We start from the raw sequence: 43,499 nt of genomic DNA on the forward strand, positions 1-43,499 counted from the left end.
CAGCCCGACATCGCGCGCATCGCGCTGACCGCGGTTGCCGGGGGCGCGGCTCAGCCGGTGGCGCGGTGGATCGAGGGACGCCCTGATGCCCAGGCGGTCGGCGTTCGGTATCGCAGTACGCGGCAAGTGATCGGCGTCCTCGAAACGGCACCCAATCGCGCAGGGCGGGTGCTGCTCGACCTAATGAACGGTCGTCCGCTTTATCTGCGGGGGCAGGACGATCCGGTATACCTGCCGCTGCGCGTCGCTCCCATGCCACAGCTGCCGTCATCGTGGCGCAACAGCCTCAACCGCTTCAATACGCTAAGCGTGTTGTGGACAGCGCTGCACCTCGTCGAGGAAGATCAGCGGATCCTTATCTCGGTGGCGCAAGAGCCCGAGCAGACCATGCGCTGGTACAAGGAAGCGCTCGAGCTTGCCCCTTGGCGAGCGATCCTTCAATTCCAGCCACCAGAAGGCACGCAGCGTGTGCGGTTCGATGAGGCGCGCGCAGCCTGCCTCGATTATTGCGGCAACGACAGCTTCGAGCTGTTCCTGCTCGATCGGGGGATCGCCACCAGTCACGGACAGATGCCGCAGCGATTGCGTCGACTGATGGTCGAGATGATCGACCAGCGTATCTGTCCTATCACGGTTGCCACCGCGACGCTGACAGAAGGGGTCAACCTTCCGTTCGATCTGATCTTCCTGACTTCGCTGAAGCGGCGCTCGTGGGATCCCGTCGCCGAGCAGCCGATCATTGCCCCGCTTGCGACCGCGGAGTTTCGTAATCTTGCCGGGCGAGCGGGACGCCCAGGTGCCTCACGAGGGATCGAAGGCCTGACGCTCGTCGCACTTCCAAGCCAGATCTCCACCACTGCGGCGGGATCGCAGCGGACCCAGCGCCGGCAACTCGCCGACCTGAGCGCGGACTATGAGCGGCTGCGCGACGCGCTCGTGATCGAGGAGCGCGACGCCGATGCGGTGCCATCGCCGTTGGTTATGCTGCTGGAGCTGATCTGGGATCGCGCTTTCCGGTTGCTCGGAGTGTCGCCCGACGACTTCCTGAACTGGCTTGAGGTAACCGCTCCGGTCACTGTGAGCGGCGCCGCGGGTACCGGAGCGGTGGATCCGCTGGCACGCCTGGCTGACGCCATGGATGAGATCGACGGCCTAGCTCTCGCCATGATCGAGGAGTTCCAGCAATTCAGCGACGGCGATATGCCTCGTGCTTCCGTCGAAGCGCATCTTGTCAGCGTCTGGCAACGAACCTTCAGTGCTGCGGCAAGCGCGCAGGAAGCATGGCTCGAACAAGCATTCATTCGACGTGGTGTCGGGATCGTTACGCAGCTTTATCCTGATCGCGCAGAGCGCAGCCGCCTTTACCAGTTCGGCTTTACGCCCGTGATCGGGCGGCGGTTCGCCGCGATCGCACCTTCGATCCATGCTGAGATCGTAGCTGCGGTTGACTATGGCATCCTCAGCCCGGCGCAACGCATCGACGTCTTCGAGCGGATTGGCGGATTGATAGAACAGGACCGGGGATACGGTTTTCGCGTGCGGCGGACCGACACCGATGAAGGTCTGCTCGAACGATGGAACGACGTCCTCGGCTGGTGGCTGAACGAACCGGCCATTGCCCCGCCCCCAGCTGAGCAGCTGCGGGCCTGGCAACGCTTCGTAGCGGACAATATCGAATATCGTCTGGGCATGGCACTCGGCGCGGTCGTGGCGCAGGCCTGGTCGAGCGGAGCAGCGGACGTTTTGACGATCCCGACGCTGAGCGACTGGAAAGAAACGACCGGCCTTCCCTGGTTCGGCTTCTGGGCGCGTGAGCTGCTCCGGTGGGGCACCCATGATCCCCTTGTCGCCTTCTCGCTCTCACAAGGGCTTGCCAAGACGCGGGAGGAGGCGTCAGGCCGACGCCCTGCATTCGAGCAATGGCTGCGGTCGGTGAACCCCGCCCCCGCGCCTGACGACCACATCGATCCGCAGCGTTTTCTCGAGTGGCAGGAGACGCTGCCGCGCACTGCTACGGCGTCCACTGCCGTCACCCGATTTGCCGCGAACCTGACCGGTACCAACGGCCAGCGCGGGCGGTACGCCGTTATGCCTGTCCTCCGCGAGGGGGGTGTCGCGTGGATCGACGCTGCTGGTTTCGAGCTCGCGGTCACTCCTGCCAGTCCGGGAACGCTGAAGCTCAGCCGGCGCGCACGTGGCAGTGACTATGTGCTCGAAACTATTGGGCCATCTTCAAGCGTCGTGCGGTCGTTCCGACCCAGCTAGAGCGCTTTTCGATCAGTCTGCATCGTAGCCGCAGGCTGCGAAGTAGTTGGCGCACTCCTGGAGCGAGTAGAGGTCGAGGATGCGACCGATGGCGTTCCATCGGACGTCGTCGACACCGCTTGCTCGAGTTGCCCGGCCGTGGCTGTCCGGAGGCTCAATGCTCGCGTCCGATCCAGCGCAATAACCTCCGGCCATCGGCCGACAGCATGATCAGGTCCTCAAGCGCGAGGACACGCGGGTGCGAGGCGGCATGCCGGATCGGCTTGATACGCGCCATCGTCTCCTTGAGCGCGTCGAGCGAGCCGAACTTAGCGGCGAAGAGGCCCCAGTTCTCACCATGACCGATGATCGTCGCCCACCAATCGAAGTCGGCATAGGCGATAAGGTGCGAAGGCTGCCTCCCCTCTTCCTCATCCTTTCGGCGTCGACGGCGCATCTGGCCGCGGTAATCGCCCGGCACCTGCATGATCCACTCGTCACCATAAGCCGTCTCGAGCGTCCCCTGCACGAACGCCATCAGTCGTCGTTCGAGACGGCGCAGCATCCGGCCGACGAGGTCGTCGACCTCGAAACCGTCGTCGGACGCGCCGGGCTCAAACCGCAACCCGAATGGTTCGAGCATCGCCATCACAATCTGTGTCGGGAGGGATGATAGCGTGGGGTCGAAGCCGCGATCGTATTGATCAGCAACGCGTAGCAGCGGATCTTCGGACCCGATGTCGCCGGGCTCTTCACCGCGATAGTCACCGAACCGCGCGCGCAGCTCGGCCGTCACCGCCGCTTCGCGGGGATCGAGGTTTGCAACGACGCCGCCTAGGTGCGCGAAGCGCGTCATGGCGTCGAGCGACAAGTCCGGACGATCCTCACGCACCCAAGCCGAACCGAGATTGCCTACACCCCCTTGCACCCGGGTGAGCCAGTTGGGGTAGGGCGACAGCGCGGTCCAGCCACTCGTCCGCTCGATGACCATCTCAATCTCGCTGCGCGTCGCTGCCCGAACCGGTGGGAAAAGATCGGCATGCGCCGCGCGCAGCGCCGTTCCCGTTGCCTCGGCGAGGCCTCGTTCAATGCGTTCGGCGACGTCGCCGAACAGGCGAGACGCCGCTGCCGTAGTCTCGTCGTGCCGGGTGGTAAGCCCGGCAGCGATCGAGCCGAGCGAGCCAACTCCTGCGATGTCGCGCAGGATGCGATCGTAGCGTTCGTCATAGGTCGAGCGCAGCCCCATTACGGAAGAGGCCAACTCGGCGCCGGCGAAGCGGGTCCGCCCTAGCGCCAATGCTGTCTCCGCGGCGCTCAATCCAATCGACCGGCTAGCCAGCGCGGCGACTTTGTCGGTTTCGATGAAACCTTGGACTGACCCTGCTGCTGCTTTTCGCGCAGCAGCGAGCGCACCGCCCTGATCGAGGCCGCCCTGATTAATCAGCGAGCGCGTCGATCCACCGATCAGGCCAGTAGCCTCGGCGTACGCCTTGGTGATGGCAAGCTCGGTCGCGCTCGGCTTGAGATAGAGTTTCGCCATTTCACTAGCCAAGTTGCCGCTGATCGCGTCACGCATCGCCCGATCAACGATTGATCCGCCCGTCAGCTGGCGAAACATGCGGTCTGTGGCAGTCTCGTGCAGCCCAAATCCGCCGGTCGCTAGCCGCACCTGCTCTGCAATGTTCTTCTGCGCCGCGAAAGCGGCCGACGTCGTGCCGAGCGTATCGCCCGCCGCTGCCCGCCCGACCCCACCGATGTCGAATGGCGTGAGGCCGCGCGCGGCCTTGCCGAGAGGATCGTTGGCAAATGTCACAGGGCAGTCCTCTGATCCGGGTGACGTTGGCCCACGTTTACGGCAGGTTCGGCTCTTCCGTCGAGTGTTGATAACCGTGCATAATCGCCGCTGTTTAGCGCCTCACGGTAGACTGTTATTGCACCGTTAGGCTACAACTAAGCCGTGGCGAGCCCCCTCACCTAGCACGCGTTGGCGGGTCCGATCTGACTACACCTAACGGAAGGCATGCAGCGTTAGACGACCGGCAGTCGAGGAACCAACCCACCGCTCAGTCGTGGCGGAAGACAATTCAACGGCTTCCTGCTCGCTGTTGAGGCACACCAAGGTCTGGATGGGGGGCTCATCGAGCGCCTGGACACCGTCGAGCACACGTCGCTGATTGTCGGCGTCGAGGCGCAGGAACATGCTGGAATCGATGACAAGCATCCATGGCACCGGTCGTGGGTCGGAACGCATCACCCGCAACGCGATATCGAGAATCGTGAAGGTATATTCTGCTCCGCCCAGATTCTCGGTCGGCAGAAAATGGGAAGAGCCGGCCACCTGCACCTCGACGCTATAGGCGCCCGTCCGACGGACTCGCGATCCGAATGTAGTGCTGCAGAAAAGTGGTTCACGAAGCGCGTCCCACAGTTGTGCCTCGCTGAGGGCAAGCTGCGGCGCCAAGGCGCGCAGATCGCGGCGGAACGGATCTTTCAGGTCGCTCGGCCGATAGGCCTGATTGTCGACATAGACGACATTGAACAGTGTCTGCGGCCAACTCGCCGACACGTTGCCATCGACTTCGACCTGTAACCGTTGTGGGCGGCGCTGCGGCAAGCGCTTCAGCTCAACCAGTTCCTCGCTCAACCTCACCGAAGTGCGTGCCCCCTTAATCGACGCTGCAGCTTCGATGACGCCTGCTTGCGAAGCAGACTTAAAAAGCCCCCACCGCTTCTCGAGCGCGGCGAGGTTACGACCTCCCGACAAGGCCGCGAGACACTCGCAGAAGGTGGACTTGCCCGAGTTGTTGAGACCAAAGACGATGTTATGGCGTCCGAACTTGACGGCAGCCCGAGATCGAAAAGGGCCGATATTCTCGATCGCCAAGTCGGTGATGCCGTGTTGAACCAAGCTATCCGCAGCGGCGACGCGCCGATAGACCCAATCCTCGTGCGACACCTTCCACCGTCTTAGTTCATCGACCGTCTCTTTGCTGGCGTTATCGTCGACTTGCTTGGCGTGAACCCGGCACAACCAAATGCCGTTGGCCTCTGCCTGGCGCTCGGTCTTCGTCAGCTTGACGTCATACCGTGGACCTCCCGGCGATGCCGCGGTGATATGCGCGGCCTCGCCGACATTGGTCAGCTTCGTCCCGCGATCTTCTGAGGGCCCGATCGTCAACTGCTGGCAAAGCGGATGCGAGCAGATATAGCCGGCCCGCTGCGCCATCAGCAACTTGACCGCCGGTGTGAAATCGTCGCGGATGATTCCCTCCTTGATCGCTCGGTGGTGCCGCTGAGTGCAGTGGCCCGATGCCCCCCCTTTTGCGTAGATTGTACGATCGTGCAATCGAGGCGCAGTACCTGATACCGATAGGGTATACCTTGAGAGGACCAGCAAGCGGCTGGTGCTTTATACGCCATTCGACAACTTAAAAAGGACTGGATAAACAAGCATCATGTATCGAAGACCACAGCATGTTCATTCGAGCCTACCTCTGCGCCTCCACCTCCGAACAGGACGCGTCACGCGCACGTGGAGCTCTGGATGCCTTCGCTGTGGAGCGAGGCTTAGCAGGCCAGCTCAGCTGCAGCGGCCCCCGAGTTCTTATGATGTTTGTTATGACATTCTCGGTGGGCAGGCACACACTTTTTCAACTCCTGCTCGAGCTTCGTAGGGCTAGCTTTAGTGAACATTTTTCTAATCTCGCCCAGTTTCGGCCCCTCAATATGATGCCAATGCAATAACCCCACGACACTACGATCAATCTTATATTTACAAAAGTAGCAGTTCCCTTCGCTTTTTGCGAAAGCGTCATCGATCAGATCTCTATTGCGAACCTGCTGAGAAATGGAAAGTGTCATGGCTCTTTACCATTATGGCCGTTGGAGTTCAGCGATTGGGTATGCCCTTAGCTACCTGACCTAGCAACCGCGCATGGTTCGAAAGATCGTGTCCCACCGCGTGGTGTAGCTTCAGCGGCGTAGCCGCCTTGATCTCCGGGCATAGCCGGGTCGATCACGCCGCCATGGACGACAACGTGACCGTGGGATCATCGCTCAATTGCGTGACGCTTTCCAGTGTCATGTAGCGTCCCCGCTGAACCGCCCACTCATCGTTTTGCTCGAGCAGGATGGCACCGACGAGACGGGTAATGGCATCCTCGTTGGGGAAGATTCCGACGACATTGGTGCGCCGCTTGATCTCGCCGTTGAGGCGTTCGAGCGGATTGGTCGAATGTAGCTTGGTGCGATGCTGCGGCGGGAACGACATGTAGGCGAGCACGTCCTCCTCCGCCGTATCCATCAGCTTTGCGAGTTTAGGAACGCTGGGTCTGAGCTGGTCGGCGACCTTGCGCCATTGCCCCTTGGCGGCCTCCGGCGTCTCCTGTGCGTAAGCGGTGGCAATGAAGGCCGAGACGACGCGCCGCCCGCTCTTGCCGGCATGGGCCGTGGCGTTACGCGCGAAATGCACGCGGCACCGTTGCCACGTTGCGCTGAACACCCGCGATACGGCAGCTTTGATGCCCTCGTGGGCATCCGAGATGATGAGCTTCACGCCGCGTAGGCCCCGCCGTGCGAGGCCGCGGAGGAAGTCCGTCCAGAACGTCTCGGCCTCCGACGCACCGATCGCCATGCCGAGCACCTCGCGCCTGCCGTCACTGTTCACGCCGACCGCGATGGTGACCGCGACCGAGACGATCCGGCCAGCCTGACGCACTTTCAGGTACGTCGCGTCGATCCACACGTACGGCCAGTCGCCCTCGATAGGCCGGTCAAGAAACGCTTTCACGCGGACATCGATCTCCTCGCAAAGCCGGCTCACCTGGCTCTTTGAGATGCCGCTCATACCCATGGCCTTCACCAGGTCGTCGACCGAACGGGTCGAGATGCCTTGGATGTACGCCTCCTGGACGACCGCGGTCAGCGCTTTCTCGGAAAGGCGCCGGGGCTCCAGGAAGGCGAGAAAGTAGCTGCCCGTCCTCAGCTTGGGGATGCGCAATTCGACCGTGCCGGCCCGCGTCTCCCAGTCCCGCTCGCGGTAACCGTTACGTTGGGCAAGCCGGTCACTGCTCTTCTCGCCATATCCCGCGCCGGTCAGGTTGCCGACCTCCAGGTCCATCAGCCGCTGCGCGGCAAAGCCAATCATTTCGCGTAGGAAATCTGCATCCGCGCTCTTTCCCATCAGCGCCTGCAGGTTCATCGTATCGTCGGTCATCGAAGGTCTCCTTTGGTTGAGTCTTGCAACCCAAACCTATCCGAAGATCTTCGATGGCCACCCGTGAACCTGACCGGCCGCTACAGCGCTGGATGATAGCGCGCGGCCGGTCAGCTTCACTACCGCTGAGCTACACCACCACCCGGGACACGACCGTTCGAGACCGTTCGAACCGTTCGAAAGCCGCGACCGTCGCGCCTTTTCGCCGCTCTAGCACACTCCGACCAAATGGTTCATTTTCAGATATAGTTCGTCGATCTTATCGACGAGGACCAGGTCGCTAATATCTTGCAGCACTTTGACGCCAAGTCGCGCTTTGGCGCCTTTCGGCTCGGAAAAAGTGCGTTGACCGAAATGTCCGGACATTCTCACCTGCCCGCTGTTTGAGCGCACGGAACGCCTCCCATTGCATCAATACAAGGATCGGCTTTCCGCCCCGAGTTACGATGATCCGATCCATCCGACTCCTCTCGATCACAGCCGCCCCGTGCTGCCTTAAGTGAGAGATGTCCATCTTGACTTCACGACGTGGGTAGCGTCGCCTCGAACCAATTTGCAACATTTAGATCCCCGTTTGGCGCGGAACGATCGCGAGCACAATCTGACTACGGATTTATTCGGTTTAATCCAAGCTGGAGGCATAACTGGTGCTGCGCAGATCGGCTCTCAGCTTCTCCCATCTACGCTAAAAAACCAGACTATTATCGTTGAACGTCCTTCCACCGGCAATCCGACCCATCAGGTAATCTGCCAATATACGGACGATGAGGCTGAGACCGTCTGATTCCCTTCGTCAGAAGGTCATCCACGTTGTCGGTTGTCAGTTCTCCTGCCTCTTTCGGGACGAGGTCTTATTTTCCATTCTACTACATTGGCTTACACAATTTTCGCCAATCTACGAAATCCAACCAAGGTGAGACTGGTCTCAATTGGTTGCAAAGAGTCTCAATTGACATGAACAGTGACACCAGACGTAAGCTTTTTCGTGATCGCTGACCGGTTCGGCTTTTCCCCAGGCAACATCCTGAAACTGCCGCTGGGCAGCGCTTCTCGGTCGCCGTTCGCGCAGCCGTAGCGCCTCGTAGAAGCCGAGGTGCACCGCCAACAGCTCCTCGTATCGGGCGGCGATGCGAGGGTCCTTATCTGCCTCGTTCACCGTCATCGCGCTCCCTGTAGCGTCGAGAAGAACAAACGCGGGAAACTCCTCGCCTAGTTCAATCTGGTCTGCTACGCTTTGCAAGCGTAAATCGTGTCCGCATGGGCCGATTGGGTGCAGGAGGAGCGGCCATGTTGAACCATGATACTGGCCAGATGGACTGGCGAGATCCAAGCTCGGCTTCAACTAATAACGGCTACCTCAATCCGAACAACGTGTATGATCAAATGACACATGTGGGACGCGAGGCACTTTACGATGCACCTCGCCCCGTGACGGCCGAGCACGCCGAGGTCGAAGACAACAGGTACGCAAAAGCGTTCTTCGTGGCCATTCTAGTGTTCATGCTGGTCGCCTGTTTCATCATTCCCGGCCGTTCTTGAGCTGATATTTCTTAGGATCGACCGGGGCGCCATCCTTCCATAGCTCGTAATGGAGATGAGGACCGGTCGACCTACCTGTGGTCCCGACCCGACCTAGAACAGAGCCCGCTTCGATACTGCTTCCGACTGGAAAGGCCGAACGGTCCTGCATGTGGAAGTACTTGCTCTGCGATCCATCGCTGTGCTGTAGCACGAGGTAGTTTCCGGCCCCGCCTTCTTGAAACTCGTTCTTCATGACCCGGCCAGATGCGGGCGCTCGGATCTGGGTGCCAGCCGCAGCAGCGATATCCACCCCACGATGATGGTGACCCGGCTGCCCCGTCACCGGATCAATCCGTCCTCCCATGTTCGAGCTCAGCCGGCCCGAAATCGGTAGGATCGCGCGCTCACCCCGCGGTAGTTCATAAACGTGGCTCGTCCCCTGGCCCACGCCCAGCGTGTCGCGCGCCCAATCACGGGCGCCCTCGACGCCCGGCAGCGTCGTCGGGATCCACGCATCGTTCCGCTCACGAACATGATCGCCAAGTCGCCCAGCGGTCCCTCTGGCGTCATCGACCTGGTTCCCAACATCGAAGGCGCCGCGAGTGATCCGCGCGGACGCATTCGGTATTGCGTCAGACACCTCACCGGCGAGATCGTGGTCACGAGAGCTATCACGGACTGAGACCTCTGGTCCTTGCGCGGCAACGCCACCAGCTCGGCGTCCTCCCCACTGCTGAACACCCGCCGCGGTGGTCGACGCGGGTCCATGCAGGTTGTTGCTCAGTCGATCAGGGACGTTGACACCAAGCTCCTCACGCACTGCCGATACCCGCCGGTCCATGAAGTCGCTCAAGAGGATATCGCGAACCTGCTCCTGCTGTGGAGTGCGCGGCATGACCATGCCGGGCGTCCAGCCCGACTGTGATAGGTTGTCGTCCTGCAGAAGCCGCTCCTGCGCGTATGTGACGAACTCTTGCGTTTCGTTTCGGCTGAGCGACCAGCCTCTCGAGGACGCTTCGCGGACGTCGTTGCTGACGCGCTGAAAGGTCTCCTCGGCGCGAGTGGCTTCAAGAGAAGCGGACCGCGACTCGCCGACACTAACCCCCAGCTTTTGGGAAAGCGATCGCACTTCGCTGTCACCGCTAGTGCTAGTCTCTCGGAAGAAATCGTCACGGGCTGCTCGAGCCTGTATCGTGTTAGTTTCTCTATTTAGATACTCGTTTAGCTCGCCGTAGGCATTGTCTGCCGAGACATTGCGGTTAGTGTTCTCGATTGCTGTCGAAGCTAGTTTTCCGCTCAGGCCGGCTCTTCCGGTGACACCCCAAAGCTTCTTAAGAGCCTCAATACCAGCGCTGGCCTCCCCCGAGGTCTGTGAAGCACGAGCGACCTGTTGAGCATCAGCTTCGCTCAAGCCGAAGCGATGGCTAAGGCCAGTGGCAAGGCTGCGCGACGCATCCGTCATCTTTGCTACGCTGTTATTGAAGCCCGAGCCCGTTTCGGTCGAGCTGCCGCGGCGGTGCTCCGAGGCGGTAAGCAGATCGGTAGCTGTTGTCGCTGTCGCGTTCCACGATTGGGATGCCGAGTTACGCAACGATTCGGTGTGGGACTGCCCGTCCGAAAGAGCGCGGCTCATCTGACTGTCGAAACCGGCCGTTCGCGTGGGTTGGAAGCCGAGGCGAGATATACCCTGGGATGTGTCGAACGAGTTCGACCCGTCGGAGAAGCCATACGTCACGCCGCCATCGGCATTCGTGAAGGAGCTAGAGGCATAGCCGGAGTTGAACTTCGGCTGATCGTCAAACTTGTTGGCCTGAGTGTTTCCAGCCGTGAGGTTTTGAAACGAGGTGTTGCCGTACGAGTAATTGCCGGTCGTCCGCTCGGTCGCGGCCTGCTCGGCAGCGCTCTGTGCGGGCTGAAGCATCGACGTCGCGTGTCCCGCGATCGCCATGGCGCCGCGCGCCATGCCGCCGGCGATGAACGGCACGCTCATCATTAAAAAGCCGGCCAAAGTCGTGATGGACTCGTTCACGCTCGCCATGCCGTCGACCACAAGGAGGCTTGGCCCGTTAGGGGAGACAGCATGATACAGGCTCGCCGCCCTGCTCATGACGAACATGTGCAGGATGACGTAGAGCGGCCCCCACGAGGCGAGGTAGAAGAAGCCGGTCGCGTAGCCCTTTAGCGTCTGCACTCCGGTGCGCGGAAACAGAAAGAGCGGAAAGAGCACCGGGAACATGGCGTAGAAGACGACGGTGAGGACGATGCCGAGCAGCGGGACCCATGTCATCGCCTGCTGCGCGATCGAGGTATAGGTGTTCTTTGCCTGGGCGTCAGCGCGCTGCGCCGCATAGGCATCCCACCCGGCCTCGGAGAAGCTCTCCCGCGCCGCAAGGAAGGCGTCGATCATCGAAACCTGCCGCAAATAGCCATACGCGTCGCTGCTCGAGCCGTGCATCTGAGCCGCGACGATCGGCAGATCGTTCTTCAGGCGCTCCGCCGCGATGTCATCGGCCACGCCGGGGTAGGCGCTCTTGCTAAACCAGGGAATATCGTTGTCGTACTCGGCCTTCCACTGGTTGTTCATCCGCGAGTAGGCCTCGTTGCACGGGATAATCGAGTTCTCCGTCGTGTCGGGGCCAGTTGACGTAATCCAACGCTGGCTACGCGCCGGCGAACCAGGACCGATGTCTTCCCAGAGTTTATTGGACTTCGTAAGCTGGTTCATCGACTTGAAGCCGAGTAGTACGTCATAGAACGTGCATTGCTTCAGGTGCTCGTCGATGTTTGCGCGGAACACGCTGTTCGTCAGCTCGAAGGTGCGAGCCTTATCCATCAACCGCGCGCCGTAGATCATCCCGTTGGTCGAGAGCGCGAGCGCGTTCGGCATGACGAAAACTGTCTCGGCCGATCGAGTCAGCCAGTCGCCTGCCTGGCTGGTAAACGACGCCATGACACCGAGGCCCAGAGGCACGTTGTCGACCACGGCCGGCGCCAGCCCCGGATTGATCCGGTCCGTGACCTTGATCGTCACGGTCGGCACCATCAGCATCATGTAGATGAGGGTCGACTGGAGGAACCAGTTAAACCAAGCCCGCCAATCCAGCGAGAAGGCGACGACGAATAGCGAGTAGGTGAGCCCCATCACCATGACGACCTGCAGCATGGAGCGGTAGCCTCCGCCCCCGCACCATGCTGCGACCGCATTCAGGACGTTGACGATGTATTCGCCCCCGCCAATCGTGAAAACCTCGAGCGCGCCCATCGTCCTGGCTCCCTGCCCTGTCGCTTACCGAAGACCCTGCGAGCTTAACCCGCGTCCGAAACGGAGCGAGGCGGTCATCTGCGGGCTCATGGTGTTCTTGAGCGTGGACTCTAGGAACTGCGTTTGCTGGATCACGCGGTAGGTGTTCTGGACCTCGCCAGCCATCTTCGTGCTGCGCCGCGCAAGCTCGGTCTTCACGCTGTCGACCTGCTTGCGCCATGTCTCGAACTCGGTGGTCGAGACGTAGTTCGCGCCCTGCTGCGCCTGGGAGATCGTGTCGAGCATACGATCAAGCATCGAAATGAGGAGATCGATCGCGACCATCTCGGAGAGTGTGGCCTTGTCGCCGGAGCCGAGGCCCATGTGCGCTGCCTCGTTCACGACGAGGATCTTGTAGAGCGGGATGGAGGTCATGCCGAGCAGGTTGATCTCGTCGCCAGACAATGCCGCGTTCGAGCGAATTTTCGCGCTCATGCTATCCATCATCTTCAGGACGCGGGTACGCAGCGCCACTTCCGTTGGGATGCTGAGTTTTTCCGATCTCGGCGAAAGGCAGCCCTTGTCGTCCGTAGTGTCACACGACCAAACATCGGTCGGCGCCGATGCCGTGCCATCAAGAAGGGCTTGGTACGTGTCCCAGCTTGCAGGAGCGATGAATCGGAACCCGCCCATGCTGTCGGCCTTCTTGGTCGAATCGTAGATTATCGTGCCGACCATTGTCATTAAGAACTCGGCGTATTCCTTTGATGGTTTGGTCGCACTTTTCGCGTTGAGCGCGTACCAGGTATAGTTCTTCGACTGAACGAGCTCGGCGTCGTCGCCGCCCTTGGCAATCGTATCCTCGCGCTCACCCTTGTTGGTGCAGCCGTGACGTGCCGAGGCGGCGTCGGAGAAGAAGCCCTTGGCACCACCAACCTGCTGGCAAATCGTCGAGCTTGCGCCATCCATCTTCGGCCAGATCGAGCCGATCGCTTGCTGTGCGGCTTCGCAGCTCGACATATTGAACGCGTTGAGGGCCTGCACGCGCTGGCTCATGTCCTTCATGACACCGCCAATCTGCGCAGATATGCTGTCGATCGCGAGCTGGAAGGCGAAACCGATCGCGTTGTTCGCGGTCGCCTTCAGCGTGGCAACCATCTCGTCGGCATTGATGAAACTGAAGCTGCCGGCGAAGAGATCGATCCCGCCGCAGCCGGCGCGCGCGGAGGGCAATGCCACGCTAACCGGATTGATCGACTTCTGCGGGAAACGGCTCCAAACCGACCCGCCTGAGTAGTATCCGGCCGACTGACCGTTGAACGCAGCCGGACCGGTGACGTTCGCGGAAGAGCCAGCCGCGTTGAAGTAGCTGTTCATCTCCGATCCGACGTCGGCCATCGCCGGCTGCGAGACGAGACCAAACACCGCGAGCAGCATGGTCAGCTGCGCGAAGGTCGCCGCAGCGAGTTTCGCAAGCCGGCGCGGGGTGAAGCACTGGATCAGGCGGCGCATCAGAAGTCGCTCCCGGGTTCGACGCTGGTCAGAGTGAAAATGCGGTCCATCACCTCATCCGCGGCCATGACGCCGTAACCGATGGGCATCGGTCGCTTGGTGACAGTGTCAAAGAGGACAAGCGCCGGCACCTGGCCGCCCTGCATGCCCATGGCGCGATACTGGCCGGTGTCGACGGTGAAGTTCGGAAACGTCTTGGAGGGTCCGCCATCGAGGGAGACCGCCATCACGGTCAGTCCGAAGCGATCCGACACGCTACGCATGATCGGCCCGAACACCTCGCACGCGGCGCAGGCGGACGAGTAGAAGTAGAAGACCCCGTACCGCTTGGAGATTGAGCCCAAGACGCGGTTCTTGTCCGCCGTGCGCGTATCGAGCCATGTGCGCTTGCCCAGCTGGTTAACCGGTCGCTGCAGCGTGTAATCCAGTTCCGGATTCTGCCAGATCGAGCGGCGCCACATGTCCGCAAACGACGAGGCGCGGTTTAGCTGCTGGCGCTGGTAGCTGATGTAGGACGAGACGTTCTCCGGTGTCGGGTCGAGGATCGCCCTCGCCTTCTTCTCGTCCAGTTCCTTACCGATCGCCGCCAGCTGCTCGGCCGCGGACTGCGCGGACTGCGCGGGCTGCGCTGCCTTGCGATCGGCAGGGCTCGGCTTTGGTTTGTCGCAATAGAACCAGGTCCCGAGCTTGCGCTGCTGGCAGTAGAAAGCATCGCCCGTCTGGCTCGCGGTACGACGATCCTCCTCCTCCCGATCGCCGTCAACACCGCCCTGCCCTTGCATGGAAACGCTGTCAGGCAGATCGCCAGGCCCCTCGACGCCGGCGATCGGCTCCTCGGCATACCGGGCCTGAGCGATCGCCGCAGGCGGCACAATTGCTGCCGTCGTGAGAGACGCAACAAGAGCGAGCGTGAGTGTGGTGCGCATTATTGATCCCCGTCCTTGTCCTGGTTCCGGTCCTCGGTCGCCTTGCGGTCGAGGTACGCTTTCATCGTCGAGAGCATGTTCGGCTCATGCGCCGAGATGAGCTTGGTCATGTCGTCCGCGAGGACCCTGAACAGAGAGCCGTAGAGGCCCATCACGATCCCTGCGGTGTGCCGGCGCGGGTAGAGGGTGTCGCCACGACGCAGCACGTAGTTGGCCCTCTCGAGCCGACCTGCCGTCGGCTCGAGATCCGAGACGCCGAGCTTGCAGTCAAACCACGCGTCCAGCGTCGGCAGAAGAAAGGCCAGCGGATGCGGACCGACCCGCATCAGGGCGATCAGCAACGCGAACTCCATGACCGACATGTCGGTGAAGCGGCGATGACGGTCGAAGGGCGCCACATCGCTCATTTCGGCTTCCTCGTTTCGTAATAGTCCTTGATCCGCTGCTGGATCATGGTCGAGGTCGCGAGTTCGTCCGGAAGCTTGGCGGCGTCCGTGAACTCGGCGACGACCTCGGAGAAGTCCATCACCGACAGGTTGAGACGAGAGAACTCGTCGATCGTGAAGCCCTCGCAGGTGCCCTTCTTGGCGCTGCCCCAAGGCTTGCCGAGCTGCGGGCGGCCCTGCTCCTGCAGGATGCGGGTCAGCTTCGAGGCGAAGCAGCAATATGCATCCTTTGAAGTGACACAGATGCCAAGCACCTTGTCAGAGCAGTAGGATCCAAGCTTATGACACAGCCCCTTGTCGTCCTTCTGGTCGAGCTGCTTCTCGGCAGAGCTGCATAACCAAGGGGTCAAGAGCGGTACGCCCTTGCCCGAGCAGCAATTCGAGGCGCCGAAGATCTTCTTGTTGCAGGTCTCGCGCGTGCCCGAGAACAGCGTCAGCGTGCTTTCGTTGAACTCCGCATTGGCTTGCCCCAGGGCGTGGAGCCCGACGACCGCATCCTTGAACTCGGTCGATGCCTCGCGCTCGACGGGTTCGCAGTCTCCATTGATACAATAGACATCACTACCACAGATATACTGCTTGGCGTCGTCCTGCTTGTCAGGAAGCGGGCACTTGTAGACCTTGGTCGAAACCTTGCAGGGGCCATCTTGCGGATCATCAAGGCATTCGTCGCGGACGTAGGTGCATTTCGGATTGCCGGCCAGGCTGGCGCAATCCGAGGTTTGCGTCATGCTGGTGCATGTGTAGCTGCGTTCCCAGTTCCAACACGCGCGGGTGACCTGAACACCGTTGATCGTTCGGGTGGTCGGATCCGGATCGACACAGGTTTCACTTTTGAGCTGGCACGTCTTGCCTGACGTTGTCGCGTTGCACATCGCCTCGTTGCGACGCTCGCTGACGACCTGACCCACCGTTTCCGTCGCATAATAACGCGCCACTGCCGGAGAATCGCACTCGTAGGTGATCTCCTCGCCCTCTTCGGAGTCAGGCTCGAAGCACTTAGTGATCGTGCCTTGGCGGCAGACGTCATAAAGGACGGTGGTGCGCGACCGCTCGCGGCAGATGCCTTGAGCCACGGGCTGGGTAAACGCAGGCGTGCAGCGGCGCGAGGTGTTGTCGTTCGACGTCGGGCGACGACCGATCCAGTTCTCGCAAGTGTAGACATACTTGGTCGACCCAGGGGTCACGTCGACGACGAGCGGCGTACGGCAGACCGCTTCGCCTTCCTCGACCTTGGTGCCCGAGTTGCAAGTCGCTTCGTAATACCCCGCGCTGCCACCCGGGGGCAGAGGTTTGCAGCTGCCGTCAGTTGCCCCCATCGATTGCCCATCGAGAAAGCTGTTCGGATCCTTCTCAACATCCTGCGCCCGCGCGATCTCGCTCGGCGCGAGGGTCACCTTCACACGGTCCGGGTCGGTGACCATCTTCCAAGCATCGTTGCTGCCTACCGCGGCATTGCCGGCCGCGGTTAACCCGTCAGGGTCGTCGGCATAAGCTTCCGCTGGGTTTGCGTTCGGCGAGTAGCCCGGAACGTCGGTCAGAGGCGTCGACGTGGGCAGACTGGCGGCATTCGCGCGAGCCGGCTTGGCGAGCGCTTTCGCGTCTGCCCTGGCCTTGTCCAGGTCCCCTTTGGGGTAGACGTACGGCTGTCCCGCCATCTGCGCGGTAGGTTGCTGCGCCGCCTGCGCGCTCACGGCCGCCTGCGCATTCGTCTGGCTCGGGGCCTGGGTTACCGAAAGGGTCTTGGCTGTCGTGACATTTGCCCGGGGCGTCGGGGTGGGCGTCGGCGCGGGCGTCGCCGACTTGGGCTCGTTGAAATAGGAATAGTCGCCCATGTCGTAATAGCCGCCACCAGACTGGGACTGCGGCTGTCCGCTCGTCTGAGCATCGAGCGCGACGGGAACCGCCAGCAACGCGGCCAAACCGGCGAGGATGAGGCGGCCCCCCGTCATGGTCAGGGAGCCCGGCCGAGGTTGCCGAGCGCGGTCTTTGCGATCAGCGCGCCAGGTCCGTTCGCATCGGCGAAGGTCTCGAGCGCATAGCGAACCGTCACATTGCCGACGATGCGGTCGAAAGGTGGCGGCTCGCTGCGACAGGTGAGGCCGTCGCAAGGTGTGAAGTCCGTGGAGGTGACCACCATGGCGGGCACCGCATCGACGTTGAAGGCACGGAACAGGCGCGGATCGATACCGATCGATGCGAACTGCTGATCCTTGGTGACCACCTTCGAGAGCGCGGCGATGAAGGCCTTGCCCGAGTTGTTCGGGAAGCCGCGGAACACCACCACGCCTCCTGCCGCCGAGGTGTCCGCGATGATCTGCTTGAGCGCTTGCTCCGGCATCGATGTCGAGACGAAGACCATGAATTGCGGCGCGCTGCCGCGATTATCCTTCATGTTCGCCGAGGCCGTCTGGATCATCTCATCAAAGTCGACGGCGCCGGTCGGTCCCTTGGGAAGGGCCGCGCGATCGATCGTCCGAACCTTCTCCATCGCGACCGCGTGGACAGTCTCCGCGTCCTTGCGGAAGGCGTCGCCGCGGCGTTGGACTTCGTTGGATAGAGCCTGCGCGTCGGCCGACATCGTCTCCGAGCGAGCCCGGATTGCGTCGAGGTTCAGTCCCTCGACCGTCTGCGCGATCACGGCAGCGCCGGTGCCTAGCGTGGCGAGCGCGGCTGCGGAAAGGAGGATCTTGCGCATCGGTCCGGCCCTCACAGCATGCAGCAGTTGCGCTTGCGCCAGAGCAGGTAGCCAAAGTCCTCGCCTCCCACAGGGAACGCGCGGCCGGCATCTGGCGGCAGTGTCGATGCACCGATCGGAGAGCAGGCGTACTTCCCGCTCACGGTCGGCGTTGGGTTCGTCATCTGGATCCGGTACTGCGACTTTTTTAGGATCGGCATGATGTACTTGTTGCAGAGCGCCTTGGAGCCCGCTGTGCCCCAGGCGAGACCCTGCCGGTGCATCTTGAACAACAACCGCTCTGCGGCGAGCCGGGACGATTGAACAGGCGAATTGTGCGCAGCGACGTTCCCGTTCATCGGAAACATCGAGCCGTTGCAGCCGTCACACCAGAACATCTGATCGATCGGCAGCTTAGCGGTGGCCGCAGCACAGTCGGCCGCGCACGCCGCGACCGCGATCGGGTTGTTGAACAGCGCGACTTCGGGGTTGATGATCGTGGTCAGCGTGTCGTCGTTCCACAGCGGATCGATTTCCGTGATGTAGGCGACGTCGAACGTCGTTTGCTCGAAACAGGCAAAGTCGGTGAGGATCTCAAGCCAGTAGAGCAGCGGATAGACGTAGTAGTGAGCCTGCCAGTTCGCCGACGCTTGGGTGGAGCCCCCCCTGATCAGCGGCCCCGTGTACTGGCCTTGCCCGATGTCCAGGCCCGGGTTGAGCCGAAGACCGCCAAGGTTCGGAAAGCACCACGGCTTTGTCGTCACGTCGACGAGGCGTGCTGGCTCCCAGAAGCCGATCGCGATGCCGATGCGCGGCACCGGGCTGCCGCAGGCGCAGACCGGGAGATCGGGGTTCTTGGTATCGGGCCGCGATCCCGGCCAGATATGCAAGCCACCGACCGACAGCGGGAACAGGCACGACCAGCAGACGTCGGTAATCGGATTGACGAACTTGCCGGTGCAGTTCGATGGGACTGCGCTCGCCGGCGCCGGCAACAAGGCGAACGCCGCGATGACGCTGAGGAAGGCGAGCAAGCGCCGGATCATGCGGCGTCACCAGCTTCGTGCGCCGCACCGAGTTGATCGAGATAGGCGTTGTCCGCTCGGTTCTTGGCGGTCGCATAGACCGGCACAAGGATGACGAGCATGACGAGTAACGCGGCTGCGATCCCCCCTGCCCCCACGCCAATCGCGCTACGCAACGGCGCCAACGCGAGGATGGTCAGCATCAACAGCGCCGACGAAGCGAGGATCGTCAACCGCATGCTCTTGAGCGAGCGTGTCTCGGGCGCCGCCATCGGCGTCCGAAGCATGTCGAGCCACATCATGACGCGCCTCCCGGCAACTCGATTTCGCTGACCCGCATCGCCTGGCCTTCTGGCGCGACGATCGCGGGGACGTGGGTGATGCCGAAGTGACCTGTCAGCTTGCCTTGCTGGTCGAAGAAGAAGCGGCGCTTCTTCTCGCCCATGCGCTCGAAAGGCGACCCGGCGACGAAGATGATCTTGGCAGCCGTCGCGCTCCAGCGCTTAAGCGCCCAGTCGACTTGCGCATCGTCGCGGCCGTCGATGAAGACGAGGTCCGTCTTGAGCGAAACGAATGCGAGCGGATTTACCCGTGTGCCGGCCGCCGCGACGAGGTTGCCCTTCACGTCCCGCAAATCCCGATCGAGCACGATCGAGGGATCGAAGGTCCAGCTCTTCGCCTCGCGAACCGGCATGATGCCACTTACGGCCAGTGGATTACGGACGCGGTTCTCGGCGTTCGCGCGCATCGTCGCCTGCATGCGCTCGATTCCTCCGTTCGCCTGCAGTGCCTTGAGACGGCCGTCGATCGTCGTCAGGAGGTCAGGCTCGGCGATACCCCAGGTCTGACCCATCACGCCGTGATCACGGGCTAGCGCGCCCTGGACGAGCGGCCATGAAGAGCTCGCGACCAACGCGGAGGCGAACATGCTCGCAGCGAGGAGGCGACGCGAGCTCACAGGATCGGCGTCCCGGTTCCGATCACCTGGTTCGCGCAGGCGAAGCCAATCTCGGCATAACGGCTGTCGAACCCGTCGGGATGGGGAGTGCCCACATAGTAGCAGCCACGCGGCACGCGGCCGACCGGTCCCGGGGTGAGCGGCTCGCCGGTGCGGGTGAACGGCTTCATATGGGCAACGCGGATGCCATCAACATAGACGTCAGATCCCCGGTGCTCGACGAGCGCACCCGGCATGCCGATGACTCGCTTTCCGAACGGGCCGGAGTCCGGTCCAAAATGGCGCCGCACGAGCGGGTTCGCGGGCGGTGCGAAGAAGACGTAGTCGTCTTTCGCGGGTGTATGGTGGAGGTGGACGAAGAAGGCCCAGTTCGGGAGGCTATCGCTGGCGTTGATGAGGAAGGCGTTGTGCTTCTGCCAGTCCGAGATGGTGTTGTAGGAAGCCCAGGCGACAGCCATCAGCGCGACCGCGCTCCACTGCCGCACGCGCTTGGTGAAGAGCACGCGGCGCGCCAGCGCGTCGGGGCGGACGGCCCTCTCCGACGGGATCGGGCCGAGAGAGGTGGCGTTACTGGCCACCGGCCTGTCCCGTGACGGAGGGCGCGATCGCGGCGTCGAGCCCGGAGCCCTGTGGCGGCGATGCGAACGGCGATGCGGCCGGCGCGATCGGCGCGGCTACCCCGGAGGCTGATGGGGTAACCGCGCCGACCGAGGGACCAGCCGGCGGGGCTGCGGAGGCCACGGGAAGCGGGACCTTCGCATAGACCGCACGGCGGATCTGATCGGTGATGTCTGGGACGTTCTTGGAAAGGATGGCCTCGCCGACGAGCACCGTCGTACCCGAGGCCCCTATCTTCTGCAGCTCCTGGTCAAGCGTGCCCATGAAAGCGCGAGTTTGCGCCGCTACGGCGTCGGGTTGGCCATTGCTGTGGCTCTGCGCCTGAACATACTCGCTGACGATCGCCTCGAGCCTGACGCTCGCCATCGGCACTGCAGCAGCGGGACTGGCGATATGCTTCGTGACCCAAGCACCCCAGAGCAGCATGGCAATCGCGATCGCTGCCATGGCCCAGGTGATCGGAGGCAGGCCTTCGGCTTTCTTCGTCGCCGGCGGTGTTGCAAGAGGCGGCTTGCGCGCGCTCGGCACGTCGAGGCCGGGACGATCGAGCATCTCGCTGGGTGATGTCGGATGAGCGGCCGCGGCCGGCGTGGGCTTGTCGAGGACGTCAACCATGACGAGGGCCTTTCGAGGAAACGAGGATCGCGAAGAGCAGCTGCCAGCGCAGCAGCGCGATGACCCCGAAGATGAGGAGGGCAACGATGCGCAGCTCGCCGACGAACGTCGCGCGCCGCGCGGCGTCAGCCGCAACGAAGTGCGACCCCAAATTGGCGACCTGGGAGAAGAAGCCGAGCGGGGTGAAATTGCCCAGCATCAAGAAGAACAGCACGGTGACGCCCAGCGCGGCCAGCGTCGTCATGGCGAGCCAGCCCGAGAACCGCAGCGCGATGTAGCTGGTGTCGGCGATCGCCCGGCGTAGGTCGCGCTGCCAGCGGACTGTCCTGTCCCGGCCGCTTGCGACATGCCAGTCGCTGTCGAAGCCGAACTCGTTGGTGGCGGTCACTCCGCAGCCTCCAGATACTGTTCCGGAAACGCGACGCGCTCGATCGCCTCGTCCATCGAGAAGCCTTGCTCGATCAGGTGCTCGATCGCGGCGAACGTCTGCGGGCTAGAGGAGTAGAGCGTGGCCGAATATTTATCGAGGACGAGCCGGCCTACCGCCTGGCTGTCCGGCCCCTTGATCATGATGTCCGAATATTCAGCCCCATTTCGCTTCAGCGATCGCAGAAGGCTTTCGGTATAGGGGTCCATGTCGAACCGGCCGTGCTTCTGGAAGTCCGAGATCGTGTCGGGCTTCTGCATTAAGATGACCGACCAGTCGCTGTTCTCCAGCGCCGCAAGGCTGCCCTCCGACTTGTAGTAGTCGTTCAGGCTCTGCGTGGCCGTGATGAGCGAGGCGCCGTACTTGCGGCACGTACGGCTGTACGTCTCGACGAAATCGGCCATCGATCCGCCGCGCAGCATCTGCCACGCCTCGTCGATCAAGAGCGCCTTGGGGATCTGGCGATCCATGCGGCGCATCGTCTGGCTCGACATGAACATGATCGCGGTGAGAACGACCGAGCGCAGCTCCTCGCGACTGGCCAGGTCGGACAGCTCGAAAACGGTGAGCGCGTTGGACATATCGACCGACGCCTCGCCGACGAAGAACTGGCCGTAGGTGCCCTCAGACGAGAACGGAAACATGGCGATGGCGAGATCGGTGCCTTGCGGGCTACCGTCAGTGCGCAGCTCCTGCACCACGTCATCGACGCTACCGCCGCGACCCTTTGCCTCCCACACCCGGTTTACCGCCCGGTCAATCAAGCCGCGCTCGGTGTCATTGAGCTTGTCGATATGACGGCCCATCTGCCCGATGATCGACTTAAGCATCGCAAGCGCGTCGACGAGATAGTCCTCGTCCTGAGCCACAAGCGCCTCGTCGATCATCGAGAAGGGATTGAGACTGAAGCCGTCGCGAAGGCGGAACTCGACGAAATTGCCGCCGAGGCTCTTGGCCATGTGTTCGAAGGAGCGACCGTCGTCGATGACGATGATCTTCGCACCTACGCCGGCGAAGGCGGCGCACAGCTCCTGCAGCGCGACCGACTTGCCCGAGCCGGATTTGCCGAACACCGCCACATTGTGGTTGCCCGCCTTGTTCTCGAAGGGCGACCAGAAGAAGGGCTGCCCTCGCCGCCCGACGAACATCAGGTGCGGCAGGTGGCCGCCCAGATACTCACCCTGGATGGGGAGCATATTCGCAGTCGTGCTGGTGAGCATCGTGCGCAGGCGCTTCATGCGCTTCAGGTCGCTGTCGATGCCGTTGCCCAACGTCATCGGCAGGCATGACATGAACGCCATGATCTGAAGGAAACGCTCGTCGAGCAGATCCCATCCTGCCGCCTTGTACATCGACTTGACGGTGCGCTCGTTGGCGTCGCCCTGCCCTTTCGGGCTGATGATGCCGACCGAATAATAGGCCTGAACGAGCTTCTTGCCGAGGCGAAGCTCCTGCGTCACGTGCTCCCACTCACGGCTCTGATCCTTGAGCTGCGGGAGAAGTCGCGCCGACTTGGAGTCAGCGAGGCTCGAGGTGCGCATGAATTTATAGCCGGCCTTGGAGGATGCGGCCTGCTCGTCCTGGTAGCATAGGCAGAGCGACGTGAGCGTCGGACACCCCGGGCGCAGCTTGTCGGAGAACATGTCGCCGATCAGCTTCTGGACGTCCCACGGCGCCCAGCGGTTCGGCAGGTTGCGGACCGAGAAGAAGCGATAGTCGAACGTGTCCGGACGGATCTCCTCGTAGGCTGTCTCACCCGACAGATTGGTGACCGCGCGAAGCGGCTCGACCGAGACGAGCAGCCGGTCCGCCTGCACCACGGTTTGCACGTCCCGACGCATGCATTGATCGGCGATTGGATCGAGCTCGGAATACTCGAGGACCTCTTCCGCCACGTTGAACGCGGGAGCGGTGATGTCATCGATCAGCGAGATGAGGTCGACCGGCTTCATCCTCACCGAGGGCATATCGATCGACTGAAGGGTCGAGACGATGCCGTCCCGTACGCCGACAAGCTCCTCGGGCGTCGCTTTGCCGCTCGCGATCGAGACCGAGAGGAAGATGCGGTGATTGCGGACGTGGAAGGGACCATCCTTCGACATCGATACCCACGCGCCTTGGCGCAGGAACGCTGAACGATGCTCCGCGATCTTGCGGTGGACGCCGCCCGCCTTGAAACGCGGCAGTGCATATTGCGCAATCAGCTTGCCGACGCGCGGGCTCTGGAACGCGAGGATCTGGACCCGCGCGTTTGATGGGATGCTTTCGGAGAGAAGCTGAGCCAGGATCTCGCCGGTTCGCTCGTCTGCACCCATGAGAGGCGCGAGCTCGAGTGCGAAGCCGATGGAGTTCGTCTGGTAGAAGATATCGTGTCGAGCGTCGTAGCTGCGGTACGGCAGCCAATTCGAGAGCATCGGCGCGTCAAAGGCGGGCGTACCCTCGTCCGTCCCACGCGTGTCGCCGAGCATCCGGGCGATAAACCCCCTTTTGGCTGCCATGGGATCAGTCCTCCACGTTCGGGCTGAAGCGCGCAGGCCGATTGGTCGGCGACGAGGAAGCGATCCGCTGCCCTGCGGGCGCTGCCGCTGCGACGGTCGTCGAGGGTGTCGGCACCGGCGCGGGCGTCTTGGTCGCGGCAAGAGGGCGACCTGTCTTTGCTTTGGCTCGCGCGGCCGCGACCGCACCGACGGTTGGTGCGGTCGATCCGGCAAGGGGCACCGCCGGCGCATCCGCGACCAGGCGCTCGGCGGTCGCCTGCTCGTTCGCGGTCACGGCGTCGATCGGCGCGCCCAGCTGCGACAGGATATCGGGGCTGACGTTCAGTGTGGTCGAGGCAGCGAGGCCCGGTCCATGCCCGTTGGTCGCCGCCACCCATTGGCCGGTGTCGACCACCGCCTGGACGACGCTCGTCTCATGGTAACGTCCAGCGCCGTCGGTGTGCGCGGGGAAGACGATGCGCAGGACCTTCTGCGGCCCGACCCCGACCGGCCCGGCCGCCGCGATCGCGACACTTTGCGGAGCGGGTCGCACCGGCCCCTGCTGATATTGCACCGCCGGCCGGAAGCTAGTGTCGCCGGTGATCTCGGCCAGCGCCTTGTCGTCGATGACGGTCGCTGGCGCACAGCTTCCCCCTGCAGGCGCGCCGCAGCCGAACTTGCCCGAAATGTTCGTACCGAACGTCGTGCAACTGGTCATGCCGAGCCCGGCGACGGCGAGAGCGATCCCCGTCAGCAGACGATTGCGACGGGTCCGCGGCGCAGGCACCGGGCCTGCCGGCAGGTAGATGACATCGCTCTTCACGACCTCGCTCCCTTCAACCATGCTTCGAGCTGAGGCTTCGGCTTGAAGCCCTCCATCACCGCGCCGTCCGAGCGGACGATGACCGGCGTACCGTTGAGGCCATGTGCCTTGGCGAACGCCTCGTTCTCATCGAGCCCGCTGGTGTCGCACTTGGGACCCGTGCGGATCTCGTCCTGCGCATAGGCGGCACGAACCGCCGCATGCTTGTCGCGCGCGCACAGCACGAGATCTGCAACCTCGCGGCTCCCCAGTACCGAGATCGGGCGCTCGATCACGGTGACGTTCATCGACTCGAGCGACTGGCTGAGCGCCCGGCAGTATCCGCAATGGAAGTCGGAGAAGACGGTCACCGTCTGGGCGCCCGAGCCCCAGACGATCGCGCCCTTCTTCGACAGCACTGATAGGTCGAGGCGCTGCGGCGACGCCGCCTGGGTCACGCGCGTGCTCGCGCCCACCGACGCCGGCGGTGCGTCGGGCGCATCGGCCGCGCTATTCGCCTTCGCGGAGCCGCCAACAAGCATGTCGGGGTTGAGCGCGAGCAACCGCGCCGCGGTCAGGTCTTGGCGCGTCTGCATGTCGTAGACGCGGCCGATGACAAGGAAACGAGCCGACTTGTCGACGTAGAAGAGGTTCGACCCGGCGACGACCTCGCACAAGCCTTCCACCTTGGAGCAGTCGACCGAAGTCACCTGCGTTTTAGGCAGCCTCTTGGCCAGCGCCGCCTTGACGATTTCGCCGTCGGGAGCCGCCGCGCTTCCGGTGAGAAGCGCCGCCATGGCCGCGAGGGACAACGATCCCAAACCCTGCATCATAACTCTTCCGCCTTTCCGACCTAGTCGAGGCCGCTCAGTTCTGGATGAAGACGCCCTCGAGGAAGACGATCTCGACATCGATGCCGGTGGGCATCTCGATTACCGGTTGGTATTGCTCGGCACGCTCGATCAGATACTTGCTGACCATGTCGCCGGCTTCCGCGACACCGTTGCCGATGCCGCCGGTTGCGAGCTCGCCAGCGCCGAGCATCTGACGCTTCCCGTTCACCGTGATGTTCGAGCCGAGCAGCGACGAGTTGGCGTTGGCTGCGAAACCGCGGCCGATGCCGCCCGCAACGCCGGCAAGGAACGCCTGACCGACCAGGCCACCCTCGCGGCTGACGACCCGGCCGCGCACGCCGGTCTTGCCGGCGAAGCTGATGAAGCCCTTCACGTCCGACACGGCATAGCGGCCGTTTGACTGCGGGCAGGTCATCCGCTGCAGCTTCACATAGACCTTCTCGGATGAGAGATCGCCGCGCGCCGCGCCGTTGATGAGGCAGCCCTCGATCCGTGTCGTGAGCAGCTTGCCGTCCCGATAGACCGAGCGTGCCGGTCCGGTGATGCGCAGCACGACGGGCAGAGGATCGGACTGCGACTGGACACCCGCAGAAGCGTCGACGCCGACGATGACCTTCGCCTTGGCGATGGAGTTGGGCGGCAGGTAGTTCGGGCTGTCGGTATAGCTAGTGGTGCCACCGGAAATCCGGGTGGCGGTGCCGGTGGGACCACCCTCGAACGAGACGAGCTTGATCTGGCGCGAAGCGACCGCAGCCGCAGCCGCCTCCCCTGCCGTCATCGGACCCGCTGCTCCACCGGGAGTGCGGAAGTTCGGCTGCCCGGCTCCGTACATCTGGGTCGGGATCGGCGCTGGTGCAGGCGTGGTGGAACGGTCGGAAATCTGTTTGCGCAGCTGGTCGTTCTCCTGCTGGTAGGCGCTCATGACCCGTTGGCCATCGGAGGCCATTGACTGGTTCTGGCCCTGCAGCGCCGCGACCTGTTCCTGAAGCGCGCGCATCTGCGCCGCCTGGCCATCGACCGACTTCAGCTGATTGTTGATGGACTGCATCTGCGCCTCGGAAGAGGCCTGCCACTCGCGCTGAGACATGTTGCGGTTGACCATGTCGTCGGTCGCGATCGTCACGTCCTTGCCGTCGGTCTGCGCGATCGTGGCCTTGCCTGACGGCTTGAGGATGTACCAACCTCCGAACAGCACGATGAAGCCGGCGATGATCGACAACCACATCGTCTGCTTTTTCCGAACGGCCTCATTGCCGGCCATCATGCCGGTGTCGTCGCCCTCCTCGGGCTCAGCATCGAGCTGCTTGGCCTTGTTGCGATTGAAGATGTCCCTGAGGCTCATGGCCGCACTCCGTTGGCGAGGCCCGAAGGCGTGACGATGTAGACGGTGGTGGCTTCACCGGGCTTGAGGTCAGGGTGCGGCACCGAGACCGCGATCGCGTTAGACGGCGCAATCGTCCCCTCACCGAGCGATACCGGCGCCTTGCCGGTGTTCTGGATCCGCAGGACCCGGCCTGCGATCTGCGCGCCGCGGTATTCTGAGATCATCTGCACCTTGAGAGCGCCGATCATTACGGCCGCCATCGACGCGGGCCGGATCTCGAAGCCATCGAGATTGGCATTCTCGTACATCGCCTGGACGAGGTTCGCGGATGCCTCCTGCGGGGTCGGCGCCGCGGAAGCGACCTGCGTCTGCTTCTCGGTTTCGACGTCCTTGTTCTCGACAAAGACCTGCTGTGCGTCGTCGCCGGCGAGGCGGCAGGAGAACTTGTAAACGTAGCCTTTTGCCGTTGTGCCGAAGAAGGAGACCGTCGCGCGGGAGTAGCCTTCAGGCACCGAGACGTAGATATCGCCGCGGTTGGGCTCATTGACGACGGTGAAGTCCTCGCTGTCGACGCCGGTGGTGAGCTTGGAGACGCTGGCAAAGCGATCGTCCTTGAGGCTGACGCGAGTCAGCCCCGACTTGGACATTGTGCAGGCGACCTCGCTGTTGTCGCGCGCCAGCACGTGCTCGTCTGCGAAAGCTGGCGCCGCGAGCGCAACCCCACCAACCACGATCATGCACCCGCCGATCAATCGCGACAGATGGCACCACCGACTGGTGACCGCTCCTCCAGCGCCGATAAGACCGTATGCAAGCAGAGGGCTCATGACGCGTCTCCGAGTGCGGCGCCGTCCTTGTCGGCCTTGCTCACCATCCCGAAGCCCTTCAGCTGCAGGGAGAGGCCGCGATACGCCCAGTAAAAACGAAAGATCTTCGGCTCGGCGGTGACCGACTTCGAACCGACGACAGTGTGGAGTGTCCCACTCACCTCAGAGGTCAGACCCTCGGGGTCGACCTTCATGCCGGTGAGGGTGAAATACTGGCTGATCGTCGAGCCATTCTGCTCATTGACGATCTTCATGAGATCACGCTTGAGCGCGCCGTGGCTCTCGGGCGTGGCGATCGCGAGTATCGAGTCCATCCAATACTGGAGGTTCTCCGGCGATCGATTGAGCGTCATCAACGCGGTGTCGCGCGTGACCATCTCGAGATAATCCTTGCTGACCCCGCTCGAGGAGAGCGTCAGCGGTGTGCGCACGATCGGCTGCAGCACGATTTCCCGGTCGCGTGTCGCGCCCACCAGGAAGAGCAGGACGACAAGGCCCGCCAGCACGAGCGCGACGATGCCGAGCATGTTGCGTTGCTTGATGACCCGCTGCGACTGCGCGAGGCCGACACTGTAATCCATTTAGCCCACCATCACGCGAAGGTGAGAGGGCGGCGTCGCTTTAAGCCCGGTAAAGCTCGACGGGAGATGCCAGTAGGCCATGTGGAGAATCCACGACGAGGCCTTCCCGGCTTTGAGTTTCCGAAACCCCCACCACCCGAGCAACGAGACCACCAACCCGATCACGACGTGCTGCGATAGGATGCCCCAGATGAAGGGGATCGCCATCGCGAGGAACTCGTCCAGCGTCCAGAAGCCGATCAGCTCCGGGTCGTCGAGATGCGAGGGGATGGAATACCGGTCCATAAGCTAAGCCGCCCTCCCAGCGGTTGATTCCAGCCGCGCCTCAGATCGTCGCAGTGACGGTCGAGGTGACGATCGGAATGCCGGTGCCGGCGCCGACGCCGACCGCGACGGGAACGGCCACCTGGCCGAGGCTGAAGCGACCCGACGCGAGCGCGACGATGCCGCCGGCGAGGCTCATCACGGTGATAATCTTGCCGCCCGAGCCCTCGAGGAAGTCCGTGAACTTCGTCAGAGCGGTATTGAACGTCGTATCGGTGCCGGCGAAGGCCGCCGACGCGCCCAGAACCATCACCATGGCGATGATTGCCAGACCGAGAAGGACGGCGTTGGTACGACCCTCCTTCGGCATCGCAAGTGCAGACATGCTCTTTCCCCTTGATAGACGAAGCGAATTGCTGCGCCGCTGATAAAAAAAACGAAATCGTAACACTTGAACAGAGGAAAAAAGTTACCTTGTCTGTGACAGCGATTGTAACACTGTTGTTCGCAGTTGCGGTGCTCAGGGAGATCGATCCGGATCGGTGCGACCGGACGCGCAGGCCCCTACAGGATAAAAAAATTACCCTGTTTACTTGCGATCGCCTTTGTGAAGGATGGGCGAGTGAGCTGCATCCGCCGACAACCGGCGCTTGGGGCTATTGCTGATCGGGTATGGCCTATCCCCTGGGGGAAGGAATATGGTCGCCTATGTCCCAGGTGATCTACACATTCACGTTCGATAAGTCGGTTTTCCGGCTCGCGAGTCACGCCATTCGTATCCACTCGCATCACACGCTCGCGTTCGAGAGCGTGTCCGCTACCGCACTGAAAGGGATGGAGATTTTCCTCTGTGCAGAGAATCCGAAAGCGTTGGTAGAGGAGGCTCAGGAGCTCGATCTACCGGGCGATGTCCGGGTCACGCTGCGCATTCCGCTCAGCCAAAAACCGATGTTCCAGCAAGCGCGTGACCTAGCCATGCAGTACACCGATCATCCAGTCCCAACTCGGCTCGCCTTCGTAATAGCACTGCTCGCCGTATTTCATGGAACATTTAAGGATTGTTCATATCTTCCCGTCGCCGAGCCTGATTGACAAATCCTCGGAATACTGGAGTATTGCGACCGGTGAGGGGGTCGCACCATGTACCACCAAGGCAAGGCATTCGCCGTCAGCGCTGACAGACAACGGGGTTTTCTCACGCTGTTCCGAGAGGAATGGCGGCGTCGCGGCCTGACCAACCCAGAAGTGGCGAATCGTCTCGGGCGAAGCCTCAGCCTCGTCGTGAAGATCAAGGCGGGAAGAACGCCGTTAACCGGCCACCTGATCGATCAACTCGCCGAGATCCTCGAAATCGACGTGATCCGAGCTTTCTTCGCCGTCGATATCCTCAACGAGCCGATGATCTATTTCGACCCCGTCTTTCTTCAATCGTTGAACAAGACGATGACCCTCTACGAAGGCATGCTGACCGACTATCGTGCCCAGCAGGATCCTACTTACGTTGCTCGCGGCGGGGCGGGCGCCAGTCTCGACACCCACGCGCAGTGAGCCGCGCGTTGATCGCCGTGCAGCCCGGCCCAGCCTTGCTTCGGTATGCAGCAGCCGTATTGCGTCGCGCCTGACCCTGGCAGAATGTCGTCGCCCTATGACGAACGACGATCAGCCTCTAAAACGCAGCACCCGATCTATGCGACTGAAGAAGGAGCGCGAGGACCAGGCTGGTTATCGCCGCTCGACGATCGCGTTGTCTCCGATTGCTGTTGCAATCGCGGAACGCCTCCAGCAGCGGCTTCAGCTCCCTTCTCGCGAAGCGGTCATCAATGCCGTTCTCGAGCGGATCGAGAGCGATCGCTACATCAAGTACGAATTTCTCGGTTCCGAGGGCTTCAGATCCCCTCCAGCGGCGCACCTCACGAAGGGACACGCCTCAACGATCGCAGATCTCGACCAGGATACGGAAGCCGATGCAGCAGCCGACCCTGTGTCAGCCCGGTAGTGGCCGGGACGGGGTTCGCGTCCATAGGACGATCTCACGTTACTAGCCGCCGCGAACCCAGACGCGACCGGCAGTCACTTCCCAGGAAAATGGCGGTAAAAGGTCGAGAGCGAGACGCCGATCGCCCCGGCGATCTCACGCGGCGTCATCTGCGTTTTCAACAAGCTCTCGGCCGCATTTCTACGATCATCGGTCATGACGGACTTTCGACCGCCGAATCGCCCTCGACGCCGGGCTACCTCAAGCGCCGCTGTGGTGCGCTCCTTGACCAGTTCACGCTCCATCTGCGCCATGGCGGCGAGGATGTTGAACACCAACCGACCGGCTGTGCCAGACGTATCAATCCCGTCCGTGATCGATCGCAAGCCTATGCCCTTCTCCTCGAGCTCGGCGGCCAGGTCGACCAGACCCTTCATGGTGCGACCGAGGCGATCCAACTTCCAGACGACCAGGACGTCGCCGGCCCGCGCGTAGCTGATGGCCTCGAGCAACCCGGGCCGACTAATCTTCGCGCCGCTCGCCTTGTCCGAGAACGACCGCTCGCAGCCGGCCTTGGCCAGCGCGTCCAGCTGCATCGTCAGATCCTGCTCAGCTGTCGACACGCGCGCGTACCCAATCAGCATCGATTTTTCTCAAAACTCATCGACAAGGCCCATAGATCGGGATTACAATTGGCGATGGGTTTTGAGAAGTCACATTCCGAAGCGGACCTCTCAGCCGATCGCGCCGGTGACGCGATTCCCACAGGGGGTCGTCAAAACAGGTCGTGGCTGTTGAAAAAGTCTAAGCTGCCGACGTGGACTGTCTCGATCAGGTTCACAGACCGTGCGAAAACTCGCTGGGTGATTCCACAAGGTTGCTGACGGGCGTATGCTGTAATCATGGCATATATCGAGGGTCATGCGCGCGACCAGGCGCTGCTGCTGCCGGCATCGGTAGAGGATTATGTGGCAGCGGATAGTCCGGTTCGGTTCATCGACGCGTTCGTTGATGACCTCGATCTGGGCGAGGCCGGTTTTCATCGGTCGCGGCCGAAGGCGACGGGTCGCCCAGGCTATGACCCGGGCGACATGCTCAAGCTGTACCTGTACGGCTATCTCAACCGGGTGCGGTCGAGCCGACGGCTGGAAGCCGAGGCGGCACGTAACCTCGAGCTGATCTGGCTGCTGCGTGGGCTTCGGCCAGACTACAAGACCATCGCTGACTTTCGGCGCGACAACCGGAGCGCCTTCAAGGCAGTGTTCCGCGCCTTCGTCGTCCTATGCCGCAAGCTCGACCTGTTCGGGCGCGAGCTGCTGGCGGTGGACGGCACGCGGCTGAAGGCGGTGAACAACCCGGCACGCAACTTCTCCCGTGACAAGCTGGCCAGGTATATTGCCGCGGCCGACGAGCGGCTTGAGGGGTATATTGCCGAGATGGACGCCATCGACCGCGGCGAGGATGGCCATGCGCCTGGCCGCAGCGGGGCACTGGCCGCGAAGATCGCCAGGGTGCGCGAGCGGCGTCAGGCCCAGGAGGCGATGCTGCACGAGCTGAACGCCAGCGGCGAGAGCCAGATATCGCTAACCGACCCCGATGCGCGCGCGATGGTCACGGGTCGAAAGACCACGGTCGGCTACAACGCGCAGGTAGCGGTGGATGCGAAACACAAGCTGATCGTCGAGCAGCACGTTACCAACGCCGGCACCGACATGGGTCTGCTGGCACCCACTGCTGGGGCGGCGAAAGACGCGCTAGGCGTCGAGCAGATCGATGTGGTCGCCGACATGGGCTATTACAAAGGCGAGGACATCGAAGCATGCGAGGCGAATGGTATCACGCCCTTCGTCGCCCGGCCGAGACGGGGCAGCGCCATCGCCAATGGCCGTTTCTCCAAGGATCTCTTTCGCTACGATGCCGAGGCGGACGCGTACCACTGCCCGGGTGGCCGGACCCTCGACATCAGCTATCGCGCGGTGACGCGCGGCCACGCCAACATCCAATATTCCAACCCCGCCGCCTGTTCGGACTGCGCAATCAAGTTGAACTGTACCAGCAGTCGCTGGCGGCGCATCAACCGTTGGGAAAACGAGGCGGTGCTGGACCGCATGGCGGCGCGCTTGGTTGCGCGCCCTGATATTCTTGCCGTTCGCCGCGAGACGGTCGAACACCCGTTCGGCTCGATCAAGCAATGGATGAACCAGGGCGCATTCCTGATGCGCGGGCTGGAGAAGGTTCGCGCCGAGTTCAGTCTGACCGCGCTCGCCTACAATCTAAGAAGAGCCATTACCCTCATCGGCGTGCCGGGGTTGATCAGGGCCGTACCGGCCTGATCAAGCTCGCCAAATCTGCTGCGCAGCGCTCAATGGCTTCCCCTTGAAGCCACCACAGCGCCACCAGAGCGCCACCACGGCAGTAACTCAAAAATATTTGCCCCCAGCTCCACCGTTTAACAAAAGACGTCCGTGCTCATGTGACGGCGAGTTCTCGCACGGTCTGGTTCAATTTGCGGGAAGAGCGGGATCGGCGGAGACATAGTCTCACGGCTCCGGCAGGCGTAGGGATGAGCTTGGTCATGGTCGGTCGGCCTCCAAAGTGTTGTATCGACGATATCTTTTAAATACCTGCTGGCCGGCCATGGCTTACCCTGATTTAGCCTAGGGCCGCTTCGCGGCCTTGTCTCCATCAGGGCCATAGCTACTCCCGAACAAGCCTTTCCCGATGTGCTACGGACCGGAGTTCATCTTGAAGGCACTGGACCGCTGGGCGTACGAGAACGGCGCGACGCTCGACGTTAGCCGGCCGGGCAAGCCGACCGACAATGCCTTCGTGGAGACGTTCAACGATCGCCTGCGCGATGAGTGCTTAAACGTCCGCTGGTTCCTGTGGCTGGCCGACGCTCGCGCCATGATCTAGGCGTGGCGAAAGGACTATAATGAGAGCCGTCATCACGCATCGCTTGGCTGGATGACGCCGGTCGAGTATGATGCCGCGGCGGCCGAATGAACGCCGGAAACTCACCCGCAGCCTGGACGAGAAACCGGGAATGCTCAGCTGTGCTTGCGCATAAGTGAGATCAGGTGGCCTCAGTGGGGCGGCCAATGTCTACGGATTACTTTAAGCTCTGTTAGTGCTACGTACCAATATGCATCCCGTTGAACTTGGATAGTTGTCAACTGCTTACCGCGGCGTTGCCGCCTTCACGAAGGAGCACTCTTATGAACCGGGCGCAGGCGATAGACTCCGCGATTAGCCTCATGAAAAGAGCGCTCCAGCAGCTTGACTCAGTTAATGAGACAGGAGCAGCGGCCTATCTGCAGCAGGCTATCAATGAATTGACAGGAGCTCCCCGGCCACAAACAGTTGAACAAGCGGAGGTGTTGCTCGAAACTCCGGAAGCGCGCGCAATCTTGGAACGACATTTGGCTTGCTTCCAAATCGGCATTGAATGAAACAGGACGCAGGGGCGCGCGTGGCAGACCGAGACGAGTTGGTGGTGCGGGAACTGGAGCATCGGTTCAAGAACGTCCTTACCATCGTGCGTGCTATCGTCAGTCAGAGCCTGGGGGCGGCATCTTCGATCGAAGATGCACGCGACGTGATCGACGAGCGACTGGCGTCGTTGGGCGGTGCCGTGGAGCAGCTCCTGTCATCGGACTGGAAGGCAGCGCCGCTTCCGGCCCTGGCGGATCAAGCCTTGGCTCACCTCTCCTTTTACACCGAGCGACTCAGTTTCCTCGGCGAAACGGTTGAAATCGGTCCGAGGGCAGCGATGACCTTGACGCTCGCCTTCCACGAACTGGCGACCAACGCGATCAAGTACGGAGCGCTTTCCAACGAAACAGGCACCGTCGAGCTATGCTGCCGGGTGCGCGGGGCAGGTGACGATGCGGACCTGCTGCTCCAATGGATCGAGCGTGGCGGACCGCCGGTCACGAGGCCCGAGCGACAGGGGTTCGGGACACGGCTGATCTGCACGGCCACGGGTCGTAGCCTGCAGGGAAGCGCGATGTTGGACTTCCCTGTGACAGGGGCCGTGTGGACCCTGGTTGCTCCCCTAACGTCAGTCAGATCCTGAGCTGGCCAGTTGACTGCGACGGCCACACGATCAGAGCGCCATAGCATGCTCGGGATGGTTGCCCGCGCCATTTCTACCGAGCCGACGGGATCAGGACGCTGCCTGCGTCGTCGCTCGTTGTTGCGGTTTCGGGCAACGTGGTAGGGTTCGAGGGGTAGCGTCGGCCATCGAAGCGCAGCCGAACTGCATGCCCCGACGCGCCACCACCGGACACTGCTACGCCCAGGTCGCGCAGGCCGTGGGTACGCGAGGACAATAATCTGATCGGCAACTGGGTAACAGTCGTACGCCCGATGGTATCGTAGCCCTTCCCTGTCGCCCTTAAGACGCCCATCGAACATCCACCGCTGCCACAATATTCAGGGCCGGACGCATAAGCGACGATGTCCTGCTTCCCATCTTCGTCCAGGTCGACAAAGGCCGCCTCGTAGGTCACGTGATTGCCTTCGAACAGCTTCTCGATCGCCTTGCGCGCGAGCGGCGTCTCCATCGGCGCATTGCGGAGCCTATCTGGCGATTATCTTCACGCCTGCTATCTCGATATTACGCTACTTCAGACGGACGATCCATACCGGCATAATGCCGCTAGCGATGATCTGCGATGAGAAGATCGGCCGTTGTGGGCGGTGCTTTCAGCCACGTGCCGGCGCGTCCTCGCTCCACCCCATAAGCATACAGGCGGCGCATGTACCCCCTCTCGAATAACTTGTCGCTTGGCGCGACGTCGTTCCCGATGAACGTCACGTTCCAGTCGATGCCATGGCGATGCGCATAGACGTAGCTGGCATCCGCCAGCGTCAGCAGCGCCGCCTGCTGGTTGAGCGCGAAGGCGCGTTTCAGGATCGGGACGAGCCGGGGCTTCACCATCTGAAAATCGCCACCGAGCCGGCTGTTCATTAGCAGGTAGACATGCATGCGGGCGGCATCGTCGATGGGTACATCGCTTACCGCAAGGTGCGGCGGGATCGCAAGAATACCTGCGGTGGTCCCGCCATCGGCGTGAAGCTCGCGCACGTGTGCGCCACCTGCGGACGCGTCAATCACCACCGGCGGGAACATGACCGGGATGGACGATGAGGCAAGCAATACCTGGCGGAACAACGCCACCTTGTTCGGCAGCGCGCTGGAGGCGATGGCCCCCATGTCCCAGATAACGCTGCGTTGCGCATCGAGATTGGCGGTAGCGACAAACAGGCGTCGGCCCTTCGCCTGCTCCTCGGCGATGCGCGCCACAAGCTCCGGCGTCACCTCACGGGCGATCAGCTTCGCAAGCGGAGCGGTGGAAGCAACACTGGTAGAACCCGGGATCGCAAGCGGGAAACGGGGGTGAAATATGTCCTTGGCGGATACGCTAGTGTAGAAACGGGCGATCGAGGCATCGCCTTCCTTGCCCAAAAAGGCAAAGGGAGCGATCAGCGCGCCGGTGCTGACCCCGGTGACGATGCTGAACGCCGGACGCGTACCGCTCTGTGTCCAGCCGTTGAGCACGCCGGCGCCATAGGCACCCTCGTCCGCGCCGCCTGATAGTGCCAACATCGTCACTGGCTGCCCTGCCGATACGTCGGGTCGCATCCGCTGCGCGGCGTCCGGCGCATCCGCCCAGAACCGGGCTTGCGGCGCACCAGCGATCATGGCTGTGGCGCTTTGCGCTGCGGTGAATGGCGCACGGTCGAGTGTAGTGCACCCTGCGACGAACGCCAATGCGGTGATCGCGTTGGAGCGGAGGAACAGCCGTATCATGATGTGGCTCCAGCGGTCGCGACCGCTTCGTCTTTGAAAAGACGGAAATGGCGGGCAAGATCGGGGCGGATACACTTGAGTTGTCCCGACGCACGATCAACGCATATCATCGTGGATTTAATCATTGCCACGCATTTCCCGTGACGCTCGAAGCGAGTTTCCAACTGAGCGCAACAGCTTTGATAGCCGGTCACGCGCACCACAGCGATGAGCAGGTCGTGCAGCACAGCCGGCCGGTTGTATACCACGTCATGCCGGTGCGCGACCCAGGTCAGTGCTTTCACCTGCCCGAGAGGGGCCGTTTTGCGCCACAAAGCACCGATCGCCTCCTGCATCCACATGAGGTAAATGGCATTGTTCACATGAGCGAGATTATCGATTGCGCCTGGACCCGCCCGGATGGGATGGGGGTACTCGACATAGTGGCCGGTATCCTGCTCCATGTCAGTTCCACGATTCCGCAGCAATCCACCGCAAGGCGGTGAGCGAAGGCATGAACATATACTCGCCGCCACGCAGCCGGTTGAAGGTGGTAACGCCATCGATACGACTACGAGCCGGCTCGGCAGGAATGGTGAAGCGACCCGGCTCGTCGTGTAGGCCAACGATGGGATCGCGCTCATCGCCCAAGTCGATGAAATTACCGCGATTGATCCATTCCTGCTGCAGGAATTCGATCGTATCGAACGCACGGGCAGAGATGAAGATGAAGAAGATGCCGCGATCGTCCCGACTATCATCTGCGGCGGTCAAGTCGGCCGACCATCTCGGTCCGAAGGTCGAGGAACGGCGAATGATCCTGTGAATGTTTTCGTCTGTCAGAATCGTCAGCCGCTCGCCACGTGGATTAAGGCGTCGCATGTGCGCGCCGTGCGGGCACACAGTTCCGGACTTGTCGCCCGAAAAGTCGAATTCATTACGCCGCGATGGATCGGCACCCAGCACTTCGTCGTCGCGAGTCGGCGACAGGATCAGCGGTGCACCCGATCTCCAGCGGCCGAACATCTTGGCGGCCAACAGCTCCTGCGCCGCCTCATCCTTTGCGTGGCCGCGCACGAAATCGTTGAACGCCCCTGGGCGACTGTCGTACTTACGCAGCACGACATAGGAACCGTTTCGCCCCAGCGCGTCAGGATGAGGTATCTGCAGCGGCGCTCCCGTTTCGCTGTCCTCGCCGAGGATAAACTCGCCCGGCGCGATTGCGCGTTCCTGTCCCGGCTGTGGATCGACCCCGGCTCCCGCGACGGTCGGCTGTGACACTGAGTCACGAAAGCCGAATGGGTTCTTAGCATCTGCATCAGCTCCGAAGCGGTGCGTTCCGATCAGCGTCACGCCGCTCGACGCATGATATTCGGACATCGCCCGGTCGGTCGCTTCGTCGAGCCGGGCCTGATCGGACGCGAAGATGGTGAGCGCGATGTGGCACTGATCGTGGCGATAGGCTTCCTCCCACTGCTCGGGAGCATTTTCGCCCGCGTCGCGCAACTGGTCCGCGCGCGCCGCCATCCCTTGGCGGAACGACAGGGGAAAGCTGGCGAGCGAAGCATTGGGCACCCCAAGCGCCTTCAAACCGGCGTGGCTGATCGCCACGCCGGTCCATGCAGTAAGTTCTTCGGTCCAGTCTGCTGCAGCGGGGATATCCGGCGCGAGCCGTCGTAAGAGATCGCGACCACCCGCGGCGTCGTCGACGTGGAGCATCGCATGTATGCCGACATAGGGTTCAGGTCGCGCACGTAGGATCAACGCTTGGATGTCATCCAGTTGGAGCGTCACACGGTCAGGGCGGAAGCGGTCCTTGAGGTGCTGGAGGATACCCATCAGTAATCCACCCCGTGGGGCACCGACACCTGGTTCGACAGCAGGGCCAGCGCGTCCCGTGTCGCAGGATCCGCGGCGGTGTTGCTAGCCATAGAATCGAGGAAGGCATCAAGCGCCGTCTCCATACGCTGGAGGCGCCGCACGTCCACGACCGTCACCTGCGGGTTGGCAACGAACCAACCGGCTGCGTCGATCTGGTGATCGGCGATAAAATCCTTGACGGCGGCCGATGCAATACCGGGCCACCCTTCGATATTGGCGAACAACAGGTCCATCAACTCAGGGATCTTCGTCGCGAAGTCGTTGATATAGGTATCCCAATCACCGTCGTACGCCGTGGCGAACAGGATGCGCGTATCATCATCAAACAGGACGAAGCGCATGTCGTGAAGCGTGGACACCTTCTGCGCGCCGTCGAAATTGCCGCCGGTCAGGTTAAAGATGCGGCGCAGCCGGTCGGCGCCACCGGGCTTCAGCGTCGCGATTGCTGTCAGTTCGGACACGTTGCCCGATTGCCGCCCGGCTCTCCCCGCCGACCCGGCAGTACCCTTCAACAGCGGATTGTGATTGCGGATCATGCCCTCGATCGCAATTCGGGCGAGTGTCGGGGCATCGGCAGCTATTTCTGCAGCGACGCGACGAAACTCTGCAAGACGACTTTCGTCGTCGAGCCGGGGATCTGTGGTGTCGGCCATGGATGATGTCCTTTCGATACGAATCAATCCGGAATTTCATCGAGCGAACGCGGTTCGCGTCGAGCCACGGCATTCAGTCTGTGCCGCTGGCCCGAAGATGATTCGTACGCTGCCTTGCGGATCCGCATGATGCCGCCGAGCGGCCGGTGCGTTGCAACTCCGTTCCACGGATTGAAGGCGAGGTGATCGTCCCCGTGCACCTGCCTAGCCGGGGCGTAGGCATCCTGTGGAGGGAAGGTCAGTGTCGCGATGGCGCGATGCGGCGAGAGGGTAGCATCCCAAAGGACTGCCGCGTCCTCGACTGGCATCGTATTCGGATCGACGCAGAGTTGCGCGCGTAGTTCATAGGTGGCGCCGGCGTGGCGGAAATGGTCGACCACGGCGTCGCGCATGGTCGAAAAGCCCGCTTCGACTTGCCGTCCGGTCAGTTCGGCCACCGCTCCAACCGGTGCCAGCGACAGCTTCGCAACATAATCGCCGTAGCGAATAGCCGCCTGCGTGTGGAATGTCTCGCCCAGCATGTGCGCGTGGTCGCGCGCCAGTCCGTCGAGCGTGGCACCGGGGGAAGCACCCAGTGCTTCCAACGCGCCCTTTACGCCGCGGGCGGCAGCGGCGATCAGCCTCTGCGCCGCCTCAGGCGCATCCGCGTTCTTTTCGAGCAGGCCTAGCATGACCTTGTATTTGGCAATCGTACCGAAGGCGAGAGTCGGAAAATTGACCATCAGGAAATCCTGATTGGCTCCGCCGAGATCGGGCGTAAGGCGCTCGCCCCCAACGCCAATGACCTTGAGCGCGAAGCCACGTGGTGCTGGCACCGAATCGCTGTGAATATCGCCCGGTGCCGATGACAGCCGGGCCACGATCTCATGTTCGCAAGGGTGGGCGAAGATGCCTTGGGCCAGTTCGGCCGGGAGGTCCGGATGAACCGTCATCTGCCCTTTCAGGATTGCATGGCTCTTCGCATGTGCATCCCGATGCGCATGACGATGCCGCTCCGCATGGGCAGCCTGCGTCGCCGCCATCTGAGCCACGATCTCTCGCGTCAGCGCAGCCTCGTCCGGCTGCTCGACTTCAAGATCGTCGCGATAGGCAATGGGGCGGCTGGGTATCACGCGTGGCAGCTTTCCTAGACGAGAATGCCTTTAACATATCACCTGATATATTAGTTGCAATGCCGGCGCGGCTGTTGCCCTCGGACCTAACAGATTGCATTCCGGTCTGGTGGAATACGAGGCAACACTAACGACGCGGGGGATGCCAGGCCGCAGGAAGCGTCCCGAGATGCGGATGGAGACGCGGGCGCGACTGCTAGACGCCGCGATCGGGCTGATCGTCGTGAGCGGGGTCGCAGCCGCCTCGATCCGCGGCATCTGCGAACGCGCTGGCTTCTCGCAGGGCGCATTCTATTCGTATTTCGCCAGCAAGGACGATCTTCTCTTCACGCTGGTCGAAGAGCACATGGCGAGCCTGGCCCGAAAGCTCGACACGTTGGTGGCGGATACCCGTCATCAAACCGCAGAATCCATCTTGGATACGATCGGGCGCAGCCTGGATGCCCTGTCCGTTGATGCACGCCATTCCGTACTGATGGTTGAGCTTCACCTTCACGCACGACGCAATGCGCCATTCCGCACGCGCTTCGAACCGGTCAAGGTCGCGTACGAGGCCGCCTTCGCCGACGTCACCTCCCATCTGTTGAGGCGTACCGGCCTGACGCCAGCGATGCCGAGCATCCAACTGGCGCGCATCCTTCTCTCGCAGTGGTCCGGTTCGATCCTTCAAGAAGTGCACGATCCCTCTCCCTCGACCCAGATGCGTGAAGTGTTTGCCGCACTTGTGAGAAACTGACGCCGAACGTCCCCGGCCTGAAGGGCCGACAGGATATGACAACTTGTCACTCACGATCAGGGTCTGCCTCGTCCACGGTGCCACGGCAGGATGGCAGCAGGGCAACCCGCAGATCAAGCCGAAGCGGTTGGAGGCTGCTTCCGGTCCGGGTACGCACTCCCGAAGCAGACCCCAACCGCGCATTGCAATGACGCGCAGGCGCTCATCGTGATTGTCACTGGGCAACAAGAAAAACGACCGGTTTTCTGGCGGTAGCAGCTTTTGCCTCGATGGCGCCCCCTGGAGATCGGAAAACCCGTTGCGGAAACCACCAACACATTGCAGGGTGGTGGATATCTTTTCTGGCGGGGTAATGATGCTCATTGGATATGTGAGGGTGTCCAAGGCTGACGGATCGCAAACACTAGCGCCGCAGCGCGATGCGCTGCTCGCCGCTGGCGTCGATCCCTCACGCATCTATGAAGATCTCGCTTCGGGCCGCCATGATGCGCGTCCCGGCCTGACTGCCTGCCTCAAGTCGTTGCAGCCCGGTAATACACTGGTCCTCTGGAAACTGGATCGTCTCGGGCGCGACCTGCGGCATCTGGTCATCACTGCCGAGGCGCTGCGCGAGCGTGGCATTGGCTTGAAGGTCCTCACGGGTGCCGGCGCGCAGATCGACACTACTACCGCCAACGGTCGCCTCGCTTTCGGCATTTTCGCCGCCTTTGCCGAGTTCGAGCGCGAACTGATCGCCGAGCGCACACAGGCGGGCCTTGCCGCGGCGCGTGCCCGGGGGCGGATGGGTGGACGACCCCGCAAGATGGATAAGGCGACGCTGGCGATGGCGATGGCCGCAATGTCCGATCGCAATGCGATCGCAGCCGATGTCGCACGGCGTCTCGGGATGACGACGACGACGCTCTATATGTACGTAAATGGTGACGGCACTCCCAAGGCGCCGGGCCAGGCGCTGCTTGACGGTGTACCGTACCGCAAAGAACGACTGCGCGCCGCGTGATGAAGCGGATCGTGCCTCAGCAATCAGGAATATCGCCGAGCTGGCGGGACGATCACGTCGTGTTCGATCGATCGGGCCGAGATTGCAGCTGGGGTCAGGGCCGCGGGAACGCAGGCACCCCGGCGTGGCTTGCCCGTCAGCCGGTGTGGACGCGCCAGAATCATAAGGTTCATCACCGCCGCGCCGATCAGGAACTCTTCTTCCGCTCCGCGGATGCCGCGCAGGTGAAGCCGCCTCATGCCGTGCTTGCCCTTGGCGTCAGCGAAGAACCGTTCCACCCCGCGCCGCAACCGCATCGACCGCTTGTAGAGGCCGGTTTCTACCTCGGCTCTGGCAAGATCGCGGACGTCCTCATCATCCAGACGGACCAGAGTACGACGCCGCGCCGTTGTGCATTTCTTCCGAAGCACGCACGTCTCGCAGTCTCGGGCATCGGCGGCATAGCGATGCACGCCGGTGGGCAGATGGAAGGCGTGGTGCGGGAGCGGCTTGCCAGTCGGGCAGATAAAGCTGTCGGTATCCCGATCATAGGTGAAGGCTGTTCTTGGCAGCTTGCCCTTGGTCTGCTGCGTGCGGTCGATCACAGGGATGTGCGGGATTGCACCGTGGTCCCGCACGAAGCCGAGGAAGTGGGCGCTGCCATAGGCCTTGTCGGCCGCAACCCGCTTGGGGTGGTAATCGAAACGATCGGCGGACCGCCCGAGCATGACGCGGCCGGCATTGACCTCTTCCGCAAAGCGAGCGGGCGTGGCCTCGATATCGAGCGCTACGCCGCTCGGGGTGTCGACGAGCGCGTTCAGTGCATAGCCGAACCGCGCACGGCCCGGTCGCGCCGACCAAGCTGCAGCCGGGTCGGTCCGCGATACGCCGTCAAAGTCTTTGGAGCCGCGCGGCTTCGTAACAACACTGCTCTGATCGCTCAGCCACTCACGGACCGGGCGACCTGCGTTGGCCACGTAAGGCAAGTAGCCGGGAATCGTCTTGCGCTGCCAGCATGCGTCAGCCTCGATGAACGAGGCGTCGATTGCGGCATCCTTACCGCCAACAAGACCTTCGCCGATGCAGCGTCGAACCGTGCCCTCGAACAGGGTCCGGAACACGCCGGCGTCGCGGAAGCGACCGTGCCGGTTCTTGCTGAATGTCGAGTGGTGCGGAACCTTGTCTCCTGGTGCGAGGCGGCAGAACCAGCGGTAAGCCAGATTATAACGCAACTCCTCACACAGACGCCGCTCGGATGGGATCGCGTAGATACGACCGATCAGCGTTATCCGGATGAGGAGTTCCGGGTCGATCGATGGTCGTCCCCGCGTGCTGTAGTGACCAGCCAGCGCTTGCCTGAGTTCGCTCGTCTCAAGACATCGGTCTATGCGACGCAGCAGGTGGTCTGTGGGCAACATGGCTTCTATGGTGCGGCAGGACGCCCCTTCCCGCCCACCGCGACAGGTTGGTCCCATCATGGCGCTGCTCCTCTGAGTAGGGTCAAAACGAAGGAGCAACCCGGCATGTCCGGCATTTTTCAACAGGCCCGGTCGTTTGCGACGACGCCGAGCGGTCAGGCCGGAGCACCGACCAAAGGCGTAGTCGATAATACGAAGTCGGACGGCGCTACCGGCCCTCTCCCCTGCACGGGAATGTCATTACCCCCGAAATGCGGTGCAGAGTTCGTGGTATCGACTACGCCTGGCCCGGTCGCCTCGCTGAACCGTCGGCGCGCTCGTGGTATCGGCTACGCCCGGCGTCTTGGCGCGGCTGAGGTCCAATTCCTCCGGCCTGTAAGGAACGGAGCCTGTC

General features: G+C 62.4%; 42 protein-coding genes and 1 pseudogene (1 of these 43 running past the window's edge). 11 read left to right on the forward strand and 32 right to left on the reverse strand.

Going from position 1 to position 43,499, the window contains the following annotated elements:
* Nucleotides 1–2,265 carry the 3' portion of a DEAD/DEAH box helicase gene (locus E2E30_RS19480; RefSeq protein WP_133192321.1) on the forward strand. The gene continues 1,374 nt to the left of window position 1, outside the view, so only the last 2,265 of its 3,639 coding nucleotides appear in the window; its start codon lies beyond the left edge, outside the window; its stop codon occupies nucleotides 2,263–2,265.
* Nucleotides 2,266–2,419: 154 nt separating this feature from the next.
* Here the strand turns inward: E2E30_RS19480 and E2E30_RS19485 are convergent, their stop codons facing one another.
* The 4 genes from E2E30_RS19485 to E2E30_RS19505 form a co-directional block, all read right to left on the reverse strand.
* Complete coding sequence (locus E2E30_RS19485) at nucleotides 2,420–3,862, reverse strand: Swt1 family HEPN domain-containing protein (protein ID WP_133192322.1); 1,443 nt, start codon at nucleotides 3,860–3,862, stop codon at nucleotides 2,420–2,422.
* A gap of 390 nt (nucleotides 3,863–4,252) precedes the next feature.
* Nucleotides 4,253–5,590, reverse strand: a complete 1,338-nt coding sequence (locus E2E30_RS19490; RefSeq protein WP_133192323.1) for an ATP-binding protein — start codon at nucleotides 5,588–5,590, stop codon at nucleotides 4,253–4,255.
* A 669-nt stretch (nucleotides 5,591–6,259) separates the two neighbouring features.
* Complete coding sequence (locus E2E30_RS19500) at nucleotides 6,260–7,459, reverse strand: IS256 family transposase (RefSeq protein WP_133192324.1); 1,200 nt, start codon at nucleotides 7,457–7,459, stop codon at nucleotides 6,260–6,262.
* 925 nt (nucleotides 7,460–8,384) lie between these two features.
* Complete coding sequence (locus tag E2E30_RS19505; RefSeq protein ID WP_240699133.1) at nucleotides 8,385–8,621, reverse strand: hypothetical protein; 237 nt, start codon at nucleotides 8,619–8,621, stop codon at nucleotides 8,385–8,387.
* Nucleotides 8,622–8,746: 125 nt separating this feature from the next.
* Between E2E30_RS19505 and E2E30_RS19510 the strand changes: the two genes are divergently transcribed.
* Complete coding sequence (locus E2E30_RS19510) at nucleotides 8,747–8,998, forward strand: hypothetical protein (RefSeq protein WP_133192325.1); 252 nt, start codon at nucleotides 8,747–8,749, stop codon at nucleotides 8,996–8,998.
* Here E2E30_RS19510 and E2E30_RS19515 read toward each other — a convergent pair.
* The 20 genes from E2E30_RS19515 to E2E30_RS19610 all read right to left on the reverse strand — a co-directional run bounded on the left by E2E30_RS19515 (nucleotide 8,979) and on the right by E2E30_RS19610 (nucleotide 28,870).
* Nucleotides 8,979–12,242 (reverse strand): conjugal transfer protein TraG N-terminal domain-containing protein, encoded by a 3,264-nt coding sequence (locus tag E2E30_RS19515; protein ID WP_133192326.1) that lies wholly within the window; start codon nucleotides 12,240–12,242, stop codon nucleotides 8,979–8,981. The genes E2E30_RS19510 and E2E30_RS19515 overlap by 20 nt on opposite strands.
* Nucleotides 12,243–12,266: 24 nt before the next feature.
* On the reverse strand, nucleotides 12,267–13,733 hold the full coding sequence (locus E2E30_RS19520; RefSeq protein WP_133192327.1) for a conjugal transfer protein TraH: 1,467 nt from the start codon (nucleotides 13,731–13,733) through the stop codon (nucleotides 12,267–12,269).
* On the reverse strand, nucleotides 13,733–14,515 hold the full coding sequence (gene traF, locus E2E30_RS19525) for a conjugal transfer protein TraF (protein ID WP_409349179.1): 783 nt from the start codon (nucleotides 14,513–14,515) through the stop codon (nucleotides 13,733–13,735). The genes E2E30_RS19520 and traF overlap by 1 nt, the downstream gene beginning before the upstream one ends.
* 143 nt (nucleotides 14,516–14,658) lie before the next feature.
* Nucleotides 14,659–15,066: a hypothetical protein gene (locus E2E30_RS19530; RefSeq protein WP_133192329.1), complete on the reverse strand. Its 408-nt coding sequence runs from the start codon at nucleotides 15,064–15,066 to the stop codon at nucleotides 14,659–14,661.
* Nucleotides 15,063–17,057 carry a conjugal transfer protein TraN gene (locus E2E30_RS19535; protein ID WP_133192330.1) on the reverse strand — a complete coding sequence of 665 codons (1,995 nt, stop codon included), beginning with the start codon at nucleotides 17,055–17,057 and terminating at the stop codon, nucleotides 15,063–15,065. Before E2E30_RS19535 ends, E2E30_RS19530 begins: the two co-directional genes overlap by 4 nt.
* 2 nt (nucleotides 17,058–17,059) lie before the next feature.
* Nucleotides 17,060–17,803, reverse strand: a complete 744-nt coding sequence (gene trbC / locus E2E30_RS19540; protein ID WP_133192331.1) for a type-F conjugative transfer system pilin assembly protein TrbC — start codon at nucleotides 17,801–17,803, stop codon at nucleotides 17,060–17,062.
* An 11-nt stretch (nucleotides 17,804–17,814) separates the two neighbouring features.
* Nucleotides 17,815–18,828, reverse strand: coding sequence for a conjugal transfer pilus assembly protein TraU (traU, locus tag E2E30_RS19545; protein WP_133192332.1), 1,014 nt, complete (start codon nucleotides 18,826–18,828; stop codon nucleotides 17,815–17,817).
* Nucleotides 18,825–19,109, reverse strand: a complete 285-nt coding sequence (locus E2E30_RS19550; RefSeq protein WP_133192333.1) for a hypothetical protein — start codon at nucleotides 19,107–19,109, stop codon at nucleotides 18,825–18,827. Before E2E30_RS19550 ends, traU begins: the two co-directional genes overlap by 4 nt.
* On the reverse strand, nucleotides 19,106–19,735 hold the full coding sequence (gene traW, locus E2E30_RS19555) for a type-F conjugative transfer system protein TraW (RefSeq protein ID WP_133192334.1): 630 nt from the start codon (nucleotides 19,733–19,735) through the stop codon (nucleotides 19,106–19,108). Before traW ends, E2E30_RS19550 begins: the two co-directional genes overlap by 4 nt.
* 26 nt (nucleotides 19,736–19,761) lie before the next feature.
* A complete protein-coding gene (locus tag E2E30_RS19560; protein ID WP_311725525.1) occupies nucleotides 19,762–20,343 on the reverse strand; it encodes a S26 family signal peptidase in 582 nt (193 codons plus the stop codon).
* Complete coding sequence (locus E2E30_RS19565) at nucleotides 20,333–20,998, reverse strand: TrbI F-type domain-containing protein (protein ID WP_133192335.1); 666 nt, start codon at nucleotides 20,996–20,998, stop codon at nucleotides 20,333–20,335. Before E2E30_RS19565 ends, E2E30_RS19560 begins: the two co-directional genes overlap by 11 nt.
* Nucleotides 20,991–21,386: a hypothetical protein gene (locus E2E30_RS19570; protein ID WP_183937395.1), complete on the reverse strand. Its 396-nt coding sequence runs from the start codon at nucleotides 21,384–21,386 to the stop codon at nucleotides 20,991–20,993. Before E2E30_RS19570 ends, E2E30_RS19565 begins: the two co-directional genes overlap by 8 nt.
* Nucleotides 21,383–23,923 (reverse strand): type IV secretion system protein TraC, encoded by a 2,541-nt coding sequence (traC, locus tag E2E30_RS19575; protein WP_133192336.1) that lies wholly within the window; start codon nucleotides 23,921–23,923, stop codon nucleotides 21,383–21,385. The genes E2E30_RS19570 and traC overlap by 4 nt, the downstream gene beginning before the upstream one ends.
* Before the next feature lie 4 nt (nucleotides 23,924–23,927).
* Entirely contained in the window at nucleotides 23,928–24,725 is a 798-nt protein-coding gene (locus tag E2E30_RS19580) for a conjugal transfer protein (RefSeq protein ID WP_133192337.1), read from the reverse strand.
* Nucleotides 24,722–25,537 carry a DsbC family protein gene (locus E2E30_RS19585; RefSeq protein WP_240699134.1) on the reverse strand — a complete coding sequence of 272 codons (816 nt, stop codon included), beginning with the start codon at nucleotides 25,535–25,537 and terminating at the stop codon, nucleotides 24,722–24,724. Before E2E30_RS19585 ends, E2E30_RS19580 begins: the two co-directional genes overlap by 4 nt.
* A gap of 34 nt (nucleotides 25,538–25,571) precedes the next feature.
* A complete protein-coding gene (locus E2E30_RS19590) occupies nucleotides 25,572–26,900 on the reverse strand; it encodes a TraB/VirB10 family protein (RefSeq protein ID WP_133192339.1) in 1,329 nt (442 codons plus the stop codon).
* Nucleotides 26,897–27,565: a type-F conjugative transfer system secretin TraK gene (locus E2E30_RS19595; RefSeq protein WP_443018413.1), complete on the reverse strand. Its 669-nt coding sequence runs from the start codon at nucleotides 27,563–27,565 to the stop codon at nucleotides 26,897–26,899. The genes E2E30_RS19590 and E2E30_RS19595 overlap by 4 nt, the downstream gene beginning before the upstream one ends.
* A gap of 140 nt (nucleotides 27,566–27,705) precedes the next feature.
* Nucleotides 27,706–28,290 (reverse strand): type IV conjugative transfer system protein TraE, encoded by a 585-nt coding sequence (locus E2E30_RS19600; RefSeq protein WP_133192341.1) that lies wholly within the window; start codon nucleotides 28,288–28,290, stop codon nucleotides 27,706–27,708.
* Nucleotides 28,291–28,575 carry a type IV conjugative transfer system protein TraL gene (traL, locus tag E2E30_RS19605; protein WP_133192342.1) on the reverse strand — a complete coding sequence of 95 codons (285 nt, stop codon included), beginning with the start codon at nucleotides 28,573–28,575 and terminating at the stop codon, nucleotides 28,291–28,293.
* Nucleotides 28,576–28,615: 40 nt separating this feature from the next.
* Complete coding sequence (locus tag E2E30_RS19610; RefSeq protein WP_232307963.1) at nucleotides 28,616–28,870, reverse strand: hypothetical protein; 255 nt, start codon at nucleotides 28,868–28,870, stop codon at nucleotides 28,616–28,618.
* Between the two features lie 392 nt (nucleotides 28,871–29,262).
* On the opposite strand from E2E30_RS19610, the gene E2E30_RS19615 reads away from it, so the two are divergent.
* From E2E30_RS19615 to E2E30_RS19625, 3 genes are all read left to right on the forward strand, one after another.
* Nucleotides 29,263–29,646, forward strand: a complete 384-nt coding sequence (locus E2E30_RS19615) for a hypothetical protein (RefSeq protein ID WP_133192344.1) — start codon at nucleotides 29,263–29,265, stop codon at nucleotides 29,644–29,646.
* Nucleotides 29,647–29,694: 48 nt separating this feature from the next.
* The gene (locus tag E2E30_RS19620; RefSeq protein WP_133192345.1) at nucleotides 29,695–30,102 is read left to right on the forward strand and encodes a helix-turn-helix domain-containing protein; all 408 of its coding nucleotides are present in this window, start codon (nucleotides 29,695–29,697) and stop codon (nucleotides 30,100–30,102) included.
* Between the two features lie 97 nt (nucleotides 30,103–30,199).
* Nucleotides 30,200–30,550, forward strand: coding sequence for a hypothetical protein (locus E2E30_RS19625; protein ID WP_133192346.1), 351 nt, complete (start codon nucleotides 30,200–30,202; stop codon nucleotides 30,548–30,550).
* A gap of 74 nt (nucleotides 30,551–30,624) precedes the next feature.
* Here the strand turns inward: E2E30_RS19625 and E2E30_RS19630 are convergent, their stop codons facing one another.
* A complete protein-coding gene (locus tag E2E30_RS19630; RefSeq protein WP_133192347.1) occupies nucleotides 30,625–31,173 on the reverse strand; it encodes a recombinase family protein in 549 nt (182 codons plus the stop codon).
* 258 nt (nucleotides 31,174–31,431) lie between these two features.
* Between E2E30_RS19630 and E2E30_RS19635 the strand changes: the two genes are divergently transcribed.
* From E2E30_RS19635 to E2E30_RS19650, 4 genes and pseudogenes are all read left to right on the forward strand, one after another.
* Entirely contained in the window at nucleotides 31,432–32,862 is a 1,431-nt protein-coding gene (locus tag E2E30_RS19635; protein WP_133192348.1) for an IS1182 family transposase, read from the forward strand.
* Nucleotides 32,863–33,259: 397 nt separating this feature from the next.
* Nucleotides 33,260–33,535 (forward strand): annotated as a pseudogene (locus tag E2E30_RS19640) (integrase core domain-containing protein); the annotation flags it as partial.
* A gap of 212 nt (nucleotides 33,536–33,747) precedes the next feature.
* Nucleotides 33,748–33,981 (forward strand): hypothetical protein, encoded by a 234-nt coding sequence (locus tag E2E30_RS19645; RefSeq protein ID WP_133192349.1) that lies wholly within the window; start codon nucleotides 33,748–33,750, stop codon nucleotides 33,979–33,981.
* Entirely contained in the window at nucleotides 33,978–34,607 is a 630-nt protein-coding gene (locus E2E30_RS19650) for a sensor histidine kinase (RefSeq protein ID WP_133192350.1), read from the forward strand. The genes E2E30_RS19645 and E2E30_RS19650 overlap by 4 nt, the downstream gene beginning before the upstream one ends.
* Before the next feature lie 73 nt (nucleotides 34,608–34,680).
* On the opposite strand, the gene E2E30_RS19655 is transcribed toward E2E30_RS19650, so the two are convergent.
* From E2E30_RS19655 to E2E30_RS19680, 6 genes are all read right to left on the reverse strand, one after another.
* The gene (locus tag E2E30_RS19655) at nucleotides 34,681–35,097 is read right to left on the reverse strand and encodes a hypothetical protein (RefSeq protein WP_133192351.1); all 417 of its coding nucleotides are present in this window, start codon (nucleotides 35,095–35,097) and stop codon (nucleotides 34,681–34,683) included.
* 95 nt (nucleotides 35,098–35,192) lie between these two features.
* A complete protein-coding gene (locus E2E30_RS19660) occupies nucleotides 35,193–36,347 on the reverse strand; it encodes a patatin-like phospholipase family protein (RefSeq protein ID WP_133192352.1) in 1,155 nt (384 codons plus the stop codon).
* Nucleotides 36,344–36,790: an acyl-CoA thioesterase gene (locus E2E30_RS19665; protein ID WP_165954596.1), complete on the reverse strand. Its 447-nt coding sequence runs from the start codon at nucleotides 36,788–36,790 to the stop codon at nucleotides 36,344–36,346. Before E2E30_RS19665 ends, E2E30_RS19660 begins: the two co-directional genes overlap by 4 nt.
* 1 nt (nucleotide 36,791) lies before the next feature.
* A complete protein-coding gene (locus E2E30_RS19670; RefSeq protein ID WP_133192354.1) occupies nucleotides 36,792–38,165 on the reverse strand; it encodes a Dyp-type peroxidase in 1,374 nt (457 codons plus the stop codon).
* Complete coding sequence (locus E2E30_RS19675; protein WP_133192355.1) at nucleotides 38,165–38,860, reverse strand: hypothetical protein; 696 nt, start codon at nucleotides 38,858–38,860, stop codon at nucleotides 38,165–38,167. The genes E2E30_RS19670 and E2E30_RS19675 overlap by 1 nt, the downstream gene beginning before the upstream one ends.
* A 23-nt stretch (nucleotides 38,861–38,883) precedes the next feature.
* Nucleotides 38,884–39,969: a catalase family protein gene (locus tag E2E30_RS19680; protein WP_443018419.1), complete on the reverse strand. Its 1,086-nt coding sequence runs from the start codon at nucleotides 39,967–39,969 to the stop codon at nucleotides 38,884–38,886.
* A gap of 172 nt (nucleotides 39,970–40,141) precedes the next feature.
* Here E2E30_RS19680 and E2E30_RS19685 point away from each other — a divergent pair, with 172 nt between their 5' ends.
* Complete coding sequence (locus tag E2E30_RS19685; protein ID WP_165954597.1) at nucleotides 40,142–40,708, forward strand: TetR/AcrR family transcriptional regulator; 567 nt, start codon at nucleotides 40,142–40,144, stop codon at nucleotides 40,706–40,708.
* Nucleotides 40,709–41,063: 355 nt separating this feature from the next.
* Nucleotides 41,064–41,708: a recombinase family protein gene (locus E2E30_RS19690; RefSeq protein ID WP_133192378.1), complete on the forward strand. Its 645-nt coding sequence runs from the start codon at nucleotides 41,064–41,066 to the stop codon at nucleotides 41,706–41,708.
* A 23-nt stretch (nucleotides 41,709–41,731) separates the two neighbouring features.
* Here E2E30_RS19690 and E2E30_RS19695 read toward each other — a convergent pair whose 3' ends face one another.
* Entirely contained in the window at nucleotides 41,732–43,165 is a 1,434-nt protein-coding gene (locus E2E30_RS19695) for a transposase (RefSeq protein WP_240699135.1), read from the reverse strand.
* Nucleotides 43,166–43,499 lie beyond the last annotated feature (334 nt).

This window comes from Sphingomonas sp. AAP5 (assembly GCF_004354345.1).
Lineage (GTDB): Bacteria > Pseudomonadota > Alphaproteobacteria > Sphingomonadales > Sphingomonadaceae > Sphingomonas > Sphingomonas glacialis.

What these genes read in the sequence shown, in the direction of transcription:
- E2E30_RS19485 (WP_133192322.1), bottom strand. Translation starts at nt 3,862, where the DNA reads ATGTTTCGCCAGCTGACGGGCGGATCAATCGTTGATCGGGCGATGCGT.
- E2E30_RS19500 (WP_133192324.1), bottom strand. Translation starts at nt 7,459, where the DNA reads ATGACCGACGATACGATGAACCTGCAGGCGCTGATGGGAAAGAGCGCG.
- E2E30_RS19505 (WP_240699133.1), bottom strand. Translation starts at nt 8,621, where the DNA reads ATGACGGTGAACGAGGCAGATAAGGACCCTCGCATCGCCGCCCGATAC.
- E2E30_RS19510 (WP_133192325.1), top strand. Translation starts at nt 8,747, where the DNA reads ATGTTGAACCATGATACTGGCCAGATGGACTGGCGAGATCCAAGCTCG.
- E2E30_RS19515 (WP_133192326.1), bottom strand. Translation starts at nt 12,242, where the DNA reads ATGGGCGCGCTCGAGGTTTTCACGATTGGCGGGGGCGAATACATCGTC.
- E2E30_RS19520 (WP_133192327.1), bottom strand. Translation starts at nt 13,733, where the DNA reads ATGCGCCGCCTGATCCAGTGCTTCACCCCGCGCCGGCTTGCGAAACTC.
- traF (WP_409349179.1), bottom strand. Translation starts at nt 14,515, where the DNA reads ATGCAAGGGCAGGGCGGTGTTGACGGCGATCGGGAGGAGGAGGATCGT.
- E2E30_RS19530 (WP_133192329.1), bottom strand. Translation starts at nt 15,066, where the DNA reads ATGAGCGATGTGGCGCCCTTCGACCGTCATCGCCGCTTCACCGACATG.
- E2E30_RS19535 (WP_133192330.1), bottom strand. Translation starts at nt 17,057, where the DNA reads ATGACGGGGGGCCGCCTCATCCTCGCCGGTTTGGCCGCGTTGCTGGCG.
- trbC (WP_133192331.1), bottom strand. Translation starts at nt 17,803, where the DNA reads ATGCGCAAGATCCTCCTTTCCGCAGCCGCGCTCGCCACGCTAGGCACC.
- traU (WP_133192332.1), bottom strand. Translation starts at nt 18,828, where the DNA reads ATGATCCGGCGCTTGCTCGCCTTCCTCAGCGTCATCGCGGCGTTCGCC.
- E2E30_RS19550 (WP_133192333.1), bottom strand. Translation starts at nt 19,109, where the DNA reads ATGATGTGGCTCGACATGCTTCGGACGCCGATGGCGGCGCCCGAGACA.
- traW (WP_133192334.1), bottom strand. Translation starts at nt 19,735, where the DNA reads ATGTTCGCCTCCGCGTTGGTCGCGAGCTCTTCATGGCCGCTCGTCCAG.
- E2E30_RS19565 (WP_133192335.1), bottom strand. Translation starts at nt 20,998, where the DNA reads ATGGTTGACGTCCTCGACAAGCCCACGCCGGCCGCGGCCGCTCATCCG.
- traC (WP_133192336.1), bottom strand. Translation starts at nt 23,923, where the DNA reads ATGGCAGCCAAAAGGGGGTTTATCGCCCGGATGCTCGGCGACACGCGT.
- E2E30_RS19585 (WP_240699134.1), bottom strand. Translation starts at nt 25,537, where the DNA reads ATGATGCAGGGTTTGGGATCGTTGTCCCTCGCGGCCATGGCGGCGCTT.
- E2E30_RS19590 (WP_133192339.1), bottom strand. Translation starts at nt 26,900, where the DNA reads ATGAGCCTCAGGGACATCTTCAATCGCAACAAGGCCAAGCAGCTCGAT.
- E2E30_RS19600 (WP_133192341.1), bottom strand. Translation starts at nt 28,290, where the DNA reads ATGGATTACAGTGTCGGCCTCGCGCAGTCGCAGCGGGTCATCAAGCAA.
- traL (WP_133192342.1), bottom strand. Translation starts at nt 28,575, where the DNA reads ATGGACCGGTATTCCATCCCCTCGCATCTCGACGACCCGGAGCTGATC.
- E2E30_RS19610 (WP_232307963.1), bottom strand. Translation starts at nt 28,870, where the DNA reads ATGGTGATGGTTCTGGGCGCGTCGGCGGCCTTCGCCGGCACCGATACG.
- E2E30_RS19615 (WP_133192344.1), top strand. Translation starts at nt 29,263, where the DNA reads ATGTCCCAGGTGATCTACACATTCACGTTCGATAAGTCGGTTTTCCGG.
- E2E30_RS19620 (WP_133192345.1), top strand. Translation starts at nt 29,695, where the DNA reads ATGTACCACCAAGGCAAGGCATTCGCCGTCAGCGCTGACAGACAACGG.
- E2E30_RS19625 (WP_133192346.1), top strand. Translation starts at nt 30,200, where the DNA reads ATGACGAACGACGATCAGCCTCTAAAACGCAGCACCCGATCTATGCGA.
- E2E30_RS19630 (WP_133192347.1), bottom strand. Translation starts at nt 31,173, where the DNA reads ATGCTGATTGGGTACGCGCGCGTGTCGACAGCTGAGCAGGATCTGACG.
- E2E30_RS19635 (WP_133192348.1), top strand. Translation starts at nt 31,432, where the DNA reads ATGGCATATATCGAGGGTCATGCGCGCGACCAGGCGCTGCTGCTGCCG.
- E2E30_RS19645 (WP_133192349.1), top strand. Translation starts at nt 33,748, where the DNA reads ATGAACCGGGCGCAGGCGATAGACTCCGCGATTAGCCTCATGAAAAGA.
- E2E30_RS19650 (WP_133192350.1), top strand. Translation starts at nt 33,978, where the DNA reads ATGAAACAGGACGCAGGGGCGCGCGTGGCAGACCGAGACGAGTTGGTG.
- E2E30_RS19655 (WP_133192351.1), bottom strand. Translation starts at nt 35,097, where the DNA reads ATGGAGACGCCGCTCGCGCGCAAGGCGATCGAGAAGCTGTTCGAAGGC.
- E2E30_RS19660 (WP_133192352.1), bottom strand. Translation starts at nt 36,347, where the DNA reads ATGATACGGCTGTTCCTCCGCTCCAACGCGATCACCGCATTGGCGTTC.
- E2E30_RS19665 (WP_165954596.1), bottom strand. Translation starts at nt 36,790, where the DNA reads ATGGAGCAGGATACCGGCCACTATGTCGAGTACCCCCATCCCATCCGG.
- E2E30_RS19670 (WP_133192354.1), bottom strand. Translation starts at nt 38,165, where the DNA reads ATGGGTATCCTCCAGCACCTCAAGGACCGCTTCCGCCCTGACCGTGTG.
- E2E30_RS19675 (WP_133192355.1), bottom strand. Translation starts at nt 38,860, where the DNA reads ATGGCCGACACCACAGATCCCCGGCTCGACGACGAAAGTCGTCTTGCA.
- E2E30_RS19685 (WP_165954597.1), top strand. Translation starts at nt 40,142, where the DNA reads ATGCGGATGGAGACGCGGGCGCGACTGCTAGACGCCGCGATCGGGCTG.
- E2E30_RS19690 (WP_133192378.1), top strand. Translation starts at nt 41,064, where the DNA reads ATGCTCATTGGATATGTGAGGGTGTCCAAGGCTGACGGATCGCAAACA.
- E2E30_RS19695 (WP_240699135.1), bottom strand. Translation starts at nt 43,165, where the DNA reads ATGATGGGACCAACCTGTCGCGGTGGGCGGGAAGGGGCGTCCTGCCGC.